The organism is Streptomyces sp. NPDC048290 (genome assembly GCF_040652095.1).
GTDB lineage: Bacteria > Actinomycetota > Actinomycetes > Streptomycetales > Streptomycetaceae > Streptomyces.
The window spans coordinates 320,363-378,033 of sequence record NZ_JBEZLM010000008.1; the positions used below are offsets into that span (position 1 = coordinate 320,363).

Annotated in this window: 48 protein-coding genes and 1 pseudogene (2 of these 49 running past the window's edge); 32 read left to right on the forward strand and 17 right to left on the reverse strand. The window is 71.6% G+C overall.

Features of this window, described 5'->3' with window-relative positions:
• A protein-coding gene (locus AB0D49_RS16735; protein WP_362757624.1) for a DoxX family protein crosses the window boundary here: on the forward strand, window positions 1–336 show its 3' portion. 102 nt of this gene lie to the left of the window's left edge; only the last 336 of its 438 coding nucleotides appear in the window; the start codon falls outside the window, past its left edge; the stop codon is at window positions 334–336.
• Window positions 337–345: 9 nt separating this feature from the next.
• Here AB0D49_RS16735 and AB0D49_RS16740 read toward each other — a convergent pair.
• Window positions 346–798, reverse strand: a pseudogene (locus AB0D49_RS16740) (RNA-binding S4 domain-containing protein); the annotation flags it as partial.
• A gap of 491 nt (window positions 799–1,289) precedes the next feature.
• On the opposite strand from AB0D49_RS16740, the gene AB0D49_RS16745 reads away from it, so the two are divergent.
• From AB0D49_RS16745 to AB0D49_RS16770, 6 genes are all read left to right on the forward strand, one after another.
• Window positions 1,290–2,666: a M20/M25/M40 family metallo-hydrolase gene (locus AB0D49_RS16745; RefSeq protein WP_362757626.1), complete on the forward strand. Its 1,377-nt coding sequence runs from the start codon at window positions 1,290–1,292 to the stop codon at window positions 2,664–2,666.
• A 95-nt stretch (window positions 2,667–2,761) separates the two neighbouring features.
• Window positions 2,762–4,210: a YfcC family protein gene (locus tag AB0D49_RS16750; protein ID WP_362757772.1), complete on the forward strand. Its 1,449-nt coding sequence runs from the start codon at window positions 2,762–2,764 to the stop codon at window positions 4,208–4,210.
• A gap of 186 nt (window positions 4,211–4,396) precedes the next feature.
• On the forward strand, window positions 4,397–5,461 hold the full coding sequence (locus AB0D49_RS16755; RefSeq protein ID WP_362757628.1) for a uracil-DNA glycosylase: 1,065 nt from the start codon (window positions 4,397–4,399) through the stop codon (window positions 5,459–5,461).
• Window positions 5,462–5,564: 103 nt separating this feature from the next.
• On the forward strand, window positions 5,565–5,768 hold the full coding sequence (locus AB0D49_RS16760) for a hypothetical protein (RefSeq protein ID WP_362757630.1): 204 nt from the start codon (window positions 5,565–5,567) through the stop codon (window positions 5,766–5,768).
• Window positions 5,769–5,837: 69 nt separating this feature from the next.
• Window positions 5,838–7,238 carry an amidohydrolase gene (locus AB0D49_RS16765; protein WP_362757632.1) on the forward strand — a complete coding sequence of 467 codons (1,401 nt, stop codon included), beginning with the start codon at window positions 5,838–5,840 and terminating at the stop codon, window positions 7,236–7,238.
• A gap of 46 nt (window positions 7,239–7,284) precedes the next feature.
• A complete protein-coding gene (locus AB0D49_RS16770) occupies window positions 7,285–7,983 on the forward strand; it encodes a DUF899 domain-containing protein (RefSeq protein ID WP_362757634.1) in 699 nt (232 codons plus the stop codon).
• Between the two features lie 47 nt (window positions 7,984–8,030).
• Here AB0D49_RS16770 and AB0D49_RS16775 read toward each other — a convergent pair whose 3' ends face one another.
• Both AB0D49_RS16775 and AB0D49_RS16780 read right to left on the reverse strand, forming a co-directional pair.
• Entirely contained in the window at window positions 8,031–8,474 is a 444-nt protein-coding gene (locus AB0D49_RS16775) for a hypothetical protein (RefSeq protein WP_362757636.1), read from the reverse strand.
• On the reverse strand, window positions 8,471–9,124 hold the full coding sequence (locus AB0D49_RS16780; RefSeq protein WP_362757638.1) for an ATP-binding protein: 654 nt from the start codon (window positions 9,122–9,124) through the stop codon (window positions 8,471–8,473). The genes AB0D49_RS16775 and AB0D49_RS16780 overlap by 4 nt, the downstream gene beginning before the upstream one ends.
• A gap of 425 nt (window positions 9,125–9,549) precedes the next feature.
• Here AB0D49_RS16780 and AB0D49_RS16785 point away from each other — a divergent pair, with 425 nt between their 5' ends.
• The 3 genes from AB0D49_RS16785 (at window position 9,550) to AB0D49_RS16795 (ending at window position 11,677) form a co-directional block, all read left to right on the forward strand.
• Entirely contained in the window at window positions 9,550–10,410 is an 861-nt protein-coding gene (locus AB0D49_RS16785; RefSeq protein WP_362757640.1) for a helix-turn-helix transcriptional regulator, read from the forward strand.
• On the forward strand, window positions 10,411–10,686 hold the full coding sequence (locus tag AB0D49_RS16790) for a DUF397 domain-containing protein (RefSeq protein WP_362757641.1): 276 nt from the start codon (window positions 10,411–10,413) through the stop codon (window positions 10,684–10,686).
• 178 nt (window positions 10,687–10,864) lie between these two features.
• Window positions 10,865–11,677, forward strand: coding sequence for an SAM-dependent methyltransferase (locus AB0D49_RS16795; protein ID WP_362757643.1), 813 nt, complete (start codon window positions 10,865–10,867; stop codon window positions 11,675–11,677).
• A 155-nt stretch (window positions 11,678–11,832) separates the two neighbouring features.
• Here AB0D49_RS16795 and AB0D49_RS16800 read toward each other — a convergent pair whose 3' ends face one another.
• From AB0D49_RS16800 to AB0D49_RS16810, 3 genes are all read right to left on the reverse strand, one after another.
• Complete coding sequence (locus AB0D49_RS16800; protein ID WP_362757645.1) at window positions 11,833–13,323, reverse strand: glutamate synthase subunit beta; 1,491 nt, start codon at window positions 13,321–13,323, stop codon at window positions 11,833–11,835.
• A 386-nt stretch (window positions 13,324–13,709) separates the two neighbouring features.
• A complete protein-coding gene (locus tag AB0D49_RS16805; protein ID WP_362757647.1) occupies window positions 13,710–14,189 on the reverse strand; it encodes an anthrone oxygenase family protein in 480 nt (159 codons plus the stop codon).
• A gap of 290 nt (window positions 14,190–14,479) precedes the next feature.
• Window positions 14,480–15,064: a DUF2293 domain-containing protein gene (locus AB0D49_RS16810; RefSeq protein WP_362757649.1), complete on the reverse strand. Its 585-nt coding sequence runs from the start codon at window positions 15,062–15,064 to the stop codon at window positions 14,480–14,482.
• Window positions 15,065–15,422: 358 nt separating this feature from the next.
• On the opposite strand from AB0D49_RS16810, the gene AB0D49_RS16815 reads away from it, so the two are divergent.
• Together AB0D49_RS16815 and AB0D49_RS16820 are read left to right on the forward strand one after the other, a co-directional pair.
• Window positions 15,423–16,064, forward strand: a complete 642-nt coding sequence (locus AB0D49_RS16815) for a uridine kinase (RefSeq protein ID WP_362757651.1) — start codon at window positions 15,423–15,425, stop codon at window positions 16,062–16,064.
• A 165-nt stretch (window positions 16,065–16,229) separates the two neighbouring features.
• Window positions 16,230–16,661 carry a CBS domain-containing protein gene (locus tag AB0D49_RS16820; RefSeq protein WP_362757653.1) on the forward strand — a complete coding sequence of 144 codons (432 nt, stop codon included), beginning with the start codon at window positions 16,230–16,232 and terminating at the stop codon, window positions 16,659–16,661.
• Window positions 16,662–16,704: 43 nt separating this feature from the next.
• On the opposite strand, the gene AB0D49_RS16825 is transcribed toward AB0D49_RS16820, so the two are convergent.
• Window positions 16,705–17,835 (reverse strand): magnesium and cobalt transport protein CorA, encoded by a 1,131-nt coding sequence (locus AB0D49_RS16825; RefSeq protein WP_362757655.1) that lies wholly within the window; start codon window positions 17,833–17,835, stop codon window positions 16,705–16,707.
• Window positions 17,836–18,156: 321 nt separating this feature from the next.
• Between AB0D49_RS16825 and AB0D49_RS16830 the strand changes: the two genes are divergently transcribed.
• A complete protein-coding gene (locus AB0D49_RS16830; RefSeq protein WP_362757657.1) occupies window positions 18,157–18,963 on the forward strand; it encodes a methyltransferase domain-containing protein in 807 nt (268 codons plus the stop codon).
• Window positions 18,964–19,061: 98 nt separating this feature from the next.
• Here the strand turns inward: AB0D49_RS16830 and AB0D49_RS16835 are convergent, their stop codons facing one another.
• Both AB0D49_RS16835 and AB0D49_RS16840 read right to left on the reverse strand, forming a co-directional pair.
• Complete coding sequence (locus AB0D49_RS16835) at window positions 19,062–19,988, reverse strand: sugar kinase (protein ID WP_362757659.1); 927 nt, start codon at window positions 19,986–19,988, stop codon at window positions 19,062–19,064.
• On the reverse strand, window positions 19,985–20,896 hold the full coding sequence (locus AB0D49_RS16840; RefSeq protein WP_362757661.1) for a pseudouridine-5'-phosphate glycosidase: 912 nt from the start codon (window positions 20,894–20,896) through the stop codon (window positions 19,985–19,987). Before AB0D49_RS16840 ends, AB0D49_RS16835 begins: the two co-directional genes overlap by 4 nt.
• A gap of 96 nt (window positions 20,897–20,992) precedes the next feature.
• Between AB0D49_RS16840 and AB0D49_RS16845 the strand changes: the two genes are divergently transcribed.
• Window positions 20,993–21,421, forward strand: coding sequence for a VOC family protein (locus tag AB0D49_RS16845; protein ID WP_362757663.1), 429 nt, complete (start codon window positions 20,993–20,995; stop codon window positions 21,419–21,421).
• Between the two features lie 10 nt (window positions 21,422–21,431).
• On the opposite strand, the gene AB0D49_RS16850 is transcribed toward AB0D49_RS16845, so the two are convergent.
• Window positions 21,432–21,986 (reverse strand): methylated-DNA--[protein]-cysteine S-methyltransferase, encoded by a 555-nt coding sequence (locus AB0D49_RS16850; RefSeq protein WP_362757665.1) that lies wholly within the window; start codon window positions 21,984–21,986, stop codon window positions 21,432–21,434.
• A 294-nt stretch (window positions 21,987–22,280) separates the two neighbouring features.
• Between AB0D49_RS16850 and AB0D49_RS16855 the strand changes: the two genes are divergently transcribed.
• From AB0D49_RS16855 to AB0D49_RS16880, 6 genes are all read left to right on the forward strand, one after another.
• The gene (locus AB0D49_RS16855) at window positions 22,281–23,144 is read left to right on the forward strand and encodes an MHYT domain-containing protein (protein ID WP_362757667.1); all 864 of its coding nucleotides are present in this window, start codon (window positions 22,281–22,283) and stop codon (window positions 23,142–23,144) included.
• Between the two features lie 97 nt (window positions 23,145–23,241).
• Window positions 23,242–25,398 (forward strand): excinuclease ABC subunit UvrB, encoded by a 2,157-nt coding sequence (gene uvrB / locus AB0D49_RS16860; RefSeq protein ID WP_362757669.1) that lies wholly within the window; start codon window positions 23,242–23,244, stop codon window positions 25,396–25,398.
• A 197-nt stretch (window positions 25,399–25,595) separates the two neighbouring features.
• On the forward strand, window positions 25,596–26,174 hold the full coding sequence (locus AB0D49_RS16865; protein WP_362757671.1) for a TerD family protein: 579 nt from the start codon (window positions 25,596–25,598) through the stop codon (window positions 26,172–26,174).
• 71 nt (window positions 26,175–26,245) lie between these two features.
• Window positions 26,246–28,225 carry a TerD family protein gene (locus tag AB0D49_RS16870; protein ID WP_362757673.1) on the forward strand — a complete coding sequence of 660 codons (1,980 nt, stop codon included), beginning with the start codon at window positions 26,246–26,248 and terminating at the stop codon, window positions 28,223–28,225.
• 329 nt (window positions 28,226–28,554) lie between these two features.
• Window positions 28,555–29,562 carry a TerC family protein gene (locus AB0D49_RS16875; RefSeq protein WP_362757675.1) on the forward strand — a complete coding sequence of 336 codons (1,008 nt, stop codon included), beginning with the start codon at window positions 28,555–28,557 and terminating at the stop codon, window positions 29,560–29,562.
• 592 nt (window positions 29,563–30,154) lie between these two features.
• Window positions 30,155–31,255, forward strand: coding sequence for an ionic transporter y4hA (locus AB0D49_RS16880; protein WP_362757677.1), 1,101 nt, complete (start codon window positions 30,155–30,157; stop codon window positions 31,253–31,255).
• Between the two features lie 209 nt (window positions 31,256–31,464).
• Here AB0D49_RS16880 and AB0D49_RS16885 read toward each other — a convergent pair whose 3' ends face one another.
• Window positions 31,465–32,736, reverse strand: a complete 1,272-nt coding sequence (locus AB0D49_RS16885) for an MFS transporter (protein ID WP_362757679.1) — start codon at window positions 32,734–32,736, stop codon at window positions 31,465–31,467.
• Between the two features lie 370 nt (window positions 32,737–33,106).
• On the opposite strand from AB0D49_RS16885, the gene aroQ reads away from it, so the two are divergent.
• The gene (gene aroQ / locus AB0D49_RS16890) at window positions 33,107–33,574 is read left to right on the forward strand and encodes a type II 3-dehydroquinate dehydratase (RefSeq protein WP_362757681.1); all 468 of its coding nucleotides are present in this window, start codon (window positions 33,107–33,109) and stop codon (window positions 33,572–33,574) included.
• A gap of 335 nt (window positions 33,575–33,909) precedes the next feature.
• On the opposite strand, the gene AB0D49_RS16895 is transcribed toward aroQ, so the two are convergent.
• Both AB0D49_RS16895 and AB0D49_RS16900 read right to left on the reverse strand, forming a co-directional pair.
• Window positions 33,910–34,566, reverse strand: coding sequence for an MBL fold metallo-hydrolase (locus AB0D49_RS16895; RefSeq protein WP_362757683.1), 657 nt, complete (start codon window positions 34,564–34,566; stop codon window positions 33,910–33,912).
• Window positions 34,567–34,656: 90 nt separating this feature from the next.
• Window positions 34,657–35,343: a maleylpyruvate isomerase family mycothiol-dependent enzyme gene (locus tag AB0D49_RS16900; RefSeq protein ID WP_362757685.1), complete on the reverse strand. Its 687-nt coding sequence runs from the start codon at window positions 35,341–35,343 to the stop codon at window positions 34,657–34,659.
• Between the two features lie 223 nt (window positions 35,344–35,566).
• On the opposite strand from AB0D49_RS16900, the gene uvrA reads away from it, so the two are divergent.
• Window positions 35,567–38,737 (forward strand): excinuclease ABC subunit UvrA, encoded by a 3,171-nt coding sequence (gene uvrA, locus AB0D49_RS16905; RefSeq protein ID WP_362757687.1) that lies wholly within the window; start codon window positions 35,567–35,569, stop codon window positions 38,735–38,737.
• 560 nt (window positions 38,738–39,297) lie between these two features.
• Here the strand turns inward: uvrA and AB0D49_RS16910 are convergent.
• The gene (locus AB0D49_RS16910) at window positions 39,298–39,870 is read right to left on the reverse strand and encodes a YceI family protein (protein WP_362757689.1); all 573 of its coding nucleotides are present in this window, start codon (window positions 39,868–39,870) and stop codon (window positions 39,298–39,300) included.
• Window positions 39,871–39,970: 100 nt separating this feature from the next.
• Between AB0D49_RS16910 and AB0D49_RS16915 the strand changes: the two genes are divergently transcribed.
• A complete protein-coding gene (locus tag AB0D49_RS16915) occupies window positions 39,971–40,834 on the forward strand; it encodes a helix-turn-helix domain-containing protein (RefSeq protein WP_362757691.1) in 864 nt (287 codons plus the stop codon).
• 136 nt (window positions 40,835–40,970) lie between these two features.
• On the opposite strand, the gene AB0D49_RS16920 is transcribed toward AB0D49_RS16915, so the two are convergent.
• Both AB0D49_RS16920 and AB0D49_RS16925 read right to left on the reverse strand, forming a co-directional pair.
• The gene (locus tag AB0D49_RS16920; RefSeq protein ID WP_362757693.1) at window positions 40,971–41,945 is read right to left on the reverse strand and encodes a carbohydrate kinase; all 975 of its coding nucleotides are present in this window, start codon (window positions 41,943–41,945) and stop codon (window positions 40,971–40,973) included.
• Complete coding sequence (locus tag AB0D49_RS16925; RefSeq protein ID WP_362757695.1) at window positions 41,926–43,059, reverse strand: LacI family DNA-binding transcriptional regulator; 1,134 nt, start codon at window positions 43,057–43,059, stop codon at window positions 41,926–41,928. The genes AB0D49_RS16920 and AB0D49_RS16925 overlap by 20 nt, the downstream gene beginning before the upstream one ends.
• A gap of 427 nt (window positions 43,060–43,486) precedes the next feature.
• Here AB0D49_RS16925 and AB0D49_RS16930 point away from each other — a divergent pair, with 427 nt between their 5' ends.
• Complete coding sequence (locus AB0D49_RS16930; RefSeq protein WP_362757697.1) at window positions 43,487–43,915, forward strand: Rieske (2Fe-2S) protein; 429 nt, start codon at window positions 43,487–43,489, stop codon at window positions 43,913–43,915.
• A 32-nt stretch (window positions 43,916–43,947) separates the two neighbouring features.
• Here the strand turns inward: AB0D49_RS16930 and AB0D49_RS16935 are convergent, their stop codons facing one another.
• Complete coding sequence (locus AB0D49_RS16935) at window positions 43,948–44,901, reverse strand: hypothetical protein (protein ID WP_362757699.1); 954 nt, start codon at window positions 44,899–44,901, stop codon at window positions 43,948–43,950.
• Between the two features lie 279 nt (window positions 44,902–45,180).
• On the opposite strand from AB0D49_RS16935, the gene uvrC reads away from it, so the two are divergent.
• The 8 genes from uvrC to tpiA all read left to right on the forward strand — a co-directional run.
• Entirely contained in the window at window positions 45,181–47,484 is a 2,304-nt protein-coding gene (uvrC, locus tag AB0D49_RS16940) for an excinuclease ABC subunit UvrC (protein WP_362757701.1), read from the forward strand.
• Between the two features lie 320 nt (window positions 47,485–47,804).
• On the forward strand, window positions 47,805–48,704 hold the full coding sequence (gene rapZ, locus AB0D49_RS16945; protein ID WP_362757774.1) for an RNase adapter RapZ: 900 nt from the start codon (window positions 47,805–47,807) through the stop codon (window positions 48,702–48,704).
• Window positions 48,701–49,798 carry a uridine diphosphate-N-acetylglucosamine-binding protein YvcK gene (gene yvcK / locus AB0D49_RS16950; protein ID WP_362757703.1) on the forward strand — a complete coding sequence of 366 codons (1,098 nt, stop codon included), beginning with the start codon at window positions 48,701–48,703 and terminating at the stop codon, window positions 49,796–49,798. The genes rapZ and yvcK overlap by 4 nt, the downstream gene beginning before the upstream one ends.
• On the forward strand, window positions 49,789–50,778 hold the full coding sequence (gene whiA / locus AB0D49_RS16955; protein ID WP_362757705.1) for a DNA-binding protein WhiA: 990 nt from the start codon (window positions 49,789–49,791) through the stop codon (window positions 50,776–50,778). Before yvcK ends, whiA begins: the two co-directional genes overlap by 10 nt.
• Window positions 50,779–51,686: 908 nt before the next feature.
• Window positions 51,687–54,659 (forward strand): M14 family zinc carboxypeptidase, encoded by a 2,973-nt coding sequence (locus AB0D49_RS16960; RefSeq protein ID WP_362757707.1) that lies wholly within the window; start codon window positions 51,687–51,689, stop codon window positions 54,657–54,659.
• A 300-nt stretch (window positions 54,660–54,959) separates the two neighbouring features.
• Entirely contained in the window at window positions 54,960–55,967 is a 1,008-nt protein-coding gene (gene gap, locus AB0D49_RS16965) for a type I glyceraldehyde-3-phosphate dehydrogenase (protein ID WP_362757709.1), read from the forward strand.
• Window positions 55,968–56,123: 156 nt separating this feature from the next.
• Window positions 56,124–57,335, forward strand: coding sequence for a phosphoglycerate kinase (locus AB0D49_RS16970; RefSeq protein ID WP_362757711.1), 1,212 nt, complete (start codon window positions 56,124–56,126; stop codon window positions 57,333–57,335).
• A 6-nt stretch (window positions 57,336–57,341) separates the two neighbouring features.
• Window positions 57,342–57,671: the start of a triose-phosphate isomerase gene (gene tpiA, locus AB0D49_RS16975; protein ID WP_362757713.1), read on the forward strand. It continues 447 nt past the right edge of the window; only the first 330 of its 777 coding nucleotides appear in the window; the start codon lies at window positions 57,342–57,344; its stop codon lies beyond the right edge, outside the window.

A 57,671-nucleotide genomic window follows, 5' to 3' on the forward strand; every position in this document is an offset into this window, starting at 1 on the left:
TTCTTCGCGATCGGCAGCGCGCTGCCCAAGCTGATCGGGCACTCGGCGGCGGTGGAGACCTTCGAGCAGATGGGCTGGGGCAGCGCCGGGATGTACGCCATCGGCGTGCTGGAGCTGGCCGGGGCGATAGGGCTGGTGGTGCCGGTGCTCCAGGCCGCGGCGGCGCTCGGACTGAGCGCGCTCATGGTGGGGGCGTTCGTCGTCCAGCTCACCGAGTTCCACGGGGAGAACGCCGCGACGCCGCTCATCCTCATCGTGCCGCTGGCCCTGATCGCCTGGGTGCGTCGGGGGAGTCTGGTGCGGGGTCGGGGTCCGGTTCCCGCCCGCGTCGGCTGACCGCCTCGGTCACCGGTCCCGGTGACGGTTCGGGTCGCCGAAGTTGGTGCCCTGGTCGCGCAGCGCGCGCAGCCGTTCCAGTTCGCGGCGGTCGCGCTTGGTGGGGCGGCCGGTGCCGCGGTCACGGAGACCGGCGGGGGCGACGGCGTCGCGGGGCGGGGGCGGCGGGCTGTTGTCGACGTAGCACTGGACGGCGACCGGGGCGCCGACGCGCTTGCGGATCAGCCGCTTGACGACGACGATCCGCTCCCGGCCCTCGTGGCGCAGCCGGACCTCGTCGCCGATCCGGACGGCGTGGGCGGGCTTGACGCGTTCGCCGTTGACCCTGATGTGGCCGCCCTTGCAGGCGGAGGAACCGAGTGAGCGGGTCTTGATCAGACGGACGGCCCAGATCCAGCTGTCGATGCGGACGGTTTCGCCGGGTGCGGGGCGGGCGGCTTCGGCGGCGGCGATGGCGGCAGCGGTGAGGTCGGGGTCGGGGTCGGGGGGTTCGGTGGTGCCGGTGGGGTCAGTGAGGTCAGTGGGGTCGGTCGAGCCGGTGGGGTCAGTGGTGCCGGTGGTGCCGGTGGGGCTCGCGTCCCGGTTCCCGGCCCCTGCCTCAGTCCTGGGCTCAGCCTCAGCCTCGGCACCTGCCTCGGCACCTGCCTCCGTGCCGGGCTCGGTCCCAGCCCCTGCCTCGGCCCCCGTCTCAGTACCGCGCTCGGTCTCGCCGCCATAGGGGTCGTACCCGTCGATCGTTTCGATCAGGTCGCCGGTCGAGGGGCGGGGGCGGCGGTTCCGAGGGGTCATGTACTCGACCTTAACGGGGGACCGGCACGGGATCGGAGCCCTTTTCCGGGGCGGGACCCCCAGGGCCGTGGACACTCCGCCGGACCACCCCGGATGCGGGGGCCGGGCGGGCGGCCGAGGGTGTTGCACGGGGGACCGTGCGAACGCGAGTAGGGAGAGCCGGCGTGGACGTGGTGGCCAAGGTCGACGGGCTGATGGACGGACTGACCGCCGATCTGGAGCGGCTGGCGGCGATTCCCTCCGTGGCGTTCCCGGGGTTCCCGACCGAACCGGTGGAGCGGGCCCACGATCTGCTGGTCGAGCTGTTGCGGGACGTCGGAGTGGCCCGGGTGGAGCGGATCGAACTGCCCGACACCGCGCCGGTGATCTACGCGGAGATCCCGCCGCCGCATCCGGACGCGCCGACCGTGCTGCTCTACTCGCACTACGACGTGCAGCCGCCGGGCGACGAGTCGCTGTGGCGGTCACCGCCGTTCGAACCGACCCCGGTGGAGGGCGGGCTGCGGGCGCGCGGGATCGCGGACGACAAGGCGAACGTCATCGCGCATCTCGGGATGCTGCGGGCGTTCGGCGGTCGGCCGCCGGTCGGGGTGAAGATCGTGTTCGAGGGGCAGGAGGAGTACGGCAGCGCGTTCGACGGGTATCCGCCGACCGATCCGGGGCGGTTCGCGTGCGATGCGATGGTGGTCGCCGACCTCGGCAATCTCCGGCCGGGCACGCCGACGCTGACGACCGGGCTGCGCGGGGCCTGCGAGGTGGTCGTGGAGGTGCGGACACTCGCGGAGCCCCGGCACAGCGGGGAGTTCGGGGGCGCGGCGCCGGACGCGTTGCTGGCCCTGCTGAAGGCGCTGGCCACGCTGCACGATGTGCACGGGGACGTGGCGGTGGAGGGGCTGCGGCGGGAGAACTGGGCCGGAGCCGGATACACCGAGGAGGAGTTCCGGGAGCTGGCGGGCGTCGTGGACGACGACGTACCGCTCATGGGGAGCGGGAGTCTGGGCGAGCGGCTCTGGAGCGGACCGGCGATCACCGTGATCGGGCTGGACGCGCCGGGCGTCGAACACGCCGCCTCCGCCGTCGTCCCGTACGCGCGGGCCAAGGTGAATCTGCGGTTCCATCCGCGGCAGGACCCGCGTGAGGCGCAGGAACTGCTGCTGGAGCATCTACGGCCGCTGCGGCCGTTCGGGGTGCCGCTGACGGTGACCGCCGGGGACACCGGGCCCGGGTACGAGGCGCGGACGGACGGGCCCGCGTACCGGGCCGCGCGGGAGGCGCTCGCCGAGGCATGGGGGAGCGAGACGTCGTACGTGGCGACGGGCGGGTCGATTCCGCTGGTCAACGGGTTGTCGCAGGCCGCGCCCGAGGCCGAGGTGCTGCTGTTCGGGGCGCAGGACGGGCGGTGCAATCTACATGCCCCGAACGAGCGGGTGCTCTTCTCGGAGCTGCGGAACACGGTCGTGGCGATGTGCGGGTTCGTGGAGCGCTACGCGGCCGGCTTCGACGGCGGGAACGGGGGCGGTCGGCCGGGGAAGGCCGGGTGACGCTCGCCGAGGGCGGGACGGGGCAGGGGACCGGGAGCGATTCCGGGAGCGGTACCGAGGAGCCGCCGCGGCGGAAGTTCACCTTCCCCAGCGCGCTGACCGTCCTGGTCATCGTCACCATCGCGGTCTGGCTGCTCGCCTTCCTCATCCCGTCCGGCCGCTACGACCGGGACCCGTCCGGCGCGCCCATCCAGGGCACGTACCACCGGGTCGACTCGGGCCTGAGCTTCGTCGACCGGCTCAACGATCTCTTCCTCTCCCCGGTCAACGGTCTGTACGGCATCCAGGACCAGAGCACCGGGAAGGTCGGACCGGACCTCGCCGGTGAGCTGTACGGGGCGGCGGGGGTGTTCCTGTTCGTGCTGGCGATCGGGGCGTTCATCACGGTCGTCTTCGCGACCGGGGCCCTCGACCGGGGGATCGCCCGGCTCGCCCACCGGCTGCGGGACCGCGGGGCGCTGCTGATCGCCGGGATCATGCTGGTCTTCTCGGTGCTCGGCACGGTCGAGGGCTTCGCCGAGGAGACCCTCGGCTTCTACGGACTGGTCGTGCCGCTGATGCTGGCACTCGGCTACGACCGGATGGTCGCCGTCGGCACGATCATCCTGGGCGCCGGGATCGGCGTGCTCTGCTCGACCGTCAACCCCTTCGCGACCGGGGTCGCCTCCTCCGCCGCGGACATCTCGCTCGGCGACGGGATCGTGCTGCGCTTCGTGATGTGGGTGGTGCTGACGGCGGTGACCATGGCGTACGTCATCCGGTACGCGCGCCGGGTACAGCGTGACCCGGCGCGTTCGCTCACCGGGTTCCTGCCCGGCGACCGGGACCAGCGGCCCACCGACGACGTGCCGGAGCTGACCGGGCTGCACAAGGCCGTGCTGGCGGTGATGGTGCTGGTCTTCGCCTTCATGATCTTCTCGGTGGTGCCCTGGTCCAGCGCGCTCACCGGGGACGCGGACGCCACGCCGTACGGGTTCGAACTGGGCTGGTCCTTCCCCGAGCTGGCCGCGCTGTTCCTGTGCGCGGCGGTGCTGGTGGGGCTGGTGGCGCGGATGGGGGAGCAGAAGCTCAGCGCGACGATCGTGCGGGGCGCCGCGGACTTCATCTCACCGGCGCTGGTGATCGTGCTGGCCCGCGGGGTCACCGTGATCATGAACAACGCGGAGATCACCGACACCGTGCTGCACGCCATCGAGGGCGTGGTCGCGGACACGTCGTCCGGGGTCTTCGCGATCCTGGTGTTCGTGGTGAATCTGCCGCTGGCGTTCCTGATCCCCTCCACGTCCGGGCACGCGACCCTCGCCATGCCGATCCTCGCCCCGCTCGCCGACTTCGCGGGCGTCTCCCGCGCGATCGTCGTCACCGCGTGGCAGTCGGCGAGCGGCTGGATGAACCTGTGGGTGCCGACCACCGCGGTCACCATCGGCGGGGTGGCCCTGGCGAAGGTCGGCTACAACCGGTATCTGCGGTTCGTGGCGCCGCTGCTGGCGATTCTGTTCGTGCTGATCTGCGGGTTCGTGGCGGCGGGGGCGGTGTGGACGTGAGGGCGGGGTGGGGGCGGGGGTGGTGAGGCGGGGGACGGTGGTGGTGGGTGGGACGCCGGTAATGGGGCGGCGGATGGTGGTGGTGGGGTGGCGGCGCCGGTAAAGGAGTGGGTGACGGTGGTGGTGGGCTGGCGGCGCCGGAATTGAGGTGGCGGGGCGCTGGGGCGGGCGTCGTACGGTGATGTCATGGGCGACGGTGATGGGGCTCGGGGGCAGGGGAATCGCGCGTGCCCCGGGGACCCCGGGTACCCGGCGGACTCCGCTCGTCTCGCCGTCTCGCTCACCGACCTGGATCACCGCGTCGCCGGTTGCCGTGCCTGTCCGCGGCTCGTCGCCTGGCGGGAGGAGGTCGCGGAGGTCAAGCGGGCCGCGTACGCCGACTGGACGTACTGGGGCCGCCCGGTGCCCGGATTCGGGTCGGTGGACGCGCCCCTGCTGATCGTCGGACTCGCGCCCGCGGCGCACGGCGGCAACCGCACCGGCCGGATGTTCACCGGCGACCGCTCCGGAGACGTGCTGTACCAGGCGCTGTACGACGTGGGACTGGCCTCGCAGCCGACGTCCGTCGCCGCCGACGACGGCCTGGAGCTGTACGGCGTCCGCATCACCGCGCCCGTCCACTGCGCCCCGCCCGACAACCGGCCCACCCCCGCCGAACGGGACACCTGCCGTCCCTGGCTGGTCCGTGAACTGCGGCTGCTCAGGCCCGCCTTGCGGGCGGTGCTGGTGCTCGGCGCGTTCGGCTGGCAGGCGACGTTGTCCGCGTTGGCGGCGGCGGGTTGGGCGGTGCCCAGGCCGCGGCCGGTGTTCGCGCATGGGGCGCGGGTCCGGCTGGAGGGTCTTGACGGTCGGGATGGTGGACTTGACGGTGTTGACGGCGGTCTTGATGGCCGTCTTGATGGTCTTGATGGCGGGCTTGACGGTGCCAATGGGATTGACGGCGGGCTTGACGGTCTCGATGGGGTTGACGGCGGGCTTGACGGTCCCGATGGAACTGGCGGCGGGGTTGACGGTCGCGATGGGATTGACGGCGGGGTTGACGGTCTCGAGCTGCTCGGCTGTTTTCATGTCAGCCAGCGGAACACCTTCACGGGGCGGCTCACGCCGGAGATGCTGCGGGAGGCGCTGCGGGAGGCGCTGCGGTCGGCGGGGGCGGCGGCGGGGTTGTTCGGTGAGGGCGACGGTGGGCGCGGCGGGCGTGGTGGGCATGGCAGGGCGGGCGGGGACGGCGGGGGCGCTGCGTTCCTGTGACGCTCGTCACTGATCCGTCCGACGATGAGACGTTCCTCGCCCGGACCGCCGACCATCTCGCCGCCCTGCGGCGCACGCGGCACTGACCGCCCGGGAGGAGTGGGTGACCCATGAGAAGCGGGTGCTGGAGCGGGCGGGGTCGCGGGGGGTGGACGGGAGCATCGGGGCGCTGGCCGCCAGCAGCGGTCCCGGCGCGGACGACGGCCCTGGTGCTTCCGACGCGGAGGGCGGCCTCGCGGGGGCGATCTCCAGGGCTCGTCGGCTCGTGGAGACGAGGGGCGCCGAGGGGACGGGCGACCCGTCGTAGGGGAGCGGGTGTGTCTGACCTTCGGCGGCATCACCCACCCCCGCGTACCGCAGCCCGTACGTTGGCCGGATGAGCCAGAGCGTCGATCTGCTGATCACCCCCTGCACCGTGCTGGTCCACGGCCCCCATGAGGAGGTCGGGTTCCGGCAGGACGTGGCCGTCGTGGTGCGGGGCGGGGTTGTCGAGGCCGTCGTCGGGGCGGGGGACGTGGGGCGGTTCGACGCGGTGGAGGTGATCGACGGGCGGGGGCAGGTTCTGCTGCCGGGGCTGATCAACTGTCATACGCACGCGCCGATGGTCGCCCTGCGCGGGATCGCCGAGGATCTGCCGGTCGAGGAGTGGTTCGACGGGGTGGTGTGGCCGGTCGAGGCCAACCTCACGGCGCGGGACGTGGCGCTCGGCGCGCGGCTCGCCTGTGCCGAGATGATCCGGGGCGGGGTCACCTGTTTCGCCGACCACTACTTCCACATGGACGAGGTCGCCGCCGTGGTCGAGGAGTGCGGGATGCGGGCGCTCCTCGGGCAGGCGTACTTCTCGTCCCAGGGCACGGAAGGGCGGGAACGGTCACTGGAGTTCGCGCTGCGGAACCGGGGGCGCGCGGACGGTCGTATCACCACCGCTCTCGCTCCGCACGCCCCCTATACCGTCACCGACGCCGATCTCGCCGCCACCGCCGCACTCGCCCGCGCGCACGGACTTCCCGTGCATCTGCACGCCGCCGAGAACCGCGCCCAGACCGAGGCCAGCCTCGAACGTCACGGAGTCACCCCCGTGGAGGTGCTCGAACGGGCCGGGCTGCTGGACACGGGCATGGAACTGCTCATCGCCCATGGGACCGGCATCCTCGACCGGGACATCGAGGTGCTGCGGCGGGCCGGTGGGCGGGTCGCCGTCGCCACCGCCCCGCGCGGCTATCTGCGGTTCGCCTGGCCCACCACCACGCCCGTCCGTGCCCTGCGCGAGATCGGTGTGCCGGTCGGACTCGCCACCGACGGGGCCGCCTCCAACAACTCCCTCGACCTCTGGGAGGCCATGACCCTCACCGCGCTGATCCAGAAGTCCACGACCGGTGATCCCCGCTGGCTGACCGCGCGTCAGGCGTTGCACCACGCGACCGTGCAGAGCGCCGACGCGGTGGGGCTGGGGGATGTCGTCGGGCGGATCGAGCCGGGGCGTCGGGCGGATCTCATCCTCGTCGATCTCACCGGACCGCACACCCAGCCCGTGCACGATCTCGCCGCCACGCTGGTGCACAGCGTCCGCTCCGGTGACGTACGGACGACGATCGTGGACGGGCGGGTCCTCATGCGGGACCGGGAGCTGACCACCATCGATGTGCCGGGTGTGGTGCGGGAGTTGGGGGAGCGGCTGCCCGCGCTGGTCGAGCGGGGACACGGCCGGCGTATCCAGCGGTACGGGGTGGAGGAGGCGGCGGAAAAAAGTTCTGGCGTCCGCGATGAGTTCCGGTGAGTGCGTCAGTCAGCACCCCAACGGGACTGTCGTAGCAGGAGGACCCATGTCGCTTCCGGATGTCGTGTCGCGCGAAGAGTGGCGCAAGGCGCGGCACGCACTGCTCGCCGAGGAGAAGGCGGCGACCCGCGCGCGGGACGCGCTCAACGCGGCGCGGCGCGGGCTGCCCATGGTCGAGATCGACAAGGAGTACGTGTTCGAGGGCGGCGACGGCAAGGCCACCCTGCTGGACCTCTTCGAGGGCCGCAGCCAACTCGTCGTCCACCACTTCATGTTCGCCCCGGAGTGGGAGAACGGCTGCCCCAACTGCTCGTACTTCCTCGACCAGGTCGGCCACCAGGCACATCTGCACGCCCGCAGGACGTCGTTCGTGGCCGTGTCCCGGGCGCCGTACACCCGGCTGCTGCCGTTCAAGGCGCGGATGGGCTGGACGGTGCCCTGGTACTCGTCCTACGACAGCGACTTCAACTTCGACTTCGATGTGACGCGGGACCGGGGCGGCGAGCTGTTCGAGGAGCCGGGACTCAGCTGCTTCCTGCGCGACCGGGACCGGGTCTTCCACACCTACTCGACGTACGACCGCGGGCTCGACGGGCTCGGCCCGGCCACCAGCTTTCTCGACCTGACCGTGCTCGGTCGGCAGGAGGAGTGGGAGGAGCCGCGGGGGCGGGCCGCCGCGTTCGGGCCGCTCGTGAGGAGCGGGCACAGCCGGTATCACGACGAGTACGACGAGTATGAGGACTGAGGGGATCAGGGCTCAGGCTCAGGGTTGTCCTCGGTCCCGGCGGAGCCCTACGCGCTGACCGGCCGTGACCAGCTCGGTGTCGTCCCCGTCAGCCGGCACAGGGCCAGATACAGCGGGATCGGCGGCGTGTACGGCAGCGTGCCGTCGGGGCGGTGGATCAGCCGCGGTACGTCCGCGACCAGCGCACCCGCCGTGTACTGGGCCGGAGCCGGCCAGTCCAGGGCGTAGTCCGAGTCGGACGGGACCAGCCACCACCAGTGCGCCGCGTCGGCGTAGACGCACCCCACGCGCGGCAGCCGGGGTATGACCAGCGGACCGAAGTCGGCGGGCACCGCCACCGCGTCGCAGCCCATCGGCGCGGTCATGCCGTCCGGCACCGACAGCTTGCGGGTGCCGCCCGGCACCGCCGGGCCCGGGGTCTGCGCCTCGCGCCCCAGACGGACCAGTGTGTCCAGGTTCAGCACCTGCCCGCCGCAGGACGCGGTTCTCACGGCCTTCCCCTCTCCCCGTCCCGCTCGCGCGGCATCATGACCGGGCCGTGCAGCGCCTCGGCCTCGTCGTCGTCACCCGAGCCGCCCTTCAGGGGGCCGCCGGGCTTCGGGCGGGCGCCCCAGCCGAGGTCGCCCTGCGGAGCGACGTCCGCGGCGGCGTCGGCCTGCCGCGGCAGCTCCGCCCAGACCAGCAGCCCGGGGCCGTGCTCCTGAGCACCCCAGGCCCGGCACAGGGCGTCTATGAGGAGCAATCCCCTCCCGTGCTCCTCATCCGGCCGCTGCGGCGACGGCTGGGGCTCACCCGGAGCGAAACCTTCGTCACGCACCGCTATGCGGACCAGGTCGTCACCGTCGTGCAGCTCGCAGACGACGATGTCGCTCGCGGTGTGCACGATCGCGTTGGTGACCAGTTCGGAGACCACGAGGGCCGCCGTGTCGCACGTGTCCTCGCACACCGACCAGCCGGTCAGTCGGGCCCGCGTCAGCCTTCTGGCCTGTGCGGGGGAGCCCGGATGCGCGGCCAGTTCGAAGCGGAACCGGCGCTCGGCGGAGGTCTCGGCGGGACCGGCCGGCGTAGCGGCGCCGTCGAGGCCGAGGGGGCCTGCGGCGGCGTCTGCTCCTAAGGGCGGGGACGGAATCACGCTTGCCACTATCTCCCCGCCGTGAACACTTGGCAAGTGTCACTCTGAAAATTGCAGAGTGCCGTATGACTCTCTGCACGGGCGTGGCACACTGCTCGCACGGGCATGTGGAGCGGCGTCACTTCGGAGGCGAAGATCTGTTCGGATCTTCGAATGTATTTTCGAAGGGCGCCGTGAAGCCTGTCGGTGAGCATGAGGTCGCTTCCGCGGTGCGGTGAGGTTGCCGGGCTGGCGGGTTGGCGGTCCCATCAGCCGGTCGGGCGGTCCGGTCGGTCTGGCGGTCGGCTCCAGAGAGCGGTATCAGCAGTCGTACCAGTCGTCCGAACGGTTCGCGCCCCGTGAGCCGCGCGTGTTCATTGAGTTCATTGAGTTCTTTGAGTCAGTTCTCTGAGTCAGTTCTCTGAGTCCAACGAGTTCTTGTGTGGAGGTGGAGCGTGAGTGAGCCGCGGTCCGCGCCGACGGTCGGCCAGGTCGTCCTCGGCCGACGCCTGCTCGACCTGCGCGAGAGTGCCGGACTCAAACGAGAGGAAGCCGCCAAGATCCTCCGCGTCGCACCCGCCACGGTCCGCCGGATGGAGATGGCCGAGGTCTCGCTCAAGATCCCGTACCTCCAGTTGCTCCTGAAGGCGTACGGCGTCCCGGACGACGAGGCCGACGCCTTCGTCCAGCTCGCCGAGGAGGCCAACAAACCCGGCTGGTGGCAGCGCTTCCACGACATCCTGCCCGGCTGGTTCTCGATGTACGTCAGCCTGGAGGGCGCCGCCCGGCTCATCCGCAGCTACGACCCGCACTTCATCCCCGGCCTGCTCCAGACCGAGGGATACGCGCGCGGGGTACTCAAGGCGGGCGCCGTCGGCCAGACCCGGCCCGACGACATCGAACGCCATGTCGCCCTGCGTATGCAGCGCCAGAACCTGCTCACCCGCGAGGACGCGCCCCGGCTGTGGGTCGTCATGGACGAGACGGCACTGCGCCGCCCCGTCGGCAGCTCCGACGTGATGCGCGAGCAGATCGACCGGCTGCTGGAGGCGACGGAGCTGTCGAATCTGACGCTCCAGGTGATCCCGTTCGCCTCCGGCCCCCACCCGGGCACCTATGGACCGTTCGTCCTCTTCCGATTCGCCATGCCCGAACTCCCGGACATGGTCTACAGCGAGTACCTGACCGGCGCCGTCTACCTGGACGCGCGCGCCGAGGTAGCCACCTACCTGGAGGTCATGGACCGCATGGCGGCACAGGCCGCTCCTGCACAACGCACGAAGGAGATCCTCCGGGATCTCCGCAAGGAGCTGTGAATGGATGGCACCACGTCCCAGCCGAGGCCGTTGACCCGCACCGCGCGGATCTACAACGGTATGCCCGCGCGTGAACTGGGCAGCGAAGGCTGGCACAAGCCGTGGAGCGGCGGCAACGGGGGCAACTGCCTGGAGGCGATGAAACTCGCCGACGGCCGGATCGCGGTCCGGCAGTCCACCGACCCCGACGGGCCGGCGCTGATCTACACCACCGACGAGATGACCGCCTTCATCGAGGGCGCCAAAGCGGGGGAGGCCGACTTCCTGCTGCGCTGAACGACCTTGCTGCCTCCCTGCCACCCCCCCTTGAGCACCTAAGCACTGAGTAACTGAGCTTCTGAGTAACTGAGCACCTGAGTATCCGGGCATCGCAGGTAATCGACCGTCTCCCGCGCTAAGTTGACCGACCAAGCCTTCACCCCCCACCACCCGTCCGACGCTCAGGGAGTGGCCTATGACCGGGCAGGACCCCACCGGCGCCATCGAGATCGACACCAGCAAGCCCCACCCGGCACGCATGTACGACTGGTACCTCGGCGGCAAGGACAACTACCCGGTCGACGAGGCCATGGGCCGGCAGATGCTGGCCCTCGACCCCCGGGTCCCGGTCATGGCCCAGGTCAACCGCGCCTTCATGCACCGCGCCACCCGCTGGCTCGCCGGACAGGGCATACGGCAGTTCCTCGACATCGGCACCGGCATCCCGACCGAACCCAACCTGCACCAGGTCGCCCAGGAGATCGCGCCGGACGCCCGGATCGTCTACTGCGACAACGACCCGATCGTCCTCGCCCACGCCGCCGCACTGCTGCGCAGCACACCGGAGGGCGTCACCGAGTACGTCCAGGCCGACGTACGCGACCCCGCGACCATCCTCGCGTCCGCCGGGAAGGTGCTGGACCTGGACCAGCCCGTCGCCCTCTGCCTCGTCGCCCTGCTGCACTTCGTCCCCGACGAGGACGGCGCCCATGACCTGGTCGCCCGGCTCCTCGCCGGACTCCCCTCCGGCAGCTGTCTGATGATGACCCACGCCTCCGCCGACTTCACCCCGGAGGAGTCCGTCGCCGCGACCGCGAAACTCAAGGCCGCGGGCATCACCCTCGCGCTCCGCTCGCGCACCGAGTTCGCCCGCTTCTTCACCGGGCTGGAACTGGCCGACCCGGGCGTCGTGGTCGTCAACGAGTGGAAACGGGAGCTGGGCGAGCCGGTGGCGGGCGAGTACGACGGGGTCATCCCGGGATATGGGGCGGTGGGACGCAAGCCGTGAGGGGTTCTCAGATCCCGGGGTTCTGATCGGCGTCTGGTGCACGCCCTGCCGGCGACCGGAGTCTCCTCCACTGGCTGCCACCGCGTGGACGGCGTAGGGAGGCGTACGTAGCGGCGCGAGACGCACCTGTATGGCTCGTGGGGCGGCGTGCCCGCTCAGACGGTCATCGGCCGGTCGTACGGCGATATCGGCGCCGGCAGCGCCGAAGCACCGCCCGTCAGCGCCCGGTCGACGGCCGCCGCCACCGCACGGCCCTCCGCGATGGCCCACACGATCAGCGACTGCCCGCGCGCCGCGTCCCCGGCGGCATAGACCCCGGGGACGTTCGTCGAGAAGTCCCGGTGCCGGGCGATCGTGCCGCGCGGCTCCATCGCCAGGCCCAACTGCGCGACGATGCCGTCCGCCGGGTCCGGCCCCGAGAAACCGAGGGCGAGCAGCACCAGATCGGCGGGCAGGGAGCGCCCGGTGCCGGGGCGGGGCCGCCGCCCGGCGTCCACCTCGACCAGGTGCAGCCCCCGCACCCGGCCCTCCGCGTCCCCCGTGAACCGCAGCGTCGACGCCGCGAACAGCCGCGCGTCCGCGTCCGCCGCCGGAGCCGTACCCAGCGTCCCCGCCTCCTCGTGCGCCGCCGACAGCCGGTAGATCTTCGGATACGTCGGCCAGGGCTCGGCGTCCTCGTCGCGCGCCGCGCCCGGCTGGGCGTAGATGTCCAGCTGGGTCACCGACGCGGCGCCCTCCCGGACGGCCGTGCCGAGACAGTCCGCGCCGGTGTCGCCACCGCCGACGATCACGACATGCTTCCCGGCCGCCGACATCGGGTTGGTCCGCAGATCGCCCTCGCACACCCGGTTGGCCAGCGGCAGATACTCCATCGCCTGATGGATGCCGGTCAGTGCCCGCCCCGGGACGTCCAGTTCACGCCAGGCCGTGGCGCCGGTCGCGAGGACGACGGCGTCGTAGCGGGCGCGCAACTCGTCCGCGCCGACATCCCGGCCGACCGCCGTCGACGTACGGAACTTCGTCCCCTCGGCCCGCATCTGGGCCAGCCGTCGTTCCAGATGGTGCTTCTCCATCTTGAACTCGGGTATCCCGTAACGCATCAGCCCGCCCGCGCGGTCGTCCTTCTCGAACACCGCCACCGTGTGCCCCGCCCGGGTGAGCTGCTGTGCGGCGGCCAGTCCGGTCGGGCCCGAGCCGATGACCGCGATCGTCCGGCCCGACAACCGCTCCGGTGGGCGAGGTGGCGTGAAACCGTCCGCCCACGCCCGGTCGGCGATCGCGCACTCGACGTTCTTGATGGTGACCGCGGGCTGGTTGATGGCCAGCACACACCCCGCCTCGCAGGGCGCCGGGCACAGACGGCCGGTGAACTCCGGGAAGTTGTTCGTCGCGTGCAGCCGGTCCGCCGCCGCGCGCCAGTCCTCCCGGGAGACCAGGTCGTTCCACTCCGGGATGAGGTTCCCCAGCGGACACGCCTCATGGCAGAACGGCACCCCGCAGTCCATGCACCGGTCCGCCTGCTCGCTGACGATCGGCAGCAGCGCGCCCGGGACGTACACCTCGTCCCAGTCACGCACCCGCTCCCCGATGGGGCGGCGCGGCCACTCCTGCCGGGGGGTGTTCATGAATCCCTTGGGGTCTGCCATGGGCGTCTTCCTTGGGGTGTTGCGGTGATCGGCCATCCTCGATCGGGGATCGGCCGTCCGTGATCCATGGGCGGTCACCCGTGGTCCGTGGGCGGTCACCCGTGATCCGTGGTCCGTGATTGGCGATCCGTGATCCGTGGTCCGTGATTGGCGATCCGTGGTCCGTGGTCCGTGATCCGCGTGGCGGGTCGGACGGCCCGGATCGCGACCCGGGCTCCACCGGACCCTTTCGGCCACCATACGACCAACGGTCAGCGCCGACGACTCGTCGGTGACCGGCGGTTTCCTGGGCGTGGGGTGTGGGCGGGGCGCCGGGCGCGAGATATCGGTGCGGGGCCGGTCAGGGGGCGGGGGAGCGGGCGGCGACCGGTGACGATCCGGCCGCGTCAGGCGATGGCCAGCAGGTACGACACCGCCGCGGCGGCCGAGGCGACCGTCCGTACATGGTTCCAGACCGTCCACTCCCGCAGATATCTCGACCAGTAGGCGGATGCTTCCGCCGTACCGGCGTCCAACCGCGCCAGAGCCTCGTTGCGCGGCACATTCGTCGCGATCGTCGCCCCGAACGTGCCGAACAGATACAGCGCGCTGCCCAGCAGCAGTTCCACCCTGCCCTCACCCGGCCACAGCACGAACGTCACCACCGCGATCACCGCGCTCAGCACCGCCGTACCGGCGAACAGACCCATGAACGCCGGTCGCAGCGCCGTCACATTGATCGACTGCATCGCCGCGACCCCCTGCGCCGGTGGCAGCGCTCCCAGACCCCGCATCACAAAGGTCGAGAAGCCGTAGAAGACCCCGGCGACCAGCCCCGTGCCCAGCACACCCAGCACGGCCAGTACGAAGTACGGTCCCTCGATCATGTCGACTCCCACATCCGCTCCTGTGCGGTACCGGACCGATCCCCGACCACTGCCGGGCACCCACACCCCGGCGCCTCATCCATCACCCTCAGCCAACGCCGTTCAGGTCCCCGGAACCATGGCCGAGCGGCGCGTGTCCATACGGGGACGTCCAGGGGCGGGCGTGAACTCACCCTTTGCGCCTCTGCCCCCGCCCCCGCTCCGGGGCCCTCCCCCTCCCCCCCCTCCCCCCCTCCCACCCCTCCCCCCCTCCCACCCCTCCCGCCCTCCTCCCCTCCCCCTCCTCCGGCTCAACCTCCCCCCGCCCACCCGTCGAGCACCGCCTCCACCAGCGGCGCGATCCGCCGCCGTGCCTCGGGCCGCCCCACCCCGCTCATCAGCAGCCGGTCGTACGGGGTGTCCATATGCCGTACCGAGGCCACGACCGCCGAGATCACCGCCCCCTCGGACAGCGCCCGCCCGGCCGCGCTACGCCCCACCCGCCCACTGCCACGTACCGACGCGTGCCCGGCGACCTCCCGGGCCCGCTCCCGCGGACAGCCCGGGAACAACCGGAGGATCTCCCGCGCGAAGGCGTCCGCGAACCGCACGTCCTGCGCCGCCCGCCGCGCCGCGTCCCGCACCCGACGCCGTCTGCGCGCCTCCGCGTCCACCAGACACCGCGCCTCCGCACGGGCCAGCGCCGCCTCCTCGACCAGGACGCCCTGCCGTTCATAGCGCCCCTTGCGCCGGTTGAAGCGGACCACGACCACCGACAGCCCGCTCTCCTCACGGGACCTCCGGGTCAACGCCGTGTCGCCGCGTGGCAGGAACACCAGATGACCGAGATCGGCACAGCGCAGACAACGGGGCGCGCCCTCCTCCAGCACCAGCATCGACAGGGGCCCGCGAGCACACCCCGCACACCGCTTCCGCTTGAGGGGCTGCACGACGAGAAGTCCGGGCGAACGCGCCGAGGCGGTCAGGGAAGCCGGTGCGGGAGGCGAGGGCGCATCCGGGACCGTCACAGCTCCGGGATCCGGCGAAGTCGCAACCATGACCGTGTCCTTCCCGCCCCGCCCCCGCCCACCACACGCAGGGCCCCGTGACACGTCCCCTCCCTGCCGTTCCCGTGCATACCGCCCCCTTCCGACCCACCGGCGCCTGGCGCCCCTTGCCGCCCGTGCCGCCGCACTTCCCGCTGTCCCGCTGTCCCGCTCGCCCCCCTTTACCGATCTGACCGATCATGGCCGTGTGCGACTCGAAGCGATCACCTGGGACCTGCTCGGCGACCTGCTCGCCGACCGACTGCTCGACCTGGCACCGGCCGACGGCAGCCCCTGGCCCCGTGTCGCGTTCGACGGCGCCCCGGCCGCCCGCCCCGGGGACCTCGCGGAACGGGTCCGGGAGGCCCTGCGGGTCCGCGGCAGACCCGCGCTCACCGTCGGCACCGAGGGCTTTCTGCGCCCCGCCTCCCTGCGCCTGGAGCACGGCCGCGAGGACGTCGACGCCTACTACGACGGCTGGTTCGACACCGGTGCCCTGTGGCGTGAGGTGTTCGGCCCGCTCGAACCCGACGGCGACGGCCGTGTCCTGCCCGATCTGCGCGACCCGCTCACCGACCGTGCCACCCGCAGCGACTACGTCGGACTCCCGCCCGGCGGAGTGCTGTTGTTGCACGGCCCCCTTCTCCTGCGGCACTGGTTCCCCTTCGATCTCACCGTCCACGTCCTGCTCTCCCCGGCCGCCCTGCGCCGCCGCACACCCGAGGCCGACCACTGGACCCTCCCCGCCTTCGAGCGCTACACCGTCGAGACCGATCCGGTGAGCACCGCCGACGTCCTGGTCCGCGCCGACGACCCCCGCCACCCGGCGTGGAACGGCCGGACCCCCTGACGCGGCTCAGAGCCCACCGTCCCCGCGGCCCTCGCCGCCCTCCACGGCTCCAGGTGCGTGCCTCCCGCCCCGCGGCGAGAATGGAGGCGCCGGGGCGAGCCGTACGACAGCTCCTGGCGGTGCGTCTCCGCCCGGCGTCGGCCGTCCGGCACCGGGAGGTACACCATGACCACCGCCGCGGACATCATGCACAGGGGTGCCCAGTGGATACCCGTCCACGAGACCCTCGACCGCGCCGCCCAACTGATGCGTGAGCTGAACGTCGGGGCGCTGCCCATCGGCGACCCGGACGACCGGCTCTGCGGCATCCTCACCGACCGGGACATCGTGGTCGGCTGCGTGGCCCTGGGCCACGACCCCGCCAAGGTCACCGCGGGAGAGATGGCGCGGGGAACGCCCCGCTGGATCGACGCCGACGCGGATGTCGGCGAGGTGCTCCACGAGATGCAGGAGCACCAGATCCGCCGGCTCCCTGTCATCGAGGGCAAACGGCTCGTCGGCATGATCAGCGAAGCCGACCTGGCCCAGCACCTGACGGAGGACCAGATCGCGGGCTGGGCCGAACGCGTCTACGCCCGGAGCGGCACGTCACGCTGACCGACCTTGTCCTCTCAGCCGCGTCAGCCCGGACAAGCCCCCGTCAGAGCCAGCCGATCCGCCGGAACCGCCGGTACAGCGTCACGCATATGACGGATATGACGCCGATGACCATGCCGTATCCATAGCGCCAGTGCAGCTCCGGCATATGGTCGAAGTTCATTCCGTACATTCCGCAGACCATCGTCGGCACGGCGATGATCGCCGCCCATGCCGTGATCTTCCGCATGTCCTCGTTCTGTGCCACCGTCACCTGCGCGAGATGGGCCTGGAGTATCGAGTTGAGCAGTTCGTCGAACGCGGCGATCTGCTCCGTCGCCCGCTGCTGGTGGTCGGAGACGTCCCGGAAGTACGCCTGGATCTCCTGGTCGACGATCCTCAGGGTGGGGTCGGCCAGCTCCAGCAGCGGTCGGCCCAGCGGCACCACGGCCCGCTTCAGCTCCAGCAGCTCCCGCTTGAGCTGGTAGATGCGGCCCGGGTCGGCCCGCGCCCCGTTCTCCGCGAAGACCTCCGTCTCGACCTCGTCGATGTCCTCCTGCACGGACTCCACGACATTCAGATACTCGTCGACCACATGGTCCGCCACCGCGTGCAGCACCGCCGACGGGCCCTTGGCGAGATGCTCGGGCGCCGCCTCCAACTCCTCCCGCAGCGGCCCCAGCGAGCCATGCATACCGTGCCGGACGGTGATCACGAAGTACTGGCCGACGAACACCATGATCTCTCCGGTGTCCACCACCTCGCTGGTCGCCGTGAGTTCGTCGTGCTCCACGTAGCAGACCGTCTTGAACACGGCGAACAGCGAATCCCCGTACCGCTCCACCTTCGGCCGCTGATGTGCCTCGATCGCGTCTTCCACCGCCAGCGGATGCAGATCGAACAGCTCGGCCACCCCGGCGAACTCCCGGGCCGTCGGTTCGTGCAGCCCGAGCCACACGAACCCGTCGCCGGTCTTGCGCACCCGCTCCACCGCGTCCACCAGATCCGGGCACGCGGGCACCCGGCGTCCGTACTCGTAGGCGACGCAGTTGACCACCGACGAACCCAGCGGGGAGCGGGCGGGGTGGCTCAGATCGACCCGCCGACGGCGCCGCCGCGCCATCCGCGCCACCCTGCGAAGGCCCCCGACCGTGCCGAGGCTGGTGACCTTCCGCAGATTGCCTGCCATGGACATTCTGATCTCCTCGCGTGGATTCCCCCGTGCCGCGTCTCCGCCGCCCTTCGCGTCAGTTTGCCAGGGCTGAGCCGACCGCGTGCAAGCCTGTGGAAAGGGCACATTCCGCTTTGTTCCCGCCTGTGGACAAAGGGAGTTCACCGCTCTCGCGCCAGGGATTTTCCCGCCCCGCCACCCGCCCGTCGCCCCGGTCACGGCCATCTCGTCGCCCACCGTTCCGCGCCCAGCCATCCCCACACCCCCACACGCTCACGCCCCGACCTCTCGCCCTGCCCCGCCCGCCTCAGCATCGCCCCCCTCGACGAGGAGGATGATCGATGCATGACGAGCGCCTCGGAACCCGACGACGGCTATCTCCTCGACAACCGCCAGGCCGAGGCCGGCGAACGCTTCGCCGCCCTCGCCGCCCTCTTCGACCCCGCGACCTTCCGGCACCTCGAAGCCCTCGGCGTCGGACCCGGCTGGCGCTGCTGGGAGGTCGGCGCGGGCGGCACCTCCGTGGTCTCCTGGCTGGCGCGGAAGGTCGGCCCGACCGGCAGGGTCCTCGCCACCGACATCGACACCTCGTGGACCGCCTCGGCCGCCCGTCCACCGGTCGAGGTCCGCCGCCACGACGTGGTCCGGGAGGAGCCCCCGGCGGGCGGCTTCGACCTGGTGCACGCCCGGCTCGTACTCGTCCACCTCCCGGACCGCGCACGCGCCCTGCACTCCATGGTCCGCGCCCTGCGCCCCGGCGGGCGGCTCCTGGTCGAGGACGCCGACCCCACGCTCCAGCCCTTCGCGTGCCCCGACGAGTACGGCCCGGAACAGCGGTTGGCCAACCGGCTGCTCAAGGCCGTACGACAGTTGCTCGCCGACCGGGGGGCCGATCTCGCCTACGGCCGCACCCTGCCCCGGCTCCTGCGGGACGTCGGACTCCACGATGTGGAGGCCGACGGCTCCTTCCCGCTCGCCTCACCCGCCTCCTCCGCGTTGGAGTCCGCCACCGTCCGCCAGGTGCGCGCCCGCCTCGTCGCCGCCGGTCTCGCCACCGACGAGGAGATCGACCGCCACGTCGCCCATCTCGCCACCGGCACCCTCGACATCGCCACGGCCCCGATGATCTCGGCGTGGGGCCGAAAACCGTGACCCGCCACCCGCCCTCTTCACCGGCCTCCTTTTGAGGCACCCGCCCCCTTCACCCGCCCCTTACGGGCGGCCCCCACCCCCGGCACCGCCCCCTACCCCTACCGAGAGGGCCGTGCCCCCACCCCCTCCACCGCCGTCGCCCCCGCCCGGCATCCCTGCGCCGCCGCCTCCTCCGCCCGCGCCCCGGTGATCAGCGTCGCCAGGAACGCGCCGGTGAAGGCGTCCCCGGCGCCGGTCGTGTCCCGGGGTGTCGCCGCCCACGCCGGTACACGCGCGTGCACGGCCCCGTCCCGCGCCACCAACGCGCCCCGCGCCCCGTGCTTGACGACCACCAGCGGCACCCGGCGGCTCAGCTCGGCCGCCGCGTCCACCACGTCCGGCAGCCCCGTCAGCAGGGACGCCTCCGCGCTGCTCGGCAGCAGGACGTCGAGCCCCTCGGCCAGCGACAGGAACCGGTCCACGCCCAGCTCCCGCAGGAAACCCGTGGACGCCGGATCGAGACTCACCGGGACGCCCCGCTCGCGCGCCGCGGCCAGCGCCACGCCGACCAGTGCCCGGCCCGACTCCGAGAACAGTAGATAGCCGGACATGTGCAGCCGTCCCACACCGTCCAGCAGCGTGTCCGACCAGTCACCGGGGCCGATCCGCAAGGACGCCCCACTGTCGGTGAGGAACGTCCGCTCCGCCGCGGCGGCGGTGTCGACCAGGCAGATCACCGTTCCGGTCGGCGCCGACGGGTCGACGACCAGCAGGGGCCGTACGCCGCTCGCCGTGAGTTCCCGTGCGTGCCATCCGGCCGCGTCCGCGCCGACCCGCCCGAGCAGCCGTACATCGGTACAGCCCCAACGCGCCGCCCAGCACGCCACATTGGCGCCCGCTCCGCCCGGCACGGTCCGGATCGCCGCCCCTGTGTCGGTACCGGACGCGAGTGCCCCGCGATGCCGTGCCACCACGTCGGTGATGACGTCCCCGACCACGAGCAGCGCCCCGCGCGGTGCCGTGGCGCCCGGCCCGGTCCCGCTCACGCCACCCGGGCCCAGGCCCCGGCGATCTCCGCCGCCAGCCGTACGTTCCCCCGTACGGCCGCCAGATTGGCCTCCAGGGAGGCGCCTTCGGTGTGCCGCACCAGGTAGTCCAGCAGGAACGGTGTGACGCCCTGTCCGCTGACGCCCTCCGCCTCGCAGGCGTGCAGCGCGTCGGCCAGCACCCGTGCGTGCAGCGCCGGGTCCAGTTGTGCGCCCTCCGGCACCGGATGGGCGACGACCAGCGCGGACGCGGGGCCGTCCAGCATGTCCTGCGCCCTCATGACGTCCGCGACCTGTCCGGGCGTGTCGAGCCGCCAGTCCACGGGGTGCCCGGAGTCCGAGAGGTAGAAGCCGGGGAACCGGTCCGTGCCGTACCCGGCGACCGCCACGCCGAGCGTCTCCAGCCGCTGGAGGGTCGCCGGGACGTCCAGGATCGACTTGACGCCCGCGCAGACGACCGTGATCCGGGTCCGCGCCAGCAGCCCCAGATCCGCCGACTCGTCCTGGGTCACCGTCCACTCCCGGTGCACCCCGCCGAGCCCGCCCGTCGCGAACACCCGGACCCCCGCCCGCGCGGCCAGCAGCGCCGTCGCCGACACCGTGGTGGCGCCGCTGGCCCCGGCCGCCGCCGCGAGCGGCAGATCCCGGTGGCCCAGCTTGCGGATGCCGTCCTCGGTGGCGATCCGCTCCAGCTGCCCCTTGTCGAGGCCGACATACGGCCGCCCGTCCAGGACGGCGATCGTCGCGGGCACACCGCCCTCCCGCCGTACGACGGCCTCCAACTCCTTCGCCACCTCCCGGTTGCGGGGACGCGGCAGACCGTGGGCGATGATCGTCGACTCCAGCGCCACCACCGGACGCCGCTCCGCGAGCGCCTCCTGTACCTCCTCGGACACCACCAGCGTCACTTCTGCCTCCTGTCGGTCGTCCTGCCTCATTCCTGGCGGGCGGCACCCGCCGTCAAACCCTTTGCGAGCGACCCCGCCGCACAGCAGGCTGGGGGCATGACGGACAACCTGACACGACTCGACCATGTGGTCCTCTGGGTCCGCGACCCGATCGCGGCGGCCGGTTTCTACCAGCGGACGGTGGGCCTGGAGCCGGTGCGGCTCGCGGAGTTCGCCGCGGGCGACGTCCCGTTCCCCTCCGTACGGCTCAACGAGGAGTCCATCGTCGACCTCATGCCGCTCTCCATGGCCGGGCGTATGACGATGCTGCCCGGGGCCGCGGAGAGCGCGGGACACCCCGTCAACCACGTATGTGTCGCCCTGCCCGGCGCCGCCTTCGACGCCCTCCGCACCCGGCTGGGCGAAGCCTCCGTCCCGGTCTCGGAGATCTCCCACGGCTCCTACGGCGCCCGCGGCCCGGCCCGCCGCAGCTTCTACTTCCGCGACCCGGACGGCAATGTCTTCGAGGCCCGGCACTACGACTGAGCCGCCGGACTCAGAACAGCGGCTCGGGCAGCACACCCTCCAGCGCGAGCAGCCGGCGCTTGGTCTCCAGACCGCCCCCGAACCCGCCGATCCCGCCGTCCCTCTCCACCACCCGGTGGCAGGGCACCACCACGGGCAGCGGATTGGAGCCCATCGCCACACCGACCGCCTGGGCCGCCCCCGGCTGCCCCACCCGGTCGGCCAGCTCGCCATAGCCGACCACCGCCCCGAACGGCACCCCGGCGGCCAGTTCGCGCAGCACCTGCCGGTTGAAGCCGGAGATCAGGGACCAGTCCAGGGGAAGGTCGAAGTCCTTGCGTCCCCCCGCGAAGTACGCCGTGAGCTGGCGCACGGGCTCCGCCAGCAGCGGCGAGGCGGGATCCTCCACCGGCTCCGCGCCGAGCCGGGACGCGAGCCGCTCCAGCGCGCGGTCCCGCACCGGGGCGGTGGCGTGGAAGACGACATTGACCAGGCCCTCGGGGGTGGCGGCCAGCAGCAGCGGACCGATGTCGCTGCCGACCACCGCCCACACGACCCGCTGCCCGGAACGCCCATCACTGTTCATTCGCCCACGGTACGACCCGCCACTGACAACGGGTGACGGCACCGGGCGGGCGCCTGGAGCGGCCCTGGTGACCGGCGGGCGAGGCGCAGGGTGTCAGGTATGAACGCAACCGTGCGGAGTTCTCACACGCGGTGCGCACAAGTGGGGCAAGGACGTGTCTCTTTGTAGGAAAGTCGTTCGACCGTTCCGGGGCGAGTCATACTCTCAGCGTCAACCCGGACCGATGGGGGCGGTCGTGGGAGGGGGCACACAGCACCCCCTCGCGGGACGTACAGGGCGGAAGGGCAGCCGCGCATGCACGGCACGGTCGACGGATTCGGCTACGGCCTGGTCACACCGCTGGTGGCCTACCTCATGGCATGTCTGGGCGGGGCCCTGGGACTGCGTTGCACCTCCAGATCGCTGCTCGTCACCCGCTCCTGGCGCCCCGGCTGGCTCGCCCTGGGCTCGGCCGCCATCGGCTCCGGCATCTGGACCATGCACTTCATCGCGATGATGGGCTTCACGGTGAGGGAGGCGCCGATCCACTACGACAAACCCATGACCTACGCGAGCCTCGCGGTCGCCGTCGTCATGGTCGGCGTCGGGATCTTCATCGTCGGCTACCGGGGCGCCAAGGGGGCCGCCCTGTTCACCGGCGGCACCATCACCGGCCTCGGTATCGCCTCCATGCACTACCTCGGCATGGCGGGCATGCACCTGGACGGCGCGTTCCAGTACGACACGCTCCTGGTCGCCGTGTCGGTCCTCATAGCGACCGCCGCCGCGACGGCCGCCCTGTGGGCCGCCGGACAGGTCCGGGGCTTCCTGTGGAGCGTGGGCGCCGGACTGGTCATGGGCCTCGCCGTGACCGGTATGCACTACATGGGTATGGCGGCCCTCAGCGTCCAGCTCCACGGCACCGGGACTCCCGCGGAGGGCGAGTCGCCCGCCGCGCTGCTGGCGCCCCTGCTGATCGGCCCGCTGGCCTTCCTCTGCCTGGCCGCCGCCGTCGTGGTCTTCGACCCGCTGCTGGCGCTCGGCAGGCCCGCCCCGCCCCGCGACGAGCCCCGCCCCGGCGTCCCCGCCCACCGCCCGCCGTCGCCCCGCCCGTCGCGCCGCCCCCGCCGCGCCCGGCGGCCGGAACCCGACCGCGCCCGCCTGGCCCAGCGCCGTTGACCGCCCCCGCCCCACCGACCCGACAGAATCCCAGGTCAGACCGGTGCATCGGGGCGAAGCCGGACGGTTGTCAGTGGGGGGTCGTACGGTGGAACCCATGCGGCCCGTTTCCCAGATCGAACGCTCGGTGGCGCCCTTCGAGGTCGTCAGTCCCTACCAGCCCAACGGCGACCAGCCGGCGGCCATCGCCGACCTGACCCGGCGCATCCAGGCAGGCGAGAAGGACGTGGTCCTGCTCGGCGCCACCGGCACCGGCAAGTCCGCCACCACGGCGTGGATGATCGAGCAGCTCCAGCGCCCCACGCTGGTCATGGCACCGAACAAGACCCTGGCCGCCCAGCTGGCCAACGAGTTCCGCGAGCTGCTGCCGAACAACGCGGTCGAATACTTCGTCTCGTACTACGACTACTACCAGCCCGAGGCGTACGTCCCGCAGTCGGACACCTACATCGAGAAGGACTCCTCGATCAACGAGGAGGTCGAGCGGCTGCGCCACTCCGCGACCAACTCGCTGCTCACCCGCCGCGATGTCGTGGTGGTGGCCTCCGTCTCCTGCATCTACGGCCTGGGCACCCCGCAGGAGTACGTGGACCGCATGGTCCCGCTGAAGGTCGGCGAGGAGATCGACCGCGACCAGTTGCTGCGCCGCTTCGTGGACATCCAGTACGCCCGCAACGACACGGCCTTCAGCCGCGGCACCTTCCGCGTCCGCGGCGACACCATCGAGATCTTCCCGGTCTACGAGGAGCTGGCCGTCCGCATCGAGATGTTCGGCGACGAGATCGAGGCCCTCTCCACCCTGCACCCCCTCACCGGCGAGATCATCAGCGACGACGAGACGCTGTACGTCTTCCCGGCCTCCCACTACGTCGCCGGTCCCGAGCGCATGGAGCGGGCCGTCAACGACATCGAGAAGGAGCTGGGGGGACGCCTCGCCGAGCTGGAGAAGCAGGGCAAGCTCCTGGAGGCCCAGCGGCTGCGGATGCGCACCACGTACGACATCGAGATGCTCCGCCAGATCGGCACCTGCTCCGGTGTGGAGAACTACTCGATGCACTTCGACGGCCGTGAGCCCGGCTCCCCGCCGAACACCCTGCTGGACTACTTCCCGGACGACTTCCTCCTGGTCATCGACGAGTCGCATGTCACGGTCCCGCAGATCGGCGCCATGTACGAGGGCGACGCCTCCCGCAAGCGCACCCTGGTCGACCACGGCTTCCGGCTGCCGTCCGCGCTGGACAACCGTCCGCTGAAGTGGGAGGAGTTCCAGAAGCGCATCGGCCAGACCGTGTACCTGTCGGCGACACCGGGCCAGTACGAGCTGTCCCGGGGCGACGGCGTGGTGGAGCAGATCATCCGCCCCACCGGCCTGATCGACCCCGAGGTCGTCGTCAAGCCCACCGAGGGCCAGATCGACGACCTGGTGCACGAGATCCGCACCCGGGTCGAGAAGGACGAGCGGGTCCTCGTCACCACACTCACCAAGAAGATGGCCGAGGACCTCACCGACTACTTCCTGGAGCTGGGCATCCACGTCCGCTATTTGCACAGCGACGTCGACACCCTGCGCCGCGTCGAGCTGCTGCGCGAACTGCGGGCCGGCGAGTTCGACGTCCTGGTCGGCATCAACCTGCTCCGTGAGGGACTCGACCTGCCCGAGGTGTCCCTGGTGGCCATCCTCGACGCCGACAAGGAGGGCTTCCTGCGCTCCGGCACCTCCCTGATCCAGACCATCGGCCGCGCGGCACGCAATGTCTCCGGGCAGGTCCACATGTACGCCGACAAGATCACCCCGGCGATGGAGAAGGCGATCGACGAGACCAACCGCCGCCGGGAGAAGCAGGTCGCGTTCAACCAGGCCAACGGCATCGACCCACAGCCGCTGCGCAAGAAGATCAACGACATCGTGGCGCAGATCGCCCGCGAGGACGTCGACACCGAACAGCTCCTCGGCTCGGGCTACCGCAGAGCGGCCAAGGACGGCCGGGGCACCAAGGCCCCCGTCCCGTCCCTGGGCCGCGACGGGACGGGCGCCAAGGCCGCCGGACGGGGCGGGGCGGCGAAGGGCCGGGCCAAGGAGCCGGTGCCGACCGACCGGCCCGCCGCCGACCTCGCCGAGCAGATCGAGGAGCTGACCGCCCGCATGCGCGCCGCCGCCGCCGACCTCCAGTTCGAGATCGCCGCCAGGTTGCGCGACGAAGTGTCCGAGATGAAGAAGGAGTTGCGCCAGATGAAAGAGGCGGGCCTGCGCTGAGGCGCGCCTCGGGTGCCGGTCCACACCCCGGGACCGGTACCCGCGCGGACACCCTCATCGGGCGTCCGACCCGCTGTGTTGCAAACCCGACACAAAGTCCGGACCGGGGTACGTCACTGTCAGTGCCCCTGCGTAGGGTTCGTGCAACCGCGGCTTCGCGGGAACAGGGGACAGCTCAACAAGAGGGGAATCAGCGCGTGACCGTCAACATGACCAAGGGTCAGGCCATCAGCCTTCAGAAGCAGGACGGCGCCAGCCTGACCGCGGTGCGGATGGGTCTCGGCTGGCAGGCGGCCCCCCGGCGCGGCCTGTTCGGCTCGCGCACCCGGGAGATCGACCTGGACGCCTCGGCCGTGCTGTTCGCGGACAAGCAGCCGGTCGACGTCGTCTTCTTCCGCCACCTGGTGAGCGACGACGGCTCGGTGCGCCACACCGGCGACAACCTCGTCGGCGGTGTCGGCCAGGGCGGCGACGACGAGGCGATCCTCGTCGACCTGTCCCGTGTGCCGGTCCACATCGACCAGATCGTCTTCACCGTGAACTCGTTCACCGGTCAGACGTTCCAGGAGGTGCAGAACGCGTTCTGCCGCCTGGTCGACGAGACCAACGGCCAGGAACTGGCCCGCTACACCCTGGCCGGCGGTGGCGCCTACACCGCCCAGATCATGGCCAAGGTGCACCGCACGGGCAGCAGCTGGACGATGACGGCCCTCGGCACACCCGCCAACGGCCGTACCTTCCAGGACCTGATGCCGTCGATCCTGCCGCACCTGTAAGGCCACCGGGCACCTCCGCCGCCGGGCGAGCGGCACACCACACCGAACAGTGACACAGGGGGACTGACGCGATGACGGCCGAGCTGGTGCGGGGGCAGAACCACCCGCTCTCCCAGGCGCGTCTGGAGATCCGGGTCTCGGCGGGCAAACCGATCGTCGCCGGGATCACGATCGGCGACGCCGACGGCGCCGTGCGCGGCGTCGAATGGGTGGCCCACCCGGGCGCGCCCACGCTGCCCGGCCTGGAGGTCTCCCGGCAGGCGGCGGCGGACCACCGCCTCGCGGTGGACCTGGACGCCCTCCCCGAGGCCGTGCATCGGCTCAGTGTGCTGCTCGCCCTGCCGGTCGGGGTCGGCGGACCGCTCTCGTTCGGGGCGGTCGCCGCCCCGTTCGTCGCGGTCACCGGCCTCGACGGCACAGAGGTCGCCAGCTACACCATCACCGGCCTGGACGCCGAGTCCGCCGTCGTCGCGCTGGAGCTGTACCGGCGCCAGGGCGCCTGGAAGGTACGCGCGGTCGGCCAGGGCTACGCGGGCGGACTGGCCGAGCTGCTCACCGACCAGGGCCTGCCGCAGGCCCGCCAGCTCGCCGCCACCATCAACGACGCGGTGGCGTCGGGCGTGGCCCGCTCGGTCGCCGCCCCACCGCCCCGCACCCAGGACGGCGACCGCACCCGGCAGACGGCGGCCCCCGCGCCCCGCCCCGACCCGTCCGGCTCGCCCTACGGCACCTTCCCGGGCCCGGCGCCCACCCGGCCCGGCGGCTACGGCGGGCCGACGCCCCCCGCCGACCCCTCGGCCGTCACCCAGCCGTCGGCGCCCACCGGCGGCCCCGTCGACTACAGCCACCCGCGCAGGGCGAACGCGGCCCCGCCGCCGCCCCCGCCCACCGCGCCCCCGTCCGCGCCAGGCCACCCCGCCCGGCCCGTCGCGGGGGACGCCACCGGCTGGTCCATGGAGGAGCGGCTCTACAACCAGGTGTGGGGCATGTTCGAGGATCTCGCCCGCGCCGTGGCCTCGTACCGCAGCGCCGTCGACTTCGCCGAGTCCCGGATGGACAAGGAGCTGGACCAGGCCCTGTCCGACCCGCGCAGCCGCATAGGGCGCCAGGGCGACGCCGCGCGGGAGGCCGCCCGCGCCAAGCACGACCAGCTCGTCGACCAGGCCCGCCAGTCCCTCGACCGGGACGTGGCCCAGCTCGTCTCCGAGGCCGAGGTCGTCGAACCCGCCCTGCCCGCCGCCTACGCCCGCTGGGACAACCCCGTCTGGCACGCCTACCGCGTCCCGATGGAGATGCCCATGGCGATGCGGCTCGGGGACCTCCATGTGCCCGAGAGCGAGCAGCTGCGCATCCCGCTGCTGGCCCGGCTGCCCCTGGAGCGGGGCATCTGGGTGGACGCGGGCCGGGCCGGAGCGCTCGACGGCGCGTTCAACGACGCCTACGACCTGCGCCGACTGGCGATGGAGGCAGCCGTCTCGCACACGGCCCGGCTGCTGGCGGTGCATCCGCCCGGCGAGTTCACCGTGCATGTCATCGACGCGGCGGGCTCCGGCGCCCAGGCCCTCGCCCCGCTGGTGCAGACCGGCGTGCTGGCCGCCCCGCCGGCCCAGGGCGCCGCCGGGGTCATGGACACCCTGGGGCGGCTCACCCAGCGGGTGGACCTGGTGCAGATGGCGGTCCGCGGCGGCGCGTCCGACGCCCTCCCGCCCGGCTTCGACACCGCCCAGCAGCTCCTGGTGGTCAACGACTTCCCGCACGGCTTCGACGACCGCGCCGTGACCCAGCTGCGCTACCTCGCCGACGAGGGCCCCGCCGTGGGCGTCCATCTGATGATGGTCGCCGACCGTGAGGACGCCTCGGCCTACGGACCGTTGCTCGACCCGCTGTGGCGTTCGCTCCTGCGACTGACGCCGGTGCCCGACGACCATCTGGCCGACCCCTGGGTGGGTCATGCGTGGACCTACGAGCCGCCGCTCGCGCCCCCCGGCAGCCAGGTGATCACCCAGGCGCTCCATCAGGTCGCCGACGCCCGACGCGCCTGGGACCGGTGAGCCCCGGCACCTCCGTGGCGTGCCCTCACCCCTGCGAGGCGGCGCCCACCCCTTTGCTCAAGCCGTGGTAAAAGCCCCCTGAACAGCTCACTTTATACTTACTTTACCTAAGGCTTTACCTTTCCTTGGGTATGAGGGTATGGTTGTATCCACGGAGGGGAGTACTCCCTGCCTACTGCGGCGTACCCGTCAATACGGATCAGGCCAGATCCCGGGGCGTCGGCCCGCGGCTTCCCGCGCACCATGCGCGCGGAGGGACCGGGTGGAAGAGACCTCCGGCAGCGACGACGCTGACTGACTGTTTGCCGTTACGTACTGCCGGAGGCGCAGTGGAAGTTTCAGTGACCCTGTGGGTCGTGACCATCGTGGGTCTGGCGGCCCTTATCGCCGTCGACTTCTTCATCGGTCGCAAACCACACGACGTGTCCATCAAGGAAGCCGGGATCTGGACGATCGTCTGGATCGTGCTGGCCGCCCTGTTCGGTGTCGGCCTGATCCTCTTCGGAGGCGGCCAGGCCGGTGGAGAGTTCTTCGCCGGATACATCACCGAGAAATCGCTGAGTGTCGACAACCTGTTCGTGTTCGTACTGATCATGGCGAAATTCGCCGTGCCCTCCCAGTACCAGCAGCGGGTTCTGCTCATCGGTGTGCTCATCGCCCTGGTGCTGCGCGCGATCTTCATCGCCGCCGGTGCCGCGATCCTCGCCAGCTTCTCCTGGGTGTTCTACCTGTTCGGCGCCTTCCTCATCTGGACCGCCTGGAAGCTCATCCAGGAGGCCCGCGCCGACGAGGACGACGAGAACTTCGAGGAGAACAAGCTCCTCAAGGCCGCCGAGCGCCGCTTCGGTGTCGCCGACCGGTACCACGGCACCAAGCTGTGGATCGAGGAGAACGGCAAGCGGGTGATGACCCCGATGCTGGTCGTCATGCTCGCGATCGGCACCACCGATGTGCTCTTCGCCCTCGACTCCATCCCGGCGATCTTCGGCCTGACCCAGGACCCGTACATCGTCTTCACCGCCAACGCCTTCGCCCTCATGGGTCTGCGGCAGCTGTACTTCCTCATCGGCGGACTGCTCAAGAAGCTGGTCCACCTGAGCTACGGCCTGTCGATCATCCTGGGCTTCATCGGCGTCAAACTGGTCCTGCACGCCTTGCACGAGTCCGGGGTCCATGTCCCCGAGATCAGCATCCCGGTCTCCCTGGGCGTCATCTGCTCCGTGCTGATCGTCACCACGATCACCAGCCTCTACGCCTCGAAGAAGAAGGCGGCGGCCGAGGCGGAGCAGGGCGGCAGCGGCGGCGACGGCACCACGAAGAACAGCATCGACGCCTGACGAAGGCGCCGCCCGACAACGCCCCGGGCGCCCGTCCCACACGGACGCCCGGGGCCGTCGTCGTACAGGACCGCCCGCCGTACGGCACGGGGACGGACCGCCGCGCGGCACGAAAGCAGTTCGATGCGCGGCACGGAGACCGACTGTCCCGCCGTACGAGGACCGGCGGTCTCGCAGCATGGAGACCGGCCGTCTCGCACTCCGCGGACGGGGCTGTCTCGCAGAAACGAACAAGCACCACCACACCGGGACGGCGATCGGCGACCAGCCGACCGCCGCCCCGGCGCGTGAACCGCTACATCCACATCAGTTCGAGCGCAGGAGGAGATGAGGGACCGGCCCCGCAAGGCCGGTTGGGGTCCCGGTCGGCAGCCGTCCGCCGGACCCGGTGACGGCCGAGCCCACGCGCGACCGCCCGATCGCTTCCTCTCGCCGTTCGAGACGCAGGGGAGGCTATGTGCAGCAGCGACCGCAGGACAGACCCGACACCCGACCGGGCGGCCGGAAAACCCCCCGGACCACCGAGAAGGCACCGCCCGAGGGCCAGCCGCACCAGAGTGCGAAGCCGGAGGCCCTCTGGGACGATCGCAGCATGATCGCTCGGCTCAGGAGGCTCTCGACGCGGTGGACGTTCGTGGTGCCGGTGCTCGCGGTCGTCCTGCTGATCCTCACCTGGGGACGCGATCTCCCCGGCGCGGTCGTCGCCGTCGTCACCCTCGTCCTCGCCGGGGCCGTGCTGGCCGCCGTGCACCACGCCGAGGTCGTCGCCCACCGGGTCGGCGAACCCTTCGGCTCCCTCGTCCTGGCCGTCGCCGTCACGATCATCGAGGTCGCCCTGATCGTCACACTGATGATCGACGGCGGCGACAAGAGCGCCACCCTCGCCCGCGACACCGTCTTCGCCGCCGTGATGATCACCTGCAACGGCATCGTCGGCATCTGTCTGCTCGTGGGCTCCCTGCGGCACGGTACCGCCGTCTTCAACCCCGAAGGCACCGGCGCCGCCCTCGCGACCGTCGCCACCCTGGCCACCCTCAGCCTGGTGCTGCCCACCTTCACCACCAGCAAGCCCGGCCCCGAGTTCTCCGGCGTCCAACTCGCCTTCGCGGCGGTCTCGTCCCTCGTCCTGTACGGCCTCTTCGTGGCGACCCAGACCGTACGACATCGTGACTACTTCCTGCCCATCACCCGCGACGGCGAGGTGATCACCGCCGACGACCACGCCGACGCGCCCTCCTCCCGCACCGCCTACATCAGCCTCGGTCTGCTGGGTCTGGCCCTGATCGGTGTCGTCGGACTCGCCAAGGGCGTCTCACCGACCATCGAATCCGGCGTCCAGAGCGCGGGGATGCCGGCGGCCGTCGTCGGTGTGGTCATCGCCCTGCTGGTGCTGCTGCCCGAGACCATCGCCGCGCTGCGCTCCGCCCGCCGCGACCGGGTGCAGACCAGCATGAACCTCGCCCTGGGCTCCGCCATGGCCAGCATCGGCCTCACCATCCCGGCCGTCGCCCTCGCCTCGATCTGGCTCTCCGGTCCGCTCGTCCTCGGCCTCAGCTCGACCCATATGGTGCTGCTCGCCCTGACCATCGTGGTCAGCTCCCTGACCGTGGTGCCCGGCCGAGCCACCCCCTTGCAGGGCGGGGTCCATCTGGTGATCTTCGCGGCGTATCTGGAACTGGCGATGAATCCTTAGCGGCGGCCACGCGATACGACATACGCGATACGACGTCGCGAGAGGACGTTCCCGAGAGGACGCTCCCGAGAGGACTGACGGGATACGACAAAGGGGGTACCGCCCACCGCGCGGTACCCCCTTCCGTACGCCCGCCCTATGTGCCCCGTACGCGCCCAGCCCTTGGCCTTGGGCCCCTCTCGGCCTGCGGCCCTTCCGTCACCCGGCCCTCAGCCCGACACCGGTTGGGCCGCCGGGACCGTCACCGGGCGGGTCTCCGGGAGCAGGGCGAAGCAGGCGAGGCTCAAGAGGGCGATCCCGGTCAGATACACGCCCACCCCCCAGGGCACCCGGCCGCCCTGCTCCGCGAGCGCCGTCGCCGCGATCGGGGTGAGCGCACCGCCGAGCACCCCGCCGAGGTTGTAGCCCACGGCGGCGCCCGTGCAGCGCACCCGTGGCTCGTACAGCTCCGGCAGATACGCGGCGATCACCGCGAACATCGTGACGAACGCGAGCATCGCGCCCAGGAACCCCAGGAACATCAACAGTGGGGCGGCCGTCGCCAGCAGCGCGACCATGGGGCACATCCACACCGCCGCCGCCGCACACCCGATGAGACACAGGGGCCGACGCCCATAGCGGTCGCCGAGCACGGCCACCACCGGCGTCAGGGCGCCCTTGATCACGACGGCGGCCATGATGCAGGCCAGCATGACGGTACGGCTCACCTCCAGCCGTTCCGTGGCGTACGCGAGCGACCAGGTGGTGACCGCGTAGAAGATCGCGTACCCGGAGGCGAGCGCTCCGGCGGTGAGCAGGACGAGCCGCCAGTGGTCGCGCGTCACCTCGGCCAGCGGCACACGCGCGGGTTCCTCCAGGGCGAGGAACTGCGGACTCTCGGTGAGCGACGAGCGCAGCCACAGCCCGGCGAGCGCCAGTACCCCGGCTCCCCAGAACGGAATCCGCCAGCCCCAGGACGCGAACTGCGCGTCCGTCAGCGCCGCCGACAGTGCCAGCATCACCCCGTTGGCCAGCAGAAACCCGACCGGTGGACCGACCTGGGGAAAGCTCGACCACAGTCCGCGCCGGTCGGGCGGAGCGTGCTCGGCGGTCAGCAGTACGGCACCGCCCCACTCGCCGCCCAGCCCCAGCCCCTGCACGAACCGCAGCACCAGCAGCAGTACGGGCGCCGCCACCCCGATCGAGCCGTACGTCGGGAGACAGCCGACGGCGACGGTCGAGGCGCCGGTCACCAGCAGCGAGATCACCAGGACCGGCCGCCGTCCGTGCCGGTCCCCGATGTGCCCGAACAGCACCGACCCCAGTGGCCGGGCGACAAAGCCCACGGCGAACGTCCCGAACGCGGCCAGGGTCCCCGCGAGCGGCGAGAACGTGGGGAAGAAGAGCGGCCCGAGGACCAGCGCCGCCGCCGTCCCGTAGACGAAGAAGTCGTAGAACTCGATGGCCGTCCCCGCGAGCGAGGCCATCGCGAGCCTCAGCATGCCGGGACTTTTTACGGTGCGTACATCGTGCATGCCGCGTCAACTACCCACGGTGATCATGGGTTACGGGGGCGCGCGGAGGTGCCCGCGGCGCGTGTCCCGGGGGTGTGGTGCGCGGTGCGGTCGCGAGGAGAAGGGCGCGCGCTCGGTAGGTGACGGGGACGCGGCCCGCGCGGGGCGCTCCGCCGGGCCGCGGTGCGGTGCGCGGCCTTCTCCAGGGCTTCCGGGGCGTCCGCAGCTCTTTGGGCTGACGCCGTTCCCTGGGACCTCAGGGGGTCGTGCGGCAGGGGTCGTGCGGCCGGTACGGCGTGATAGACCGGTCCGAGCAGCGGTCCCGGCGGACCGCACCCCTCGACGGACCGGAGGACCCGTGCCCCGCAGCCTGGCCAACGCCCCGATCATGATTCTCAACGGCCCCAACCTGAATCTGCTCGGGCAGCGGCAGCCGGAGATCTACGGCTCCGACACCCTGGCCGATGTGGAGGCCCTGTGCGCCAAGGCGGCCGAGGCGCACGGCGGGACCGTCGACCTCCGGCAGTCCAACCACGAGGGCCAGCTCGTCGACTGGATCCAGGAGGCCCGGCTCCACCACTGCGGGATCGTGATCAATCCGGCTGCCTACTCGCACACCTCCGTGGCGATCCTGGACGCCCTCAACGCCTGCGACGGGCTCCCCGTGGTGGAGGTGCACATCTCCAACATCCACCAGCGGGAGGCGTTCCGGCACCATTCGTATGTCTCGCAGCGGGCGGACGGGGTCATCGCCGGGTGCGGGGTGCAGGGGTACGTGTTCGGGGTGGAGCGGGTGGCGGCGCTGGTGGGGGCCGCCGCGCGGTGACGCCCCATGGGGGCATGGCCGTGGGGCGTGGGGGAGCGGGTCGGCGTGTCGGGGAGCCTCAAGGGGCCTCGTGGTGCCGTCCGGTGTGTCGCCGCTGCACCGGTTTCCGCCTCCGCGCGTGTCGTCGCCGGGCGGGGCGGGCCGGGGTCGCCGGTCGAGGGCGGGGTTGTCGGTGGACCGGCGGCCCGTACCGCGCCGGAGGCGTCATCCCGCGCGGGGCTGCCTCCAGTTGACCGTGCGCGGACGGGTACCGGGAGGGGACGTACGTGTGCGGTGTGGGCGCGGACGTCACACGGGGCGCGTGGCAGTGCCGTTCCCGGGGGGCCTGACGGGGGTCACCACCCGCGCGCGTGCCACTCCGGCAGGTGGGGGCGCTCGGCGCCCAGGGTGGTGTCGTCGCCGTGGCCCGGATAGACCCAGGTCTCGTCCGGGAGGGCGCCGAAGATCTTCGTCTCCACGTCATGGATGAGGCTGGCGAACGCCGCCGGATCCTTGCGGGTGTTGCCGACGCCGCCGGGGAAGAGGCAGTCGCCGGTGAACACATGCGGATGGCCGTGCGGGTCGTCGTAGACCAGGGCGATCGAGCCGGGCGTGTGACCGACCAGGTGACGGGCGGTGAGGGTCACCCGGCCCACGGTGAGCGTGTCGCCGTCGTCCACCGGGACGTCGGTCGGGACGGGGATGCCCTCGATGTCGTCGCGGCCCGCATATGTGCGGGCTCCGGTGGCGGACACGACCTGCGCGAGCGCCTGCCAGTGGTCGCCGTGCCGGTGGGTGGTGACGACGGAGGCGATGCCATCGGCGCCGATCGTGCCGAGCAGGGTGTCGGCGTCGTTCGCCGCGTCGATCAGCAACTGCTCGTCGGTGGCCCGGCAGCGCAGCAGATAGGCGTTGTTGTCCATCGGGCCGACCGCGATCTTGGTGATCATCAGGTCCTTCAGCTCGTGCACATCCGCCGGGCCGCCGACCGTCACCTGTCCGCTGTACGTCATGGCGGCCAGTCTAGGGCGGAAGGTTCGGGGCGGCGGGGCGGATTCCGGACCGATGACGGCCGCCGGTCCGCGGGGCGAGCCGTCGGCCCGCTAGAGCGGCGGAAGCGCGGGCAGCGGGCCGCCCATGACCGTGAGCGCGGTACCCGCGCGGCGCCCGGCGAGCCAGCCGACGAGATCGGCCGGGGTGCCGGTGACGGTTACCTCGGGCGCGTCGGCCCGACGCCCGGTGTGCCACTCGCGCGTGCCGTCGGTCAGCCGGGTCGCCGCCACCGCGGGATTGTCCGCGAAACGGTCGGCGAGGAAGCCGATCTCGCGCCCCGTGAACTCCTCCGGCATGTCCTCCAGCTCGTAGCCGATACCCAGGTCCACATGGTGCAGCTCCACCTCGGCCCAGCGCCGGAACGGCACCCGGGACGCCGAGTCGGTGACGCCGTTGCGCAGCTCCACCGTGCGGGACCAGTCGGCGGGGGCCGCGCCGGTGTCCTGGAAGCGGGCGGCGCTGTCGCGCACATCGGCGAGCTGGACGTCCAGCGGGCGCGGGGCGTCCCGCTCGATGTCGGATTCCCGGGCGTCGCCGGAGACGTACATGGGCCGTGACTCCCACACATTCACCAGGGCGTCGGCGTTGCGGGCGAGGTGGGCGAGGAGATGGCCGCGGGTCCAGCCGGGCAGCCGTGACGGTTCGGCGACCGAGGCGTTGTCCAGCTTGGCGACCGCGCTGAGCAGCCGTTCCGTCGCGTCCTGTACAGACGCCAGGTCACGCGTGTGATCAATCATGGGGCCGACCCTAGCCCCGCCACTCCTTCGGGTGAAGGCGGTCGCCCGAGACCATAAATCGAATGCACGTGCTATATGGTCGTCACTGGCGTCGGGCATGCTGGATGGCCGGGGATTGTTATGCGATCCGGAATCCGACCGGCGTTGTCAGTGGCTCCCCCTAGGCTGAGAAAGCACGGGGGCCTCGCCCCTGTCACCACTCTCAAGAAAGGTGCGGACCGGCGTGGCCGACCGTCTCATCGTCCGTGGCGCGCGCGAGCACAACCTGAAGAACGTCTCGCTCGACCTGCCTCGTGACGCGCTCATCGTCTTCACGGGCCTGTCCGGGTCGGGCAAGTCCTCCCTGGCCTTCGACACCATCTTCGCCGAGGGCCAGCGCCGCTACGTGGAGTCGCTCTCCTCGTACGCCCGTCAGTTCCTCGGGCAGATGGACAAGCCGGACGTCGACTTCATCGAGGGCCTGTCCCCGGCGGTCTCCATCGACCAGAAGTCGACCTCGCGCAACCCGCGCTCCACGGTCGGCACGATCACCGAGGTCTACGACTACCTGCGGCTGCTCTTCGCGCGCATCGGCAAACCGCACTGTCCGCAGTGCGGCCGGCCCATCTCCCGCCAGTCGCCGCAGGCCATCGTCGACAAGGTGCTGGAGCTGCCCGAGGGCAGCCGGTTCCAGGTGCTGTCGCCGCTGGTGCGCGAGCGCAAGGGCGAGTTCGTGGACCTGTTCGCCGACCTCCAGACCAAGGGCTACTCCCGCGCGCGAGTGGACGGCGAGACCATCCAGCTCTCCGAGCCGCCGACGCTGAAGAAGCAGGAGAAGCACACCATCGAGGTGGTCGTCGACCGGCTCACGGTGAAGGAGTCCGCCAAGCGCCGTCTCACCGACTCGGTGGAGACCGCCCTCGGCCTGTCCGGCGGCATGATCGTGCTCGACTTCGTGGACCTCCCCGAGGACGACCCCGAGCGCGAGCGGATGTACTCGGAGCACCTCTACTGCCCGTACGACGATCTGTCCTTCGAGGAGCTGGAGCCCCGTTCCTTCTCCTTCAACTCGCCCTTCGGCGCCTGCCCGGACTGCACCGGCATCGGTACGCGGATGGAGGTCGACCCCGAGCTGATCGTCCCCGACGAGGACAAGAGCCTCGACGAGGGCGCCATCCACCCCTGGTCCCACGGACACACCAAGGACTACTTCAGCCGCCTGATCGACGCCCTCGCGGACGCCCTGGGCTTCCGTACGGACATCCCCTTCGCCGGGCTGCCGCAGCGCGCCCGCAAGGCGCTGCTGTACGGCCACAAGACCCAGATCGAGGTCCGCTACCGCAACCGGTACGGGCGCGAGCGGGTCTACACCACGCCCTTCGAAGGTGCCGTGTCCTTCGTCAAGCGGCGGCACAGCGAGGCCGAGTCCGACGCCAGCCGGGAGCGCTTCGAGGGCTACATGCGCGAGGTTCCCTGTCCCACCTGCCAGGGCACCCGGCTCAAGCCGATCGTCCTCGCGGTCACGGTCATGGGGAAGTCGATCGCCGAGGTCTCCGCGATGTCCATCAGCGACTGCGCGGAGTTCCTGGGTGAGCTGAAGCTCAACGCCCGGGACAAGAAGATCGCCGAGCGCGTGCTCAAGGAGGTCAACGAGCGGCTGCGCTTCCTGGTCGACGTCGGCCTCGACTACCTCTCGCTCAACCGGGCGGCGGGCACCCTCTCCGGCGGCGAGGCCCAGCGCATCCGCCTGGCCACCCAGATCGGCTCCGGTCTGGTGGGCGTGCTGTATGTGCTGGACGAGCCGTCCATCGGACTGCACCAGCGCGACAACCACCGGCTGATCGAGACGCTGGTCCGGCTCCGTGACATGGGCAACACGCTGATCGTCGTGGAGCACGACGAGGACACCATCAAGGTCGCCGACTGGGTGGTCGACATCGGCCCCGGCGCGGGCGAGCACGGCGGCAAGGTCGTGCACAGCGGCTCCCTGAAGGAACTCCTCGCCAACGAGGAGTCGCAGACCGGGCTCTACCTCGCGGGCAAGAAGGCCATCCCGCTGCCCGACATCCGCCGCCCGCGCGACCCGTCCCGGCAGCTCACCGTGTTCGGCGCCCGGGAGAACAACCTCCAGGACATCGACGTGTCCTTCCCGCTGGGCGTGTTCACCGCCGTCACCGGCGTGTCCGGCTCCGGCAAGTCCACGCTGGTCAACGACATCCTCTACACCCACCTGGCGCGCGAGCTGAACGGCGCCAAGAGCGTGCCGGGACGCCACACCCGTGTGGAGGGCGACGACCTGGTCGACAAGGTGGTCCATGTCGACCAGTCGCCCATCGGCCGCACCCCGCGCTCCAACCCGGCGACCTACACCGGCGTCTTCGACCACATCCGCAAGCTGTTCGCGGAGACCATGGAGGCGAAGGTGCGCGGCTATCTGCCGGGGCGCTTCTCCTTCAACGTCAAGGGCGGGCGCTGCGAGAACTGCGCGGGCGACGGCACGATCAAGATCGAGATGAACTTCCTGCCGGACGTCTATGTCCCGTGCGAGGTCTGCCATGGCGCCCGGTACAACCGGGAGACCCTGGACGTCCACTACAAGGGCAAGTCCATCGCCGAGGTCCTGAACATGCCGATCGAGGAGGCCCTCGACTTCTTCGAGGCCGTCCCCGCGATCTCCCGCCACCTCAGGACCCTGAACGACGTCGGTCTCGGCTACGTCCGGCTCGGCCAGTCGGCGACCACCCTGTCCGGCGGCGAGGCCCAGCGCGTCAAGCTGGCCAGCGAACTTCAGAAGCGGTCCACCGGGCGCACGGTCTATGTCCTCGACGAACCCACGACGGGTCTGCACTTCGAGGACATCAGCAAGCTGCTGACGGTGCTGGCCGGTCTGGTCGACAAGGGCAACACGGTCATCGTCATCGAGCACAACCTCGATGTGGTCAAGACCGCCGACTGGGTCGTCGACATGGGACCCGAGGGCGGTGCGGGCGGTGGCGTGGTCGTCGCCGAGGGCACGCCCGAGCTGGTCGCCGGGGTCTCCACCAGCCACACCGGCAAGTTCCTCCGGGAGATCCTCGGCCCGGACCGGATCAGCGACGGCGCCCCGGTGAAGGCCCCGCGCCGGACGGCGGCCAAGAAGACCGTCGCGGCGAAGGCACCGGCGAAGAAGACGGCGACGGCGACCGCGAAGACGTCTACGACGACCGCGAAGACGTCCACGGCGACCAAGGCTGCGGCGACGAAGGCTGTGGCGAAGAGGACCACGGCGAAGACGGCCGCTGGCCGGGCCACCTCGGCTGAGGCGGCCGACGCCGGGGCGACGGGAGCCGTCAACAACACCGCGTCGAAGAAGGCGGCGGGTGCCACGAAGAAGACGGCACCCGCGAAGAAGGCGGCGCGGACGCGGAAGGCGTGAGGCGCGCGTTGGGCGCACGTCGGGCGGGCGGTGCGCGGCGCGCTGGGCGATCTCGTCCGGCGCGCCGTGGAACGTGGAAGCGGTGCGGAGTTGAGCGGTGGGGCGTGTCGCTGAGCGTGACATGTGTGTGGAGTTGAGCGGTGGGGCGTGTTGCGGGGCGTGAAAGCTGTGCGGAGTTGGGCCGGTGGGGCGTCGCGGCGCGTGAAAGCTGTGCTGCGTTGGGCCGGGGGATGCGTCGCGGGGCGTGGTAGCTGTGCTGAGCCAAGCCATGGGATGCGTCGCGGAGCGCGAAGGCCGCGCTGAGCCGAGCCGTGGGGCGCGCGCGGAACGTGTGCGGCGCACCCCGTGCGGCGGGTACTCCCGGCAGCCTGACCAACGGGCTGAGTCGGTCCGAGTCGACTGGAGCCGGCCGGGTCGTGGAGCTCAGTCCGTCTTCTCGTCCTGTCTGACGTACCAGGCCACAGGGTTCGTACGAGGGTTCTTCACTCGAACGGGTGGTCGTCGTCGCGGGCGGTGTCCGGGGGAACTTCCCCCGAGGCGCCGCCCGTTGTCATATCAGTTCAGCCGTCCTGGCCCTGCGGCTCGACGAAGCGCATGTCCAACCGCACCTTGACAACAGAACCAATGAACCCCGGCGCGAACCCGAGCCCGAAGTCACCGCGCCGGATCTCTCCCACGGCCGTGAAGGCGGCCCGCGCCCGCTGCCCCCCAGCGGAGCGCGACACCCCGCCGAACGTCACGGCGAACGACACCGGGCGAGTCACCTCACCGATGGTCAGCTCACCGGCCATCGTCCAGTCCTCGCCCCGGCCGGACACCCCCGTCGTGCGGAACGACATGGTCGGTCGCTTCTCCACGTCCAGCAGGTCCCCCGAGCGGACATGCGTGTCCCGCTTCACGTTCCCGGTGTCGAACGAAGCGAGGGCGATCTCCGCGACCACCCGGCTCTCCTCGGCCCGCTCCCCGATGTGCACATCCGCCCGCACATCCGTGAACCGTCCATGCACCTTGATGATCCCCGCCTTGCGGACGGTGAAGGTGACGGCCGAGGCACCCGGATCGAGCCTCCAGTGTCCGGGCGACAGAGGCACGGCGGCGGTGGTCAGCGAAGCGGAGCGGTCATCGTCAGTCATGCCACCACCCTCCGGCCCCCCGGCCCCCGGAGGGAGACCGCGCCGAGAGTGGTAGTGGCAGGGCCACCCTCCGCGGCGGACCGCGCTGTACGTTCGAGAGGTGAGCGACAACCCCCTGGGCACCTTTCTGCGCACCCGACGTGAGGGCCTCACCCCCGCCGAGGTGGGGCTCCCCACGGGCACCCGCCGTCGCACCCCGGGCCTGCGCCGGGCCGAGCTGGCGACGCTCGCCGACATCAGCGTCGAGTACCTCACCCGCCTCGAACAGGGACGTGACCGCAATCCCTCACCCCAGGTGCTCGGCGCTCTGGGGGACGCGCTGCTGCTGAGCCGTCCCGACCGGTTCCTCATGTTCCGGCTCGCCAAGGAAGCAGGCGACGCCAAGAACCTCTGCACCTCGGTCAGCCCGCCCGCGCTCACGGTACGGCCGACCGTGCGGGCGCTCCTGGACCGGCTGGAGCCCACGCCGGCCGTGCTGATCAACTGGGTCGGCGACATCATCGCCCACACCCATGGCTATGAACGGTTCGCCCGCCCTCTCGGACTGCTCGACGCCCTCGGCAAACGACGGCCCAACATGGTGCGCTGGGTCTTCACCGACGACCGGGCCCGCTCCGCGTACCCCGACTGGGAGCGGCTGGCCGATGACCAGATCGCCCATCTGCGCAATGAGGCGACCGTCCAGGACCACCATGTCGCCGAATTGGCGAACGAGATGACGGTCACCGCCGGGGCTGCGTTCACCGAGCGGCTCGCGGCCCCGCCCCTTCTGCCCGCCCGTACCGGGATCGACCTCGTGGAACACCCCGAGGTGGGCCGTCTGCGGCTCTCCTTCGAGACGCTCTCCCTGCCGGGCGACGGCCAGCGCCTGCTGGTCCACCTTCCGGCCGACGAGCCCACGGCGACGGCCCTCGACCGGCTGAACGGGCGGACGCCGGGAGCGCTGAGGGCGGTCAGCGGGTGAAGCATGTCGAGGCCCCCGGGGCTGAGGCAGGGAGCCGTGGGTCCGGGCTGACAGGGCCTGAGCCAACCCCGGGTCCAGGCGTCCCTGCCCACTCGGCTCGGGTCGAACCGACGTCCGGTATCGCCCGCGCCAGGTTCTAGAACGGACCCACCTCCGCCGCGTACGGAGGCTCCGCGCCCGCCCGGGAGCAGGTGATCGCCGCGGCACGGGCGGCGTAATGGAGAAGGCGGGTCCAGCCGTCCTGGCCGAGGGCCGCGAGGGCCGGGGCGGACAGGGCCTGCTGCTGGGAGAGACCGTGCAGCAGCGCGGCGTTGACGGTGTCGCCGGCGCCGATGGTGTCGACGACGTGCACCTTCTCGCCGGGGACGGAGTACTCCCGGTACTCCTCGGCGGCACCCCGCTGTCCAGGGTCCCCGTGGCCCCCCTCGGCCCACTGGCTCGCGCCGCCCCGCGTGTACACGGTCAGGCCCTCTCCGCCTCGGGTGACGACGACGGCGGTGGGGCCCTGGGCGAGCCACTCCTGCGGGGTGCCGCCCAGCCAGCGGGCGTCGTCCTCGGAGAGCTTGAGCAGGGTGACGAAGGGCAGCCAGCTGCGGAACCGGGCACGGTAGGCGTCGGGTTCGTCGATCAGGACGGCGCGGACGTTCGGGTCGAGAGCGGTGAACACGCCGTGGGAGGCGGCGGTCCTGAGGAGCTCCTCGTAGGCCGTCGCGCCCGGTTCGAGGACGAGGGAGCAGGTGCCGAAGGAGACGGCACGGGTGCCGGGCGGCAGCTCGGCGGGGGCGGTGAAGAGCCGGTCGGCGGTGCCTTCGACGTAGAAGACGTAGGCGGCCGAACCGGCGGTGTCGAGGGTGGCGACGGCGAGGGTGGTGGGCTCGGGGCCGCGCTGGACGGTGGAGACGTCCACGCCGGAGTGGCGCAGGCCGTCGAGCAGAGCCTCACCGAAGGTGTCCCGTGAGGTGCGGGAGCAGAAGGCGGTGGGGGAGCCGAGGCGGCCGAGGGCCACGGCGGTGTTGTAGGGGCCGCCGCCTAGCGCGGGCTGGAGGGTGGCGAGGGCGCCCGTGCCCTGCGGTACCAGGTCGATGAGGGCTTCACCGGCGACGACGATCACGGGGCGGTTCCTTTCCGGGGCTTCGCACGGACTGCGGGGAGGGGAGCGGGGCGGGGGGAGGCGCATTGGGCGGGGTGCGCCGTGGAGTGGGGCGTTCGTCGGGGCAGCCGCACGACGCGCGGTGGACGAAGGCGCAGGGCAGGCGCACCGTGCGCGTGGGGCGGTCCGGTTGCGCGAGCCGGTCCAGCAGGACGCGGACCGCCTCGGCGCCGATCTCGCGGCTGGGCTGGGCGATGGCGGTGAGCCGGGGCGAGAAGAGATCGGCCCAGGTGAAGTCGTCGAAGCAGCACAGGGCGAGATCGGCGGGGACGGAGAGGCCGTGGTCGCGCAGGGTGCGCAGGGCGCCGATGGTCATCGCGTTGTTGGCGGTGATGAGGGCGGTCGGCGGCACGGACAGGGCCAGGAGGGCGGCGGTGGCCCGTTCGGCGGCCTCGGCGGTGGAGTCGCCGTGTACGAGGAGACGCTCGTCGTGGGGGAGCCCGGCGGCGGTGAGGCCCTGGTGGTATCCGGCGATGCGTTCGGTGGTGGTGCTGAGCCCCGGCAGCCCCGCGACCAGCGCGATGCGGCGGTGACCGAGCCCGGCGAGGTGGGTGACGAGCGTGGCGACGGGCGCGGTGTTCTCGGCACAGACCTGGTCGAAGCGGGGGCGTGTGTGCGGGTCGGCGATGTCCGTGCGACGGTCCAGGAGGACCGTCGGGACGGTGTGGCGGTCGAGGTAGGTGAGAAGGGCGTGCGGGTCGGCGGAGGGGGTGATGATCATGCCGTCCACGCGGCGTTCGTGCAGCAACTGGACGACCTTGCGCTCATGGGCGGGGTCGTCGTGCGGGTCGGCGATGAGCAGGCTGTAGCCCTGCTCCAGGGCGGCGGCCTCGACGCCCTGGAGGATCTCGGTGAAGTACGGGTTGGTGATCGCCGACACGGCGAGCCCGATGGAGCGGGTGCGGGCGGTGACGAGGGAGCGGGCCAGGGTGTTGGGGGTATAGCCCAGGGCCTCGACGGCGTCCAGGACGGCCTGGCGGGTCGGCGGGAGCACGGGGCGGGTGCCGTTGAGGACGTGGGAGACGGTCGCCACGGAGACGCCTGCCCGGCGTGCCACGTCCGCCATGGTCGCCACGGTCAGCTTCCCTCCGTCTCGGTTGCCCGGTTGCCCGGTTGCCGGGGCTGTCTGATGGCCTCGTCACCTGCCCGGCGGTGTTCCGGGGATAGCACTGAGCATCCCGTCACCGCCCCGCTCGCCCCTGAGGCGGCGCGTCCCCCCCCGTCTCCCCCCGTCAGTCCGGTCACCCTCAGTAGCCCCCCGTCACCCCAGCCGTCGGCTGGAGATCCCAGAGAACCCAGAGATCCCAGGCCCTCTCGACCCCATTGGTGGGCCAGGCCACCCATCCCGGCCGGCCCCCCGGCCGGGAACGTATCCCATCCCCCCACCCCGCGTAAACGCTTACGCAAGCGTTTACGCGCCCGGAACCGACCTGCCCAGCCCGCCCGTGGGGGCGTCGGTTATCGTCACCGGGCACCGCCAGCGCACCGTCAGTGGAGTCCTTATGTCCGGCACCAGTCCGTCAGCGAGCCGTCGTACCGTTCTGCGGGGAGCGGCCGTCGTGCCGGTGGCGGCGGGGCTGGGGCTGGCCGCCTGTTCGCCGGGGGACAGCACCCGGGCCGCCGCGCCGACCGGGCCGGTGGACGTGGGCGCGGAGGGCGAGGTCGGCAAGGGCGCGGCGGCGCTGTACCAGGAGCACAACGTGGTGGTGAGCCGGGGCGCGGACGGGGCGGTGAAGGCGTACGGGTCGGTGTGCACACACGCCGGGTGCGCGATCAACAAGCTGGAGGGGACGACGTTGGTCTGCCCCTGTCACGGCAGTGAGTTCGACGCGCGGACCGGTGAGGTGCTCCAGGGGCCCGCGACGGTGGCGTTGCCGGAGCTGTCGGTGACGACGGAGGGCGGTCGGCTGGTCGTCGCGCCGCGGGCGTAGCGGCGCGGGGGAAGGCGACACTGCCGGACGGGTTACTCCCAGTCCCAGCCGATGCCGACGATGCCGGAGCGGACCCGGGGTTCCACCAGGTGGACCGAGTGGTGGGCGGTCAGGGGCAGCTCCTGACGGCCGCTGCGCGGGGCGGCGGCCGAGTGCTGGGTGAAGCGGTGGCAGCGCATGGGCAGGGCGCGTTCGTGGAAGCGGACCTGGAGGGCGTACTGCCCGCCCGCCGGGCCGAAGCCGCGGACGTACTCGCGGGAGGGGCCCGCGGTGCCGTCCTCGACGGCGTAGCGGAAGAGATAGGTGTCGCCCGCCCGGAGCCGGGCGCCGAAGTGCAGCTCGGCCACGAGGACCCCGGTGTCGTGGTGGAGCCGGACCCGGCCGGTGCGGCAGTTCTCCAGGGCGTGCACGGCCATGCGGTCGGGGGCGCAGCCGGGGTCGCCGTGGTGGACGGCGACGAAGCGGTCCACGCCGTCGCGGTGGGCGCGCACGATGTGGTGGGACTCGCGGCCGAGGAGTTCGCGGTGCGGGCCGATGTCGACGCGTTCGTGGTGGCCGAGCATGTGCAGTCCGCCGTCGAGCGGGATGTCCAGCTCCCCGAGGAGCCGCTCCAGGACGCCGGTCGCCTCGACGAGGGAGCGGTAGGAGCGGGTGGCGGCGCGGGCGCCGGTGCGCTGGTCGTCGGCGTCGGCGAGGAGCCGTATCAGGGACTCCTCGGGCAGTTGGAGGATCTCCTCCAGCGCGCGGACCGCCCGCAGGGACTCGGGGCGCTGGGGGCGGCGGGCGCCCTGCTGCCAGTAACTCAGGCTGGTGACGCCGACTTTCACGCCGTAGCGGGTCAGATGGTGCTGGACGCGTTGCAGCGGCAGGCCGCGGGCGGCGATGGCGGCGCGCAGGGCGACATGGAAGGGGCCGCCGCGCAGGGCCGTGTCCAGTTCCGCGGTGGTGAGGTCGTGGTGCTCCACGGGCTGAGTGGCGTGCGGCATGCAGCGGCCTTTCTCTCACGGTTCACAACGGCTGGTCAGACCGTTGTCGCTGGTCGTGGGGGCACCCCCCGGAGGCGCCGGGCCTGATTCGCTCCGTGCGCCGCCGTTCCCCGCCCCGAGTTCCCCCGCATTGAAGCGTGTTGACCAATTCCCGACAACACCTGTTGCCCAACCGAGCCGTACTTGCGAGAGGCGGGGTTCGAGTGGTTACACACGGTGACGCGCGGGGTGGCCCACAGGCTACTCGGAGTGTCAGTGCCCGCCAGTAGGGTTGGAGACATGGCCGATCCTTCCAGCTACCGCCCCAGGCCGGGTGAGATCCCGGACTCCCCGGGGGTGTACCGATTCCGCGACGAGCACCGCAGGGTGATCTACGTAGGGAAGGCGAAGAGCCTGCGTCAGCGCCTGGCGAACTACTTCCAGGACCTGTCCGGACTCCACCCGCGCACCCGCACGATGGTCACCACGGCCGCGTCCGTGGAGTGGACGGTGGTGGGTACGGAGGTCGAGGCCCTCCAACTGGAGTACTCCTGGATCAAGGAGTACGACCCCCGGTTCAACGTCAAGTACCGCGACGACAAGAGCTACCCGTACCTCGCGGTGACGATGAACGAGGAGTTCCCGCGGGTCCAGGTGATGCGCGGCCAGAAGCGCAAGGGCGTGCGCTACTTCGGACCGTATGGACATGCCTGGGCCATCCGGGACACCGTGGATCTGCTGCTGCGGGTGTTCCCGGTGCGCACCTGCTCGGCCGGGGTCTTCAAGAACGCCGCCCGCACCGGCCGCCCCTGCCTGCTGGGCTATATCGGCAAGTGCTCCGCCCCCTGCGTCGGCCGTGTCACCCCGGAGGACCACCGGGAACTGGCGGAGGAGTTCTGCGACTTCATGACCGGGCGCACGGGCACCTATCTGCGCCGGCTGGAGCAGCAGATGGCGGAGGCGGCCGAGGAGATGGAGTACGAGCGGGCCGCCCGGCTGCGCGACGACATCGAGGCCCTGAAGAAGGCGATGGAGAAGAACGCGGTCGTGCTCGCCGACGCGACCGACGCCGATCTGATCGCGGTCGCGGAGGACGAGCTGGAGGCGGCCGTCCAGATCTTCCATGTCCGTGGCGGCCGGGTGCGCGGCCAGCGCGGCTGGGTCACCGACAAGGTGGAGGAGATCACCACCGGCGCCCTGGTCGAGCACGCCCTCCAGCAGCTCTACGGGGAGGAGAAGGGCGACTCGGTGCCCAAGGAGGTCCTGGTCCCGGCGCTGCCCGACCCGGTGGAGCCGGTGCAGGAGTGGCTCGCCGAGCGGCGCGGCTCCCAGGTCTCCCTGCGGGTTCCGCAGCGCGGCGACAAGAAGGCCCTGATGGAGACGGTGGAGCGCAACGCGCAGCAGGCGCTCGTGCTGCACAAGACCAAGCGCGCCTCCGACCTCACCACCCGCTCCCGTGCGCTGGAGGAGATCGCCGAGGCCCTCGACCTGGACAGCGCCCCGCTGCGGATCGAGTGCTACGACATCTCGCATCTCCAGGGCGACGACGTGGTGGCGTCCATGGTGGTCTTCGAGGACGGCCTCCAGCGCAAGAGCGAGTACCGCCGCTTCCAGATCAAGGGCTTCGAGGGACAGGACGACGTCCGGTCCATGCACGAGGTGATCACCCGCCGCTTCCGCCGCTACCTCGCCGAGAAGGAGCGCACCGGCGAGTGGCCGGCGGAGGCCCAGACCGACGGGACGGCGCAACCGGCGGACGGTACACCCGTGGCAGCGGACGGGGCTGTGGCACCGGCGGACGGTACACCCGCGGCAGCCCACGGGACCGCGGCCCCGGCTGACGGGACACTGGTGGCGGTCGGCGCGACACCCGCCTCAGTCGACGGGACACCGGTACCGGCCCACGACGCCACCGGTACCGGCGGAGCCACCGGCGGTGGCGGTGCCGAAGGGATCATGGACGGCCGGGGGAACGCTCTGCCCGACACCGGTCCCAAGGACGACGACGGCCGCCCCCGGAAGTTCGCCTATCCGCCCCAGCTCGTGGTCGTGGACGGCGGCCGTCCGCAGGTCCTCGCGGCCCGCCGGGCACTGGACGAACTGGGGATCGACGACATCGCGGTGTGCGGGCTGGCCAAGCGGCTGGAGGAGGTCTGGCTGCCGGACGACGAGGACCCCGTGGTGCTGCCGCGCACCAGCGAGGGGCTCTATCTGCTCCAGCGGGTCCGTGACGAGGCGCACCGCTTCGCGATCACCTATCAGCGGACGAAGCGGGCCAAGCGGTTCCGGTCCTCTCCGCTGGACGAGGTGCCCGGTCTCGGCGAGACCAGGAAACAGGCGCTGATCAAGCACTTCGGTTCGGTGAAGAAGCTCCGGTCCGCGACCATCGACCAGATCTGCGAGGTTCCGGGTATAGGCCGCAAGACGGCCGAGACGGTGGCCGCGGCACTCGCCCGCGCGGCCCCGGCCGCACCCGCCGTGAACACGGCGACCGGCGAGATCATGGAAGACATCGAGACCGAGGCACCCGAGACGACGGCGGGGGCCTCAGGGGAGCCCGCGACCGCGAGCGCCCCGGACGAGCGACGGGGGCAGGAGACATGAGCGAGCAGGACGAACAGCACACAGCCGGACCACGACGGGCGGTCCCGCCCGAGGGCCGGGACGGCGAGGCGACCACCGGCCCGGTCCCCGACGCCCCCGCCGGGGACACCTCGGCCCCGGCAGGCCCCTCGGGGAAGAACCCGGCCCCGGACCAGGCGGCCGACAGCACCCAGGCCAAGACCACCCAGGCCAAGACCACCCAGGCCGAGACCGCCGCGGCCAAGGCGGCCCCGGCCAAGACCACTCCCGCCAAGGCGACCCCGGCCGCCACAGAACCGGCAGCGCCGACCGGTACCGATCAGGACGACGACGGAGAACAGGTGAGTACGGACACAGCGGCAGCGGGGATTCCCGAGACCGCCATCCCCGAGCTGGTGATCATCTCCGGTATGTCCGGAGCCGGCCGCTCCACCGCGGCGAAGTGTCTGGAGGACCTCGGCTGGTTCGTGGTCGACAACCTCCCGCCCGCCCTGATCCCCACCATGGTGGAGCTGGGCGCCCGCTCGCAGGGCAATGTGGCCCGGATCGCGGTGGTCGTCGACGTCCGCGGACGGCGGTTCTTCGACAATCTCCGGGAGTCGCTCGCCGACCTGGAGTCCAAGCACGTCACCCGGCGGATCGTCTTCCTGGAGTCCTCCGACGACGCCCTCGTACGCCGTTTCGAATCGGTGCGTCGGCCGCATCCGCTCCAGGGCGACGGACGGATCGTCGACGGCATCGCCGCCGAGCGCGAACTCCTGCGCGAACTGCGCGGCGACGCCGATCTGGTGATCGACACCTCCAGCCTCAACGTGCATGAGCTACGGGCCAAGATGGACGCCCAGTTCGCCGGTGAGGAGGAGCCCGAACTGCGGGCCACGGTGATGTCCTTCGGCTTCAAGTACGGCCTGCCGGTCGACGCCGACCTCGTCGCTGACATGCGGTTCCTGCCCAACCCGCACTGGGTGCCGGAGCTGCGGCCGTTCAGCGGGCTCAACGAGGAGGTCGCCGCGTATGTCTTCAACCAGCCCGGCGCCAAGGAGTTCCTCGACCGCTACGCCGAGCTGCTCCGGCTGATCGCCGCCGGGTACCGGCGCGAGGGCAAGCGCTATGTGACCATCGCCATCGGCTGTACGGGCGGCAAGCACCGCTCGGTGGCCATGTCCGAGAAGCTCGCCGCGCGCCTCGCCGCCGAGGGCGTGGAGACGGTGGTCGTGCACCGGGACATGGGCCGCGAATGACCGACCGTTCTCCGCGGCTGGCCAGGCTGCGCCGGATGACCCTCGACGGCCGCTCCGCCCCGGACGGCCGGACGCCCGCCGAGGGCCGTTCGGCCCCGGTGGGACGCGGTGCGCGCGGGCGCCGCCGCGGCGCCCAGCCCAAGGTCGTCGCCCTCGGCGGCGGCATGGGCCTGTCCGCCTCGCTGGCCGCGCTGCGCCGGATCACCGGCGACCTCACCGCCGTCGTCACGGTCGCTGACGACGGCGGCTCCAGCGGGCGGCTGCGCGACGAGATGGGGGTCCTGCCCCCGGGCGATCTGCGCAAGGCGCTGGCCGCGCTCTGCGGCGACGACGACTGGGGCCAGACCTGGGCCCGGGTCATCCAGCACCGCTTCCAGTCCGAGGGCGAGATGCACGGCCACGCGGTCGGCAATCTGCTGATCGTCGCCCTGTGGGAGCAGCTCGGCGACCATGTGCAGGCGCTGGACCTGGTGGGCCGGCTGCTCGGCGCGCACGGCCGGGTGCTGCCCATGTCGGCCGTGCCGCTGGAGCTCCAGGCGCTGGTCAGAGGCCATGACCCGGCCCGCGCCGACGACGTGGACACCATCCGCGGCCAGGCCAACGTGGCGCTCACCCCGGGCGAGGTGCAGTCCGTCCACCTGGTGCCGAACGATCCGCCGGCCGTCCCGGAGGCGGTGGCCGCGGTGCTGGACGCCGACTGGGTGGTGCTCGGCCCCGGCTCCTGGTTCTCCTCGGTCATCCCGCACCTCCTCGTCCCGGAACTGCTGGACGCGCTGACCGAGACCAAGGCCCGCCGGGTACTCTCGCTGAACCTCGCCCCGCAGCCCGGAGAAACCGACGGCTTCTCCCCGCAGCGTCATTTGGAGGTTTTGGGACGACACGCCCCTAAACTCGCCCTGGACGTGGTGCTGGCCGACGAGGCCGCCGTGCCCGACCGCGACTCGCTGACCGACGCCGCCCAGCGTTTCGGAGCCGCGGTGGAGCTGGCGACGGTGGCCCGGACGGACGGGACTCCGAGGCATGACCCGGAGCTGCTGGCCGCCGCGTACGACCGTATTTTTCGGATGCATGGAAGGATCGGCCCATGGCGATGACGGCAGCGGTGAAGGACGAGATCTCCCGGCTCCCCGTCACCCGGACCTGTTGCCGGAAGGCGGAGGTTTCCGCCATTCTGCGGTTCGCCGGCGGGCTGCACCTGGTCAGCGGACGCATCGTGATCGAGGCGGAGCTGGACACGGCGATGGCGGCCCGCCGCCTCAAGCGGGACATCCTGGAGATCTTCGGACACAGTTCCGAACTGATCGTGATGGCCCCCGGCGGACTCCGCCGCGGCTCGCGCTACGTCGTACGGGTGGTCGCCGGCGGTGATCAGCTGGCCCGGCAGACCGGTCTGGTCGACGGCCGGGGCCGCCCCATCCGCGGGCTGCCCCCGCAGGTGGTCTCGGGGGCGACCTGTGACGCGGAGGCGGCCTGGCGGGGCGCGTTCCTCGCCCATGGCTCGCTCACCGAGCCCGGCCGCTCCTCCTCCCTGGAGGTGACCTGCCCCGGCCCCGAGGCCGCGCTCGCCCTGGTCGGCGCGGCCCGCAGACTGTCCATCCCCGCGAAGGCCCGCGAGGTACGCGGTGTGGACCGGGTGGTGGTCCGCGACGGCGACGCCATCGGCGCGCTGCTCACCCGGCTCGGCGCCCATGAGTCGGTGCTGGCCTGGGAGGAGCGCCGGATGCGCCGCGAGGTTCGCGCCACGGCGAACCGGCTGGCCAACTTCGACGACGCCAACCTCCGCCGCTCGGCACGCGCCGCCGTCGCCGCGGGCGCCCGGGTCCAGCGGGCCCTGGAGATCCTCGCCGACGAGGTCCCCGAGCACCTCGCCGCGGCCGGGCGGCTGCGCATGGAGCACAAGCAGGCCTCGCTGGAGGAGCTGGGCGCGCTCGCCGACCCGCCGCTGACCAAGGACGCCGTGGCCGGGCGTATCCGCCGGCTGCTCGCCATGGCCGACAAGCGCGCCTCCGACCTGGGCATCCCGGGCACGGACGCCAACCTCTCGGAGGAACTGGTCGACAACGTCGCCGGATGACCGCCACCCGCCCCGCCGGCCACCCCCACCCGCTCTCCACCCGGCGGGCGGACCTCCCCGACGTACGACACACCCGCGGACACCCGCCCTCACCGCCCCCCCCGCGGCGCCCCCTCGGCACGGCACCGCCGTACCCCGCGCACGGCCACGAGACGAACCGGCCGTCCCCACGCCCGCCCGTACCTCCCGTGCCCGCCCGACCAGCGTGCCCGCCCCCACCCGCACCTGCCGTACCCCGCCCCTGCCCGACCGGGTGTCCGCGCCCGCCCGTACCTCCCGTGGACCGCGCGCACGCCCGCCGTGCCCGCCCCCGCCCGCACCTGCCGTACCCCGCCCCTGCCCGACCGGGCGCCCGCACCCTCCGGTACCTCACACCCGCCCGACCGCCGTGCCCGCCCCACCCCCACCTGCCGCACCCGGCACCCACGGCCCACCGTCCCCGCCCGACCGGCGCCCCCGGCAACCCCGCACCCACCGCACACCACACCCGCCCACCGGGACTGCCCACCCGCACCGGCACCCACCGCACACCACACCCGCCCCCCGCCCGCCGCGCATCCCCCAGCCACGCCCCCAACCCCCCTCCCCTCCCCCCCCCACACCTCGCTCACCCGCCCGGCGCCCCCGGCCACACCCGCCACACCCCCCGCACCCCCCGCACCCCAGGCTCCAACTCCCCATCCCCACCGCCGACCGCCGACCGCACCCCCAACCCCCACGCGCCAACCCCCACGCGCCAACCCCCACCCCTCGACCCCCCACCCCTCGACCCCCCACCCCTCGACCCCCCACCCCCCCAAACCCCACCCCCCATCCCCCCAAACCGTTCCCGAACCCTTGACTGGAACACGCCATGACATGAGCCTTTCAGCATTCGCCACTGGGGCGAACACCTGCTAGGGGGGTTCATGAGACAAAGAGCGAGATCGATCCTCGCTGTCGGCGCGCTCCTGACCAGCGGAGCGCTCATCGCGCCCATCGCCCAGGCACTACCCGGCGGCCCCCAGGCCGCCACCCCGGCCTCGCCCGCTCCCGCCGCGGACGAGGTCAAGGTCTTTCGGGCCGAGGTCACCAAGGAGCAGATCCCGCTCCTGCTGGCCGCGGGCCAGGACGGTCACGAACTCAGTGAGCAGGCGCCCGACAAGGGCACCGCGACCGTGGAGGTCTACCTCACCGACAAGGAGGCCGACAAACTTCAGGACAAGGGCGTCGACCTCGCCGAACACACCCTCTCCGCGAAGGCGGAGAACCGGGTGGAGGCCGCCGCCGACGGGGTCTTCCGGCCGTACAGCGGCGCGGGCGGCCTCCAGGAGGAGATCCTGCGCACCGCGCAGCAGAACCCGAAGCTGACCAAGGTCGTCTCCATCGGCAAGACGGTGAACGGCCAGGACATCCTCGCGCTGAAGCTCACCAAGAACGCCAAGAACGGCAAGGACGGTTCCAAGCCCTCCGTGCTGTACATGTCCAACCAGCACGCCCGTGAGTGGATCACCCCGGAGATGACCCGGCGGCTGATGCACCACTACCTGGACAACTACACCAAGGACCGGCGGATCAGGAACATCGTCGACTCCACCGAACTGTGGTTCGTGCTCTCGGCCAACCCCGACGGCTACGACTACACCTTCCAGGGCGACACCACCCGCCTGTGGCGCAAGAACCTGCGCGACCTCAACGGCGACGGCGCCATCTCCACCGGCGACGGCGTCGACCTCAACCGCAACTTCTCCTACAAGTGGGGCTACGACAACGAGGGCTCGTCCCCGAACCCCACCAGCGAGACCTACCGCGGCCCCGGCCCGAACTCCGAGCCCGAGACCAAGGCCATCGACGCCTTCCAGCGCCGGATCGGATTCGAGTACGGCATCAACTACCACTCCGCCGCCGAGCTGCTGCTCTACGGCGTGGGCTGGCAGGTCGCCACCAACAGCCCGGACGACGTCCTCTACAAGGCGCTCGCCGGGACCCCCGAGAACTCCGCCATCCCCGGCTACCACCCGCAGGTCAGCTCGGAGCTGTACACCACCAACGGTGAGGCCGACGGCCACGCGGCCAACGTCAACGGCACGGCGATGTTCACCCCGGAGATGTCCACCTGCCAGACCATCTCCGCCAAGGACCCGAACGACGCCTGGAACCCGGCGGACTGCCGCTCCGGATTCAACTTCCCGGACGACGAGAAGCTGATCCAGGAGGAGTTCGTCACCAACATCCCCTTCGCGCTCTCCGTCGCCGAGTCCGCCGCGACCCCCGACCGCCCGAAGTCCTCGGTCGGCATCGACGCCCCCGACTTCACCCCGGCGCCCTTCACCACCTCCTACTCGCGCGGCGCCGACCAGGAGATCTCCGTCGTCGCCCGCAAGTCGGTCCGGGACAAGGAACTGCGCTACCGGGTCAACGGCGGCCGGGTCCACGACCAGACCCTGCGCGCCTGGAAGGGCGGCGAGGTCTTCGGCGGCGAGGACAACCTCTACTTCGACGAGTACCGCGCCAAGGTCCAGGACGGCGACCCCGGTGACACGGTCGAGGTCTGGTTCACCGGCGAGACCCGCTCCGGCAAGAAGGTCACCAGCCAGCGCCACACCTACACCATCGCCGAACGCCCCCGCGCCGACACCCTGGTCGTCGCCGAGGAGGGCGCCGCGGCCACCCAGGCACAGACCTATGTCGACGCGCTGAAGGCCAACGGCCGCAAGGCGATCGTCTGGGACGTCGCCACCCAGGGCGCCCCCGACGCGCTCGGGGTGCTCGCGCACTTCGACACCGTCGTCCACTACACCGGCAGCGCCATCCCCGGCAATCCCACCCAGCTCCAGCTGCGCGCCTACCTCAACGAGGGCGGCCGGCTGATCGAGGCGGGCGAACGGGCCGGCGGCAGCGTCGCCCTCGCCGACGGCACCCCGTCCAACGACTTCAGCCAGTACTACCTGGGCGCCTTCTCCCGCACCAGCCTGCGCAACGCCACCGCGTTCCAGGGCGGCGGCAAGCTCGCGGGAGCCTCCGGCGCGCTCGGCGCGGCCCCCGGCAACCCGCTGGACCTGGCCGGCTCCTACAGCACCACCTCCGACACCCTGTCCCCGGACACCTTCCCGCAGTTCCGCAGCGCGGGCGGCGGCCAGTACCCGGGCACGGTCAACCCGTACGGTCCCTACGCGGGCGCGTCCATGGCCGCCGTCACCCACTCCGACTACGCCTGGAACCGGCTCACCCGGACGGTCGACCTCACCGCGGCGACCGCCGCCCAGCAGCCGACCCTGAGCACCCAGCTGTTCTGGGACACCGAGGGCGGCTACGACCACGTCCTGCTGGAGGCCCGTACCGCGGGCGGCTCCGACTGGACCACGCTCGCCGACAAGAACGGCGCCACCAGCACCACCGTGCCCACCGAGTGCGAGGCCGGGTTCTTCATCCAGGCCCACCCCGCCCTCGGCCGCTATCTCACCCGGGACGCCTCGGGCTGCACCCCGACCGGCACCAGCGGCACCTGGAACAGCTTCACCGGCACCTCCTCCGGCTGGCAGAAGGTCGAGTTCGACCTGTCCGCCTACGCCGGGAAGACCGTCGAGCTGTCCCTGAGCTATGTCACCGACCCGGGCAGCGGTGAGGCCGGCGTCCTCGCCGACGACACCAGCGTGGTCATCGGCGGCACCGGCCAGACCGAGGGCTTCGAGACCTCCCTCGGCGCCTGGACCACCCCGGGCCCGCCGCCGGGCAGCCCCGCCGTGGTCAAGGACTGGGCCCGCACCGGCGAGCTGTTCCGGACGTACGGCGCCGTCACCACCGACGACACCGTGCTGCTCGGTTTCGGTCTGGAGCACCTCACCACGGCCGCCGACCGCGCCACCCTGATCCGCAAGGCGCTCGCCTCACTCGACAGCTGAGCCCCCGAGCCAAACCCGACAAAAAGCAAAAAGGCTGAACCCAAGAGCTGAACCCAAGAGCTGAACCCAAGAGCTGAACCCAAGAGCTGGACCCCAGGGGCTGGACCCCACCAGATTCAGCCCCGGCCGGCCCCGGACGGCCCGTACCCCTACCGACGGGTACGGGCCGTCCTGCCGTGTACAGGACCTCTCGATGTCACCGACGGGGCGCCGGAGAGGTAGGGTCGTGGGTGGTCGGGGACATCCCAATTCAAGCTCGCCGGCATCAAGAGCCGGTGTACCCAACGAGGAGATCGGTTCGTGACGATCCGCGTAGGCATCAACGGGTTTGGCCGCATCGGTCGCAACTACTTCCGGGCGCTCCTGGAGCAGGGAGCCGACATCGAGATCGTGGCTGTCAACGACCTGGGTGACACCGCCACCACCGCGCACCTGCTGAAGTACGACACCATCCTGGGCCGCCTCAAGCACGAGGTCTCCCACACCGCCGACACGATCACCGTGGACGGCAAGACGATCAAGGTCCTCTCCGAGCGCAACCCCGCCGACATCCCGTGGGGCGAGCTGGGCGTCGACATCGTCATCGAGTCGACCGGCATCTTCACCAAGAAGGAAGACGCCGAGAAGCACATCGCCGGTGGGGCCAAGAAGGTCATCATCTCCGCCCCGGCGAAGAACGAGGACGTCACCATCGTGATGGGCGTCAACCAGGACCAGTACGACCCGGCGAACCACCACGTCATCTCCAACGCCTCCTGCACCACCAACTGTGTGGCGCCCATGGCGAAGGTGCTGGACGAGAACTTCGGGATCGTCCGCGGTCTGATGACGACCGTCCACGCGTACACCAACGACCAGCGCATCCTGGACTTCCCGCACAAGGACCTGCGCCGCGCCCGCGCCGCCGCGGAGAACATCATCCCGACCACCACGGGCGCCGCCAAGGCCACCGCGCTGGTCCTCCCGCAGCTCAAGGGCAAGCTCGACGGCATGGCCATGCGCGTCCCGGTCCCCACCGGCTCGGTCACCGACCTGGTCGTGGAGCTGAGCCGCGAGGTCACCAAGGACGAGGTCAACGCCGCGTTCAAGAAGGCCGCCGACGGCGAGCTGAAGGGCATCCTCTTCTACACCGAGGACGAGATCGTCTCCTCGGACATCGTCAGCGACCCCGCGTCCTGCACCTTCGACTCCTCCCTGACCATGGTCCAGGAGGGCACCTCGGTGAAGGTCCTCGGCTGGTACGACAACGAGTGGGGCTACTCCAACCGCCTCGTCGACCTCACGGTCTTCGTCGGCGACCGGCTCTGATCCCCAGAGCGGGCATCTCCGTGTGAGAGCAGGGCTCGGGCGGCGCGCGCAATCGCCGCCCGAGCCCTGCCGCGCGTACGGACGCCCCGGCCCGCGAACGGACCGATCAGCTCTCCTACGATCAACCGATCAAGAGACCCTGACCAGGAGTACTCCATGAAGACGATCGACGCACTGCTCGCCGCGGGGGTGGACGGCCGGCGGGTCTTCGTCCGCGCCGACCTCAATGTCCCGATGGCGGACGGTCTGATCACCGACGACGGCCGCATCCGGGCCGTGCTGCCCACCGTGCGGGCGCTCGCCGAGGCCGGTGCCAAGGTGGTCGTCGCCTCCCACCTGGGCCGCCCCAAGAGCCCCGCGGACACCCAGTTCTCCCTGCTCCAGGCCGCCGAGCGGCTCGCCGAGCTGCTCGGCGCCCCCGTCGCCTTCGCCCAGGACACCGTCGGCCCGGCCGCCCACGCCGCGGTGGACGGCCTCCAGCCCGGCCAGGTCGCGGTGATCGAGAACCTGCGCTTCAACCCGGGCGAGACCAGCAAGGACGACACCGAGCGCGGCGCGTTCGCCGACCAGCTCGCCGCCCTCGCGGACGCCTACGTCGGCGACGGCTTCGGCGCCGTCCACCGGGGGCACGCCTCGGTCTACGACCTCCCGGCCCGGCTGCCGCACTACGCCGGATACCTCATCGCCACCGAGGTCGGCGTCCTGAGGAAGCTCACCGAGGACGTCAAGCGCCCCTATGTCGTGGTCCTCGGCGGCGCCAAGGTCTCCGACAAGCTCGCCGTGATCGACGAGCTGCTCGCCAAGGCCGACCGGCTGCTGATCGGCGGCGGCATGGCCTACACCTTCCTCAAGGCCCAGGGCCACGAGATCGGCACCTCCCTGGTCCAGGAGGACCAGCTCGCCCAGGTCACCGAGTATCTGGAGCGCGCCGAGAAGACCGGCGTCGAGCTGGTCCTGCCGGTCGACGCCCTGGTCGCGCCCGCCTTCCCGGACCTGAGCGCCCAGGCCCCCACGCACCCCACGACGGTCGCCGCCGACGCCATGCCGGCCGACCAGATGGGTCTCGACATCGGACCCGAGACCCGCAAGCTGTACGCCACCAAGCTCGCCGACGCCGCCACCGTCTTCTGGAACGGGCCCATGGGCGTCTTCGAGCACCCCGACTACGCCGAGGGCACCAAGGCGGTCGCCCAGGCCCTGCTCGACTCCCCGGGCTTCACCGTGGTCGGCGGCGGCGACTCCGCCGCGGCCGTCCGCACCCTGGGCTTCGACGAAGCCGCATTCGGCCACATCTCGACCGGCGGCGGCGCCTCCCTCGAATACCTCGAGGGCAAGACGCTCCCCGGCCTCGCCGCACTGGAGGACTGACCCCGCATGACGACCCGTACGCCCCTGATGGCCGGCAACTGGAAGATGAACCTCAACCACCTCGAGGCCATCGCGCACGTCCAGAAGCTCGCCTTCGCCCTCGCCGACAAGGACTACGAGGCCGTCGAGGTCGCCGTCCTGCCGCCCTTCACCGACCTGCGCTCGGTCCAGACACTGGTCGACGGCGACAAGCTGAAGATCCGCTACGGCGCCCAGGACATCTCGGCGCACGACTCCGGTGCCTACACCGGCGAGATCTCCGGCCCGATGCTGGCCAAGCTGAAGTGCAGCTATGTCGCCGTCGGTCACTCCGAGCGACGGCAGTACCACGCCGAG

What these genes read in the sequence shown, in the direction of transcription:
- yvcK (WP_362757703.1), top strand. Translation starts at nt 48,701, where the DNA reads ATGACCGACCGTTCTCCGCGGCTGGCCAGGCTGCGCCGGATGACCCTC.
- AB0D49_RS16855 (WP_362757667.1), top strand. Translation starts at nt 22,281, where the DNA reads ATGCACGGCACGGTCGACGGATTCGGCTACGGCCTGGTCACACCGCTG.
- AB0D49_RS16825 (WP_362757655.1), bottom strand. Translation starts at nt 17,835, where the DNA reads ATGTCCATGGCAGGCAATCTGCGGAAGGTCACCAGCCTCGGCACGGTC.
- AB0D49_RS16885 (WP_362757679.1), bottom strand. Translation starts at nt 32,736, where the DNA reads ATGCTGAGGCTCGCGATGGCCTCGCTCGCGGGGACGGCCATCGAGTTC.
- AB0D49_RS16795 (WP_362757643.1), top strand. Translation starts at nt 10,865, where the DNA reads ATGACCGGGCAGGACCCCACCGGCGCCATCGAGATCGACACCAGCAAG.
- AB0D49_RS16755 (WP_362757628.1), top strand. Translation starts at nt 4,397, where the DNA reads ATGGGCGACGGTGATGGGGCTCGGGGGCAGGGGAATCGCGCGTGCCCC.
- AB0D49_RS16805 (WP_362757647.1), bottom strand. Translation starts at nt 14,189, where the DNA reads ATGATCGAGGGACCGTACTTCGTACTGGCCGTGCTGGGTGTGCTGGGC.
- AB0D49_RS16900 (WP_362757685.1), bottom strand. Translation starts at nt 35,343, where the DNA reads ATGATTGATCACACGCGTGACCTGGCGTCTGTACAGGACGCGACGGAA.
- uvrC (WP_362757701.1), top strand. Translation starts at nt 45,181, where the DNA reads ATGGCCGATCCTTCCAGCTACCGCCCCAGGCCGGGTGAGATCCCGGAC.
- AB0D49_RS16870 (WP_362757673.1), top strand. Translation starts at nt 26,246, where the DNA reads ATGACGGCCGAGCTGGTGCGGGGGCAGAACCACCCGCTCTCCCAGGCG.
- AB0D49_RS16790 (WP_362757641.1), top strand. Translation starts at nt 10,411, where the DNA reads ATGGATGGCACCACGTCCCAGCCGAGGCCGTTGACCCGCACCGCGCGG.
- AB0D49_RS16845 (WP_362757663.1), top strand. Translation starts at nt 20,993, where the DNA reads ATGACGGACAACCTGACACGACTCGACCATGTGGTCCTCTGGGTCCGC.
- AB0D49_RS16850 (WP_362757665.1), bottom strand. Translation starts at nt 21,986, where the DNA reads ATGAACAGTGATGGGCGTTCCGGGCAGCGGGTCGTGTGGGCGGTGGTC.
- AB0D49_RS16800 (WP_362757645.1), bottom strand. Translation starts at nt 13,323, where the DNA reads ATGGCAGACCCCAAGGGATTCATGAACACCCCCCGGCAGGAGTGGCCG.
- AB0D49_RS16770 (WP_362757634.1), top strand. Translation starts at nt 7,285, where the DNA reads ATGTCGCTTCCGGATGTCGTGTCGCGCGAAGAGTGGCGCAAGGCGCGG.
- AB0D49_RS16765 (WP_362757632.1), top strand. Translation starts at nt 5,838, where the DNA reads ATGAGCCAGAGCGTCGATCTGCTGATCACCCCCTGCACCGTGCTGGTC.
- AB0D49_RS16810 (WP_362757649.1), bottom strand. Translation starts at nt 15,064, where the DNA reads ATGCTGGTGCTGGAGGAGGGCGCGCCCCGTTGTCTGCGCTGTGCCGAT.
- AB0D49_RS16935 (WP_362757699.1), bottom strand. Translation starts at nt 44,901, where the DNA reads ATGCCGCACGCCACTCAGCCCGTGGAGCACCACGACCTCACCACCGCG.
- AB0D49_RS16960 (WP_362757707.1), top strand. Translation starts at nt 51,687, where the DNA reads ATGAGACAAAGAGCGAGATCGATCCTCGCTGTCGGCGCGCTCCTGACC.
- AB0D49_RS16820 (WP_362757653.1), top strand. Translation starts at nt 16,230, where the DNA reads ATGACCACCGCCGCGGACATCATGCACAGGGGTGCCCAGTGGATACCC.
- whiA (WP_362757705.1), top strand. Translation starts at nt 49,789, where the DNA reads ATGGCGATGACGGCAGCGGTGAAGGACGAGATCTCCCGGCTCCCCGTC.
- AB0D49_RS16930 (WP_362757697.1), top strand. Translation starts at nt 43,487, where the DNA reads ATGTCCGGCACCAGTCCGTCAGCGAGCCGTCGTACCGTTCTGCGGGGA.
- AB0D49_RS16880 (WP_362757677.1), top strand. Translation starts at nt 30,155, where the DNA reads ATGATCGCTCGGCTCAGGAGGCTCTCGACGCGGTGGACGTTCGTGGTG.
- AB0D49_RS16970 (WP_362757711.1), top strand. Translation starts at nt 56,124, where the DNA reads ATGAAGACGATCGACGCACTGCTCGCCGCGGGGGTGGACGGCCGGCGG.
- AB0D49_RS16895 (WP_362757683.1), bottom strand. Translation starts at nt 34,566, where the DNA reads ATGACGTACAGCGGACAGGTGACGGTCGGCGGCCCGGCGGATGTGCAC.
- uvrB (WP_362757669.1), top strand. Translation starts at nt 23,242, where the DNA reads ATGCGGCCCGTTTCCCAGATCGAACGCTCGGTGGCGCCCTTCGAGGTC.
- AB0D49_RS16830 (WP_362757657.1), top strand. Translation starts at nt 18,157, where the DNA reads ATGACGAGCGCCTCGGAACCCGACGACGGCTATCTCCTCGACAACCGC.
- AB0D49_RS16910 (WP_362757689.1), bottom strand. Translation starts at nt 39,870, where the DNA reads ATGACTGACGATGACCGCTCCGCTTCGCTGACCACCGCCGCCGTGCCT.